At 70.1% G+C, this 57,671-nt stretch carries 53 protein-coding genes and 1 pseudogene; 31 read left to right on the forward strand and 23 right to left on the reverse strand.

Features of this window, described 5'->3' with window-relative positions; translation table 11 throughout:
- A partial coding sequence (locus tag IQ251_RS17030; RefSeq protein ID WP_193929607.1) for an SAM-dependent methyltransferase occupies window positions 1-733 on the forward strand: 733 nt, incomplete at its 5' end.
- A 4-nt stretch (window positions 734-737) separates the two neighbouring features.
- Here the strand turns inward: IQ251_RS17030 and IQ251_RS17035 are convergent.
- Both IQ251_RS17035 and IQ251_RS17040 read right to left on the reverse strand, forming a co-directional pair.
- Window positions 738-1,607, reverse strand: a complete 870-nt coding sequence (locus IQ251_RS17035) for an SDR family NAD(P)-dependent oxidoreductase (protein ID WP_193929608.1) — start codon at window positions 1,605-1,607, stop codon at window positions 738-740.
- Between the two features lie 11 nt (window positions 1,608-1,618).
- Complete coding sequence (locus IQ251_RS17040) at window positions 1,619-2,578, reverse strand: alpha/beta hydrolase (RefSeq protein ID WP_193929609.1); 960 nt, start codon at window positions 2,576-2,578, stop codon at window positions 1,619-1,621.
- Window positions 2,579-2,948: 370 nt separating this feature from the next.
- Here IQ251_RS17040 and IQ251_RS17045 point away from each other — a divergent pair, with 370 nt between their 5' ends.
- Together IQ251_RS17045 and IQ251_RS17050 are read left to right on the forward strand one after the other, a co-directional pair.
- Window positions 2,949-3,794, forward strand: coding sequence for a class I SAM-dependent methyltransferase (locus IQ251_RS17045; protein WP_193929610.1), 846 nt, complete (start codon window positions 2,949-2,951; stop codon window positions 3,792-3,794).
- A gap of 49 nt (window positions 3,795-3,843) precedes the next feature.
- Window positions 3,844-4,110, forward strand: coding sequence for a YdeI/OmpD-associated family protein (locus IQ251_RS17050; RefSeq protein ID WP_193929611.1), 267 nt, complete (start codon window positions 3,844-3,846; stop codon window positions 4,108-4,110).
- Between the two features lie 29 nt (window positions 4,111-4,139).
- On the opposite strand, the gene IQ251_RS17055 is transcribed toward IQ251_RS17050, so the two are convergent.
- Both IQ251_RS17055 and IQ251_RS17060 read right to left on the reverse strand, forming a co-directional pair.
- Entirely contained in the window at window positions 4,140-5,225 is a 1,086-nt protein-coding gene (locus tag IQ251_RS17055; RefSeq protein ID WP_193929612.1) for a glycoside hydrolase family 172 protein, read from the reverse strand.
- Window positions 5,226-5,244: 19 nt separating this feature from the next.
- Window positions 5,245-6,618, reverse strand: a complete 1,374-nt coding sequence (locus tag IQ251_RS17060; protein ID WP_193929613.1) for a sugar porter family MFS transporter — start codon at window positions 6,616-6,618, stop codon at window positions 5,245-5,247.
- Between the two features lie 889 nt (window positions 6,619-7,507).
- Here IQ251_RS17060 and IQ251_RS17065 point away from each other — a divergent pair.
- Window positions 7,508-10,594 carry a Tn3 family transposase gene (locus tag IQ251_RS17065; protein WP_193929614.1) on the forward strand — a complete coding sequence of 1,029 codons (3,087 nt, stop codon included), beginning with the start codon at window positions 7,508-7,510 and terminating at the stop codon, window positions 10,592-10,594.
- A 23-nt stretch (window positions 10,595-10,617) separates the two neighbouring features.
- Here IQ251_RS17065 and IQ251_RS17070 read toward each other — a convergent pair whose 3' ends face one another.
- Window positions 10,618-10,911 carry a class I SAM-dependent methyltransferase gene (locus tag IQ251_RS17070; protein ID WP_228047309.1) on the reverse strand — a complete coding sequence of 98 codons (294 nt, stop codon included), beginning with the start codon at window positions 10,909-10,911 and terminating at the stop codon, window positions 10,618-10,620.
- 44 nt (window positions 10,912-10,955) lie between these two features.
- On the opposite strand from IQ251_RS17070, the gene IQ251_RS17075 reads away from it, so the two are divergent.
- The 13 genes from IQ251_RS17075 (at window position 10,956) to IQ251_RS17130 (ending at window position 24,885) form a co-directional block, all read left to right on the forward strand.
- On the forward strand, window positions 10,956-11,354 hold the full coding sequence (locus IQ251_RS17075; RefSeq protein ID WP_193929615.1) for an ArsR/SmtB family transcription factor: 399 nt from the start codon (window positions 10,956-10,958) through the stop codon (window positions 11,352-11,354).
- Complete coding sequence (locus tag IQ251_RS17080; protein ID WP_193929616.1) at window positions 11,351-13,324, forward strand: heavy metal translocating P-type ATPase; 1,974 nt, start codon at window positions 11,351-11,353, stop codon at window positions 13,322-13,324. Before IQ251_RS17075 ends, IQ251_RS17080 begins: the two co-directional genes overlap by 4 nt.
- Window positions 13,325-13,515: 191 nt before the next feature.
- On the forward strand, window positions 13,516-15,216 hold the full coding sequence (locus tag IQ251_RS20385; protein ID WP_441007490.1) for a DUF4158 domain-containing protein: 1,701 nt from the start codon (window positions 13,516-13,518) through the stop codon (window positions 15,214-15,216).
- Window positions 15,107-16,348: a Tn3 family transposase gene (locus IQ251_RS20390; protein WP_441007492.1), complete on the forward strand. Its 1,242-nt coding sequence runs from the start codon at window positions 15,107-15,109 to the stop codon at window positions 16,346-16,348. Before IQ251_RS20385 ends, IQ251_RS20390 begins: the two co-directional genes overlap by 110 nt.
- Window positions 16,349-16,791: 443 nt before the next feature.
- Window positions 16,792-17,061 (forward strand): metal-sensitive transcriptional regulator, encoded by a 270-nt coding sequence (locus IQ251_RS17090; RefSeq protein WP_075850119.1) that lies wholly within the window; start codon window positions 16,792-16,794, stop codon window positions 17,059-17,061.
- A 183-nt stretch (window positions 17,062-17,244) separates the two neighbouring features.
- Window positions 17,245-18,666 carry an MBL fold metallo-hydrolase gene (locus IQ251_RS17095; protein ID WP_154075312.1) on the forward strand — a complete coding sequence of 474 codons (1,422 nt, stop codon included), beginning with the start codon at window positions 17,245-17,247 and terminating at the stop codon, window positions 18,664-18,666.
- Window positions 18,667-18,724: 58 nt separating this feature from the next.
- Window positions 18,725-19,327 (forward strand): rhodanese-like domain-containing protein, encoded by a 603-nt coding sequence (locus IQ251_RS17100; RefSeq protein WP_075850070.1) that lies wholly within the window; start codon window positions 18,725-18,727, stop codon window positions 19,325-19,327.
- Between the two features lie 95 nt (window positions 19,328-19,422).
- Window positions 19,423-20,205 carry a sulfite exporter TauE/SafE family protein gene (locus IQ251_RS17105; protein WP_075850069.1) on the forward strand — a complete coding sequence of 261 codons (783 nt, stop codon included), beginning with the start codon at window positions 19,423-19,425 and terminating at the stop codon, window positions 20,203-20,205.
- 289 nt (window positions 20,206-20,494) lie between these two features.
- Window positions 20,495-20,815 (forward strand): rhodanese-like domain-containing protein, encoded by a 321-nt coding sequence (locus tag IQ251_RS17110; protein ID WP_075850118.1) that lies wholly within the window; start codon window positions 20,495-20,497, stop codon window positions 20,813-20,815.
- 4 nt (window positions 20,816-20,819) lie between these two features.
- The gene (locus IQ251_RS17115; RefSeq protein ID WP_075850068.1) at window positions 20,820-22,217 is read left to right on the forward strand and encodes an MBL fold metallo-hydrolase; all 1,398 of its coding nucleotides are present in this window, start codon (window positions 20,820-20,822) and stop codon (window positions 22,215-22,217) included.
- A 176-nt stretch (window positions 22,218-22,393) separates the two neighbouring features.
- A complete protein-coding gene (locus tag IQ251_RS17120) occupies window positions 22,394-22,609 on the forward strand; it encodes an SHOCT domain-containing protein (protein ID WP_075850067.1) in 216 nt (71 codons plus the stop codon).
- A 209-nt stretch (window positions 22,610-22,818) separates the two neighbouring features.
- Window positions 22,819-24,057: a multicopper oxidase family protein gene (locus tag IQ251_RS17125; protein ID WP_370591468.1), complete on the forward strand. Its 1,239-nt coding sequence runs from the start codon at window positions 22,819-22,821 to the stop codon at window positions 24,055-24,057.
- Between the two features lie 246 nt (window positions 24,058-24,303).
- Window positions 24,304-24,885, forward strand: coding sequence for a recombinase family protein (locus IQ251_RS17130; RefSeq protein WP_075850066.1), 582 nt, complete (start codon window positions 24,304-24,306; stop codon window positions 24,883-24,885).
- Window positions 24,886-24,925: 40 nt separating this feature from the next.
- Here IQ251_RS17130 and IQ251_RS17135 read toward each other — a convergent pair whose 3' ends face one another.
- Window positions 24,926-25,900: a tyrosine-type recombinase/integrase gene (locus IQ251_RS17135; protein WP_193929617.1), complete on the reverse strand. Its 975-nt coding sequence runs from the start codon at window positions 25,898-25,900 to the stop codon at window positions 24,926-24,928.
- Window positions 25,901-26,644: 744 nt separating this feature from the next.
- Here IQ251_RS17135 and IQ251_RS17140 point away from each other — a divergent pair.
- Window positions 26,645-27,691, forward strand: coding sequence for a tyrosine-type recombinase/integrase (locus IQ251_RS17140; protein WP_193929618.1), 1,047 nt, complete (start codon window positions 26,645-26,647; stop codon window positions 27,689-27,691).
- Between the two features lie 146 nt (window positions 27,692-27,837).
- A complete protein-coding gene (locus IQ251_RS17145) occupies window positions 27,838-28,743 on the forward strand; it encodes an alpha/beta fold hydrolase (RefSeq protein ID WP_193929619.1) in 906 nt (301 codons plus the stop codon).
- Here IQ251_RS17145 and IQ251_RS20395 read toward each other — a convergent pair.
- Together IQ251_RS20395 and IQ251_RS17150 are read right to left on the reverse strand one after the other, a co-directional pair.
- The gene (locus IQ251_RS20395) at window positions 28,672-28,968 is read right to left on the reverse strand and encodes a DUF6973 domain-containing protein (RefSeq protein WP_441007491.1); all 297 of its coding nucleotides are present in this window, start codon (window positions 28,966-28,968) and stop codon (window positions 28,672-28,674) included. The two genes, IQ251_RS17145 and IQ251_RS20395, sit on opposite strands and share 72 nt — an antisense overlap.
- A 108-nt stretch (window positions 28,969-29,076) precedes the next feature.
- Window positions 29,077-30,261: an erythromycin esterase family protein gene (locus IQ251_RS17150; protein WP_193929620.1), complete on the reverse strand. Its 1,185-nt coding sequence runs from the start codon at window positions 30,259-30,261 to the stop codon at window positions 29,077-29,079.
- A gap of 160 nt (window positions 30,262-30,421) precedes the next feature.
- Between IQ251_RS17150 and IQ251_RS17155 the strand changes: the two genes are divergently transcribed.
- Window positions 30,422-31,207, forward strand: a complete 786-nt coding sequence (locus tag IQ251_RS17155) for a class I SAM-dependent methyltransferase (RefSeq protein ID WP_193929621.1) — start codon at window positions 30,422-30,424, stop codon at window positions 31,205-31,207.
- Window positions 31,208-31,219: 12 nt separating this feature from the next.
- On the opposite strand, the gene IQ251_RS17160 is transcribed toward IQ251_RS17155, so the two are convergent.
- Window positions 31,220-32,425, reverse strand: coding sequence for a glycosyltransferase (locus IQ251_RS17160; RefSeq protein ID WP_193929622.1), 1,206 nt, complete (start codon window positions 32,423-32,425; stop codon window positions 31,220-31,222).
- Window positions 32,426-32,537: 112 nt separating this feature from the next.
- On the opposite strand from IQ251_RS17160, the gene IQ251_RS17165 reads away from it, so the two are divergent.
- Both IQ251_RS17165 and IQ251_RS17170 read left to right on the forward strand, forming a co-directional pair.
- A complete protein-coding gene (locus tag IQ251_RS17165) occupies window positions 32,538-33,113 on the forward strand; it encodes a DinB family protein (RefSeq protein ID WP_370591473.1) in 576 nt (191 codons plus the stop codon).
- Between the two features lie 147 nt (window positions 33,114-33,260).
- Window positions 33,261-33,698 carry a small multi-drug export protein gene (locus IQ251_RS17170; protein WP_193929624.1) on the forward strand — a complete coding sequence of 146 codons (438 nt, stop codon included), beginning with the start codon at window positions 33,261-33,263 and terminating at the stop codon, window positions 33,696-33,698.
- A gap of 15 nt (window positions 33,699-33,713) precedes the next feature.
- Here the strand turns inward: IQ251_RS17170 and IQ251_RS17175 are convergent, their stop codons facing one another.
- On the reverse strand, window positions 33,714-34,658 hold the full coding sequence (locus IQ251_RS17175; RefSeq protein ID WP_193929625.1) for a MerR family transcriptional regulator: 945 nt from the start codon (window positions 34,656-34,658) through the stop codon (window positions 33,714-33,716).
- A gap of 126 nt (window positions 34,659-34,784) precedes the next feature.
- Between IQ251_RS17175 and IQ251_RS17180 the strand changes: the two genes are divergently transcribed.
- On the forward strand, window positions 34,785-35,591 hold the full coding sequence (locus tag IQ251_RS17180) for an SAM-dependent methyltransferase (RefSeq protein ID WP_370591469.1): 807 nt from the start codon (window positions 34,785-34,787) through the stop codon (window positions 35,589-35,591).
- A gap of 7 nt (window positions 35,592-35,598) precedes the next feature.
- Here the strand turns inward: IQ251_RS17180 and IQ251_RS17185 are convergent, their stop codons facing one another.
- Entirely contained in the window at window positions 35,599-36,147 is a 549-nt protein-coding gene (locus tag IQ251_RS17185; protein ID WP_193929627.1) for an AAA family ATPase, read from the reverse strand.
- A gap of 125 nt (window positions 36,148-36,272) precedes the next feature.
- Here IQ251_RS17185 and IQ251_RS17190 point away from each other — a divergent pair, with 125 nt between their 5' ends.
- Window positions 36,273-36,854, forward strand: a complete 582-nt coding sequence (locus IQ251_RS17190; protein ID WP_193929628.1) for a TetR/AcrR family transcriptional regulator — start codon at window positions 36,273-36,275, stop codon at window positions 36,852-36,854.
- A gap of 28 nt (window positions 36,855-36,882) precedes the next feature.
- Window positions 36,883-37,197: an antibiotic biosynthesis monooxygenase family protein gene (locus tag IQ251_RS17195; RefSeq protein WP_193929629.1), complete on the forward strand. Its 315-nt coding sequence runs from the start codon at window positions 36,883-36,885 to the stop codon at window positions 37,195-37,197.
- Between the two features lie 268 nt (window positions 37,198-37,465).
- On the opposite strand, the gene IQ251_RS17200 is transcribed toward IQ251_RS17195, so the two are convergent.
- Window positions 37,466-38,044, reverse strand: a complete 579-nt coding sequence (locus IQ251_RS17200; protein ID WP_193929630.1) for a TetR/AcrR family transcriptional regulator — start codon at window positions 38,042-38,044, stop codon at window positions 37,466-37,468.
- Between the two features lie 86 nt (window positions 38,045-38,130).
- Between IQ251_RS17200 and IQ251_RS17205 the strand changes: the two genes are divergently transcribed.
- Together IQ251_RS17205 and IQ251_RS17210 are read left to right on the forward strand one after the other, a co-directional pair.
- Window positions 38,131-39,303, forward strand: a complete 1,173-nt coding sequence (locus tag IQ251_RS17205; RefSeq protein WP_193929631.1) for an FAD-dependent monooxygenase — start codon at window positions 38,131-38,133, stop codon at window positions 39,301-39,303.
- Between the two features lie 81 nt (window positions 39,304-39,384).
- Window positions 39,385-40,563, forward strand: a complete 1,179-nt coding sequence (locus IQ251_RS17210; protein ID WP_193929633.1) for a coiled-coil domain-containing protein — start codon at window positions 39,385-39,387, stop codon at window positions 40,561-40,563.
- Window positions 40,564-40,575: 12 nt separating this feature from the next.
- On the opposite strand, the gene IQ251_RS17215 is transcribed toward IQ251_RS17210, so the two are convergent.
- A complete protein-coding gene (locus tag IQ251_RS17215) occupies window positions 40,576-41,196 on the reverse strand; it encodes an STAS domain-containing protein (protein ID WP_193929635.1) in 621 nt (206 codons plus the stop codon).
- Between the two features lie 345 nt (window positions 41,197-41,541).
- Here IQ251_RS17215 and IQ251_RS17220 point away from each other — a divergent pair, with 345 nt between their 5' ends.
- Window positions 41,542-41,904: a VOC family protein gene (locus tag IQ251_RS17220; RefSeq protein WP_193929637.1), complete on the forward strand. Its 363-nt coding sequence runs from the start codon at window positions 41,542-41,544 to the stop codon at window positions 41,902-41,904.
- Here the strand turns inward: IQ251_RS17220 and IQ251_RS17225 are convergent.
- The 6 genes and pseudogenes from IQ251_RS17225 to IQ251_RS17250 form a co-directional block, all read right to left on the reverse strand.
- Window positions 41,887-42,438: a GNAT family N-acetyltransferase gene (locus tag IQ251_RS17225; protein ID WP_193929638.1), complete on the reverse strand. Its 552-nt coding sequence runs from the start codon at window positions 42,436-42,438 to the stop codon at window positions 41,887-41,889. The genes IQ251_RS17220 and IQ251_RS17225 overlap by 18 nt on opposite strands.
- 97 nt (window positions 42,439-42,535) lie before the next feature.
- On the reverse strand, window positions 42,536-43,522 hold the full coding sequence (locus IQ251_RS17230) for a malate dehydrogenase (RefSeq protein ID WP_193929640.1): 987 nt from the start codon (window positions 43,520-43,522) through the stop codon (window positions 42,536-42,538).
- Between the two features lie 298 nt (window positions 43,523-43,820).
- Window positions 43,821-44,729 carry an alpha/beta fold hydrolase gene (locus IQ251_RS17235; protein WP_228047313.1) on the reverse strand — a complete coding sequence of 303 codons (909 nt, stop codon included), beginning with the start codon at window positions 44,727-44,729 and terminating at the stop codon, window positions 43,821-43,823.
- Window positions 44,726-46,339: an ABC-F family ATP-binding cassette domain-containing protein gene (locus IQ251_RS17240; protein ID WP_193929642.1), complete on the reverse strand. Its 1,614-nt coding sequence runs from the start codon at window positions 46,337-46,339 to the stop codon at window positions 44,726-44,728. Before IQ251_RS17240 ends, IQ251_RS17235 begins: the two co-directional genes overlap by 4 nt.
- Before the next feature lie 614 nt (window positions 46,340-46,953).
- A pseudogene (locus IQ251_RS20315) lies at window positions 46,954-47,376 on the reverse strand (GNAT family N-acetyltransferase); the annotation flags it as partial.
- A gap of 52 nt (window positions 47,377-47,428) precedes the next feature.
- Window positions 47,429-48,085, reverse strand: coding sequence for an enoyl-CoA hydratase-related protein (locus tag IQ251_RS17250; RefSeq protein WP_228047347.1), 657 nt, complete (start codon window positions 48,083-48,085; stop codon window positions 47,429-47,431).
- Window positions 48,086-48,164: 79 nt separating this feature from the next.
- Here IQ251_RS17250 and IQ251_RS17255 point away from each other — a divergent pair, with 79 nt between their 5' ends.
- Together IQ251_RS17255 and IQ251_RS17260 are read left to right on the forward strand one after the other, a co-directional pair.
- Window positions 48,165-51,167, forward strand: coding sequence for a Tn3 family transposase (locus IQ251_RS17255; RefSeq protein ID WP_370591470.1), 3,003 nt, complete (start codon window positions 48,165-48,167; stop codon window positions 51,165-51,167).
- A gap of 115 nt (window positions 51,168-51,282) precedes the next feature.
- Window positions 51,283-51,831 carry a GNAT family N-acetyltransferase gene (locus IQ251_RS17260; protein WP_193929646.1) on the forward strand — a complete coding sequence of 183 codons (549 nt, stop codon included), beginning with the start codon at window positions 51,283-51,285 and terminating at the stop codon, window positions 51,829-51,831.
- Between the two features lie 80 nt (window positions 51,832-51,911).
- On the opposite strand, the gene thrS is transcribed toward IQ251_RS17260, so the two are convergent.
- From thrS to IQ251_RS17275, 3 genes are all read right to left on the reverse strand, one after another.
- A complete protein-coding gene (gene thrS / locus IQ251_RS17265) occupies window positions 51,912-53,273 on the reverse strand; it encodes a threonine--tRNA ligase (protein WP_193929648.1) in 1,362 nt (453 codons plus the stop codon).
- Window positions 53,274-53,406: 133 nt separating this feature from the next.
- Complete coding sequence (locus IQ251_RS17270; RefSeq protein ID WP_370591471.1) at window positions 53,407-54,327, reverse strand: TIGR03621 family F420-dependent LLM class oxidoreductase; 921 nt, start codon at window positions 54,325-54,327, stop codon at window positions 53,407-53,409.
- Window positions 54,328-54,480: 153 nt separating this feature from the next.
- Window positions 54,481-55,134, reverse strand: a complete 654-nt coding sequence (locus IQ251_RS17275) for a TIGR03086 family metal-binding protein (protein WP_370591472.1) — start codon at window positions 55,132-55,134, stop codon at window positions 54,481-54,483.
- Window positions 55,135-55,686: 552 nt separating this feature from the next.
- Between IQ251_RS17275 and IQ251_RS17280 the strand changes: the two genes are divergently transcribed.
- A complete protein-coding gene (locus IQ251_RS17280; protein ID WP_193929652.1) occupies window positions 55,687-56,277 on the forward strand; it encodes a class I SAM-dependent methyltransferase in 591 nt (196 codons plus the stop codon).
- Between the two features lie 65 nt (window positions 56,278-56,342).
- Here IQ251_RS17280 and IQ251_RS17285 read toward each other — a convergent pair whose 3' ends face one another.
- Window positions 56,343-57,530: a macrolide family glycosyltransferase gene (locus tag IQ251_RS17285; protein ID WP_193929653.1), complete on the reverse strand. Its 1,188-nt coding sequence runs from the start codon at window positions 57,528-57,530 to the stop codon at window positions 56,343-56,345.
- Between the last annotated feature and the right edge of the window lie 141 nt (window positions 57,531-57,671).

Consider the following 57,671-nt stretch of genomic DNA (forward strand, 5'->3'; position numbering starts at 1 on the left):
GTCGCAGAACTTCGCCGTCGACCGGGCGGCGGCCGAGCAGCAGCTGGCGGTGCTGCCGGACGTGGCCGCCACTGCTCGCGCCAACCGCGCGTTCCTGGCCCGGGTGGTGCGCTGCAGCCTGCAGCTGGGCATCAGCCAGTTCCTCGATCTCGGTTCGGGCATTCCCACGATCGGCAATGTGCACGAGGTGGCCCACGCGATCGAGCCGGCGGCGCGGGTGGCCTACGTCGACCACGAGCCGGTCGCGGTCGCGCACGCGCGGCGGCTGCTCAGCAACGACTCCCGGGTCAGCGTCACGCAGGCCGATCTGGGCGATCCGGCGGCCGTGCTGGCGGCCCCGGGAGTGGCCGGGTTGCTCGACTTCGCGCGGCCGTTGGCGGTGCTGATGGTTTCGGTGCTGCATTTCCTGCCCGAGGACCGCGACCCACCGGCGGTGGTGGCGGCGTATCGCGACGCGTGCGCGGCCGGCAGCCTGCTCGCGGTCTCGCACGCCACCGATGAGCACCTCAGCACCGACCGGACCGCGGAGGGCATGGCGATCTACCGCCGCACCGCGACCCCGCTGACGTTGCGCCGCAGCAGCGCGGCGCACGCGCTCATGCCCGGGTACGCGGTGCTGGAACCCGGTGTGGTCAGTCCCGCCGACTGGCGCCCCGACCGGCAGCCCACGTCGGCCGACCGCGAGGCCGCCCGCGCCAGCTGGGCCGCTGCGGGGATCCTGCCGCGGCGGTGAGGCGTCAGTCCACGACGGCGGTGCTGAACGTCGGCGGGTCGCCCAACGTCGCGCGGTGCGAGACCGGCGTGCTGCCGTCGACGTCGACGACACCGAGCTCGGCACCGATCTCCGCGCCGATGAGCACGTGACCGGTGCGGCTCATCAACGCCGGGTCGCGGGCCAGTGCGTCGATGACGCGACCGCTGAATTGCGGATCTTCGGCCACGGCCGCGATCGCCCGGTAGCGCTCGGGCACCGTGCCGGAGTCCAGCGCGGCGCGGATGCGTTCGGTTTTGAGGATGCCCATCCACAGCGCGATCACGGCCACGCCGTGCGGTTGGAAGTCGACGGCCATGTCGTGGGCCATCTTGTCGACCGCGGCTTTGCCCGCCCCGTAGGCCGGCCCGTGCATGTAGCAGCGGCCGCCGAACGAGGAGGTGTTGACCACCAGCCCGCCGCCTGCGGCGACCAGCAGCGGAGCGGCGTAGTAGCTGGCGACGTAGGTCGAGCGCAGGCCGACCTCGAACATGCTGTGTAACCCGAGGGGCTTGTGCCAGAACGGGCCCGGGTCGGTCAGCCCGCCGGGGATCGTGAACGCGTTGTTGACCAGGATGTCCACACTGCCGCGTTCGCCTTCGACCTGTTCGAAGGCGGCGCGGACCTGCTCGTCGTCGGCGTGGTCGCACACCAGCGGGATGCCGGTGCCGCCGCGGGCGTCGATCTCGCGGGCGGTGGCCTGCACCGATCCGGGGGCGTCGGTGGTGTCGGTGTCGCGGGTGCGGCCGGTGACGTAGACCGTCGCGCCGGTGGCGCCCAGGGCCACGGCGATGCCCTTGCCGGCGCCGCGGGTGGCGCCGGTGACCACGACGGTGCGGGATTCGGGTGCGGGCACGTGCGTCCTCCTCACAGGGCGGCCAGGAAATCGAGCATCGCTGCGGTGGTCTGCGCGGGCTTTTCCAGCTGCATCATGTGTCCGGCGTGGTCGAGCATGCGCACCTCGCGCAGGTCGGCGTGGTGGTGGCGCAGCTGGTTGAGCGGATCCTGGCCGTGCCAGGCCTGCAGGTCGACGTCCTCGGTGCTGCCGAGGAAGAAGAACGGGACGGGGTTCTTGCGGTCGGCGTAGGACCTGCGGTACTGCCAGCACAGGTCCATGGCCCGGTACCAGTTCAGCCCGCCGGTGAAGCCGCTGCGGCTGTAGGCGGCGACGTAGAATTCCAGCTCCAGCTCGGTCAGCCACGACCACGGCAGCGCCGGGGTCTCCGGCAGCGCGTCGAGGTAGCCGGTGCCCGGTGGTTTCTTCCACACGTCCAGGTAGTGGTAGTCGCTGGACAGGGCGTAGAAGACCTTGCGCAGGAACTCGCGCGGCGCCGCGTCCAGGTCCGCGTCGGCACCGGGTTGCTGGAAGTAGTGGATGTGGTTGAACCGCTTGCGGGCGTGCCGGGCGGCGCGGGTCAGCGGCGGGGTGTCGTCCGGGGTGAAGAACGGGTTCTCCAGCCCGATGATCGCGCGCATCCGGTCCGGGTGGTGCTGGGCGAGGTCGTAGGCGGCGAACAGGCCGAAGTCCAGCCCGCTGAACACTGCCCGCTGCTCACCGAGGTGGTCGAGCAGCCCGATCAGGTCGGCCACGATGCGGTCCACGTCGTACTCGCGGACCTCGGTCGGCCCGCTGGTGCCGCCCATGCCGCGCAGGTCCGGTGCCACGACGCGGTATCCGGCTTCGGCGATCGGGCCGATCTGGTGGCGCCAGCTGAACCACAGGTGCGGGAACCCGTGCAGCAGCACCACCAGCGGGCCGGTGCCCTGTTCGACGTAGTGCACGTCGAGTCCGTTGATCCGGGCGTAGCGGTGGGTCCAGTCGGTCACGCCGGCTCCTGTCGGTGCGAAACGATCGAGGCCACAGAACGGGTTTGTAACGAGAACACGATATTGTCCACAGGGGTCAGTCCGGCGGTGCGGTGCCGCTGGCTCTCTCCGCGCGGCGAGGGGTAACCCCTGGTCAACTCGTGATATCTGCTCGTGTGCCGCGCCGGTGGTGATCGTTGAGGGGCAACGCCGAGTACACCACAACACTGGAACACGTTTCAATATGCCGAGTTCTTCGACGCCGACCCGACCGTGCTACCCGGCGACGAAGAAGCCAGCGCCCGCGGGGACGCGCTGGCACCCGGGTCGCGCACCGCGCATGCTCGGTACCAGCTCGCAGCGTTGCCGGATCGGAAACAGGGGAGGCGCCATGGTCCGCGCACCACGCGGAGATCGCGACGATCCCGCCTACCTCGTCGGGCACAGCGACGCCGAGACCCAGCGCCTGATCCGCCAAGCCGCGTTCCGGGATCCGCTCACCCGCCGGTTGTTCACCGACGCCGGCCTCAGCGAGGGCATGTCCGTGCTGGACCTGGGCTCCGGCGCCGGCGACGTGGCGCTGCTGGCCGCCGAATTCGTCGGCCCCACCGGCACGGTCCTCGGCGTGGACACCGACCCGGGAGTCCTGCGCACCGCCCGCGCCCGCGCCGCCGCGGCCGGACTGGACAACGTCACCTTCCTCGACGGCGACCTCCGCACGATCGAACCCGACCAGACCTTCGACGCCGTCGTGGAGCGCTTGGCGCTGATGTATCTCGCCGACCCGGCCGCGGCGCTGCGCGCGGTGCGCACCCACCTGCGGCCAGGGGCGATCGTGGCCGTGCAGGAACCGAACTGGTTGCCGGAGTCGTTCACGGTCCACCCGCCCACACCGCTGTGGCAGCAGGTGTGGTCCTGGATGCGGGCGGCGGTGCAGCACGCGGGCATCGACCCGCACATCGGCTTCAACCTGCACCGCATCGTCACCGAAGCCGGGCTCGGCGAACCGCAGATGCGGCTGGAGGCCGCCGCCGTCAGCGCCACCAACAGCGATGTCCACGACTACGCCGAGAGCACGCTGCGCAGCATGCTGCCGGTGCTGGTCGAATCCGGCATCGCCGGCGAGGACGAGATCGGCATCGACACCCTCGCCCAGCGGCTGCGGGCCGAGGCGCTGGCTGCCGGCAGCGTGCTCAAGGTGTCGGACATGGTCGGCGCCCACGCGGTCGTGCGCTGACCCCCTCGACGCCAGCGACCCGCGATCCGGCTGCGCTAGGCTGGGTGGCGTGAGCAGCCAGGACATTTCCGGCGGGGTCGTGCACGAGCTGCCCGCCGACCTCGAACAGGCGCTGCTGGCCAACCCCGCGGCCCTGGACGCCTGGAACGACATCACGCCGCTGGCGCGCAACGAGTTCCTCTGCTGGGTCGGCGACGCCAAGCAGGACGCCACCCGCCGGCGCCGCATCCGCCGGACCCAGGAGGAACTGGAAGCCGGCCAGCGGCGGCCGTGCTGCTGGCCCGGATGTGCCCACCGGGAACGCACCGGCCGGTAGCAGCAGCGCACGCGCCCCCGGGCGGGCGCTCAGCCCGGGTGCGGAACCCGCTCGTGCACGGCCGGCAAAGTGAACGGCCGGTGCGGCTCCTGCTGGTACCAGTACGCCACCGAGGAGAAGTCGTCGGAGCGCTTGTTGGCGTGACCGTGCTCGATGCTCACCCGGATCGAGCGGGAGAACGTGACCGGATCCTCGATGTGGAAGCGGTACAGGCTGATCCGACCGCTCCAATTCTCCCCGCCCGGCATGGTGATCCCGTGGTACGGCGCGGAATACGTCTGGGTCGGGCACCAGGCCGTGTTGAAGTAGTCCTCCGTCCCGGTCCCGTGCAGCGACGGCGGCCAGGACTCGCCGTCGAGGAAGATCATGTCATCGCCCTCGCCGTACCAATTCCACTCGCTGGTCTCGCGCGCATTGCGCACGTTGAGCACGCAGCCGACGTAATGCCCGCGGCCCTGCGCGTCGAGAACGGTGTAGTTGTCCGTCCCGTCGAGGTTCGTGCCGGTCAGCAGGAACTCGGCATTGGTCTGCGAGGCCTGCTCGACGCCCGCGCACGGCAGCGCCTGGCGGTACTGCGCGTGGAAGCGCCCGATGCCGTCTTCGAGCTCGTCGAACTCCTCGTAGTCGATGTAGTAGTAGACGACAACGTTCTCGTGCTCCAGTTCGCTGGTGACCTCCAGCCGAGCCCCCGCGGCGAAGGGCATGTGGAAAAAGCAGTTGAACGACTTGCCGTCTTCCGGGCTCATCTGCAGCGGAGCGGACACGAAGTTGCGGGTCGTGCCGTGGCCGACACCGAAGAAGTCGCCCAGCGGAACCTCCACACTGGCATCGGCCTCACCGTCCCAGTAGGCGCGCAGCACGAGCCTGCGCAGGTAATCCGGTTCCCGCATCCACGGGTTGACCGCCATCTGCTCGTTGGCGACCGTGACCCAGATATGGGTGATGCTGCCCGCTCCCGCGATCTCGGCCAGGGTCGCGGTCGCCCCGGGCGCGATGGTGCGGCGATCATCGTTGCCGCCGCTGCGGTCCCAACTCGACACCCGGCGCCTGCGGCTGTCGCGTAACCGAACCAGGTCCCGCAAGCTGCTGCCGTGCTTGTCGTAGCGCACCGTCATCGCCGGACTCCTCCCGCTGTCATGCCGCCGACAGGTCGGTTTCGATCTGCTCCAGGCTGCGGCCCTTCGTCTCCTGCACCCAGCGGTGCACGAACCCGAAGATCAGCACGCCGAACACCGCGTACATGCTGAATACCGCACCCGAACCCCACGCGCTGATCAGGATCGGCAGCGTGAGCGACACAGCGAAGTTGACCACCCAGTTCGCGATCGTCGCCAACCCCATCGCCGTGCCGCGCACGCTCAGCGGGAAGATCTCGGACAGCATCACCCACAGCACCGGGCCCCAGGTCAGCGAGAACGACACGGTGAACACCACGAGCCCGACCACACCACCGGTGTTCACCACGGCCTCGGCGGCACCGAACAGGTGCGGCGCACCAAGCGCCAACATCCCGGCGGCCGTGCCGAGGCTGCCGTACAGCAGCAGGGGTTTGCGGCCCACCCGGTCGACCAGGCGCGCGGCGAACGCGACGGCGATCAGGTTCGGAACCGTGTTGATCACGCCGAACAACAGCGCGAAACTCTGCGTTGCGCCGAGCGATTCCAGGATCCGCGGTGTGTAGTAGACGATCGCGTTGATCCCGGTGAGCTGCTGGCCGACCGCGAGACCGATGCCGACGATCAGCGTGGTGCGGATCCATCGCCGGCCGAACAGCGCGGTGAACCCGGCCCTGCCGTCCCTTCTGGTGTCGACCTGCTGCATCTCGGCGAGCTCGGCGTCGAGGACCTCGGGTCGGCGGGTCAGCGCCAGGACCGCCCGGGCCTGCCCCACCCGGCCCTTGCGCACCAGCCAGCGCGGTGTCTCGGGCATGAACGCGATCCCGGCGAGCAGGACGAGGGCCGGGAGCGCCCCGAGACCGAACGACAGCCGCCAGGCACCTTCGGTGCGGGCCAAGAACGTCACCAGCGCCGCCAGCCCCACCCCGGTGATGATCAGCGTCTGGTTCAGCGTCGCGATCGCACCGCGGATCCGGGTCGGTGCCATCTCGGCCAGATACAGCGGAACGATCACCGAGGCGCCACCGACGGCCAGTCCGAGTACCGTGCGGGACAGCACCAGGGTGGCCACGTCGAGCGCGAGGGCCGAGGCCAGCGCGCCGCCGACGAAGATCACCGAACACCCCAGGATGACGCCGCGCCGCCCGATCCGATCGGCCAGCGGTCCGCCACCGAGGGCACCGAGCATCGCCCCGACCAGGATGCAGCTGGTGAGCACGCCTTCCTGGACAGGGCTCAGGCGCCATTGGTCGCTGAGGAACAGCATCGCGCCACCGATCACACCGGTGTCGTAGCCGTAGAGCACCGCGCCGAGCGCGCCGAACACGTAGAAGGCGCGGCCTCCGCGCAGTCCGGGCGTCGTCCGCGCTGGCGCTTCCGGAGTTTCGACCACGATCCCGTCACTCTCCCGTGCGGTGGACGCGAACCGAACGGCCCGCTTGCGACGTTGTGCCGACCCAGGTGAGCAAACGATTTCTCGTCTTCGTTGCCGGAACCTACCGTTGACCCGATCTCCGTGTCCAGGCTCGGGACGCGGGTTCGTGGGGGCGTGTGCTGGTGGTGCCCGTGCCCGGCGCGTTCGCCGAGTCGTGCGGTACATCGGGTAAAGAACCAGGTGCCGCGGCACCGACGAACGGGGCCCGGTTCGTGCCGCTCGCACGAGGACGGTGCTACGTGTGTTCGCGCGTCGTCGATCGGCGCCGCTGCAGCTCGGGGAACTTACCTTCGCGGCACCACTCTTGGATCATCGTGACGATGGTTCTCCGCGACCGTGGCCCGACTCGAAGGCCGGGCCCTCGATCGCGACAGGGTCGCCGAGTCGCTCACCACGATGCTGTTGGAGGGCCTGCGCTCCCGGGAGCACTGAACGCGGCCCCGACCTTTCGTAGCCGGATCAGGCTTCGTCACGGGCTCGGTGTGGTGACCGCGCCCAGGCCGGCACGAGTACCACCGCGATGAGCAGTGCCACGGCGAGTGGCACGTGCCAGTCGAGAGTCGAGCCGTTACCGAGATCGGCTTGCAGGAAGCTCAGGCCGAACATGGCAGTCGGCAGTACGGCCGCCAACAGGCTGCCGTGCTGATCAGCCAGAACAGGCCGGCGGCGAGAGTCTGAACTCCGGCGGCGACGTGCACGGCGATCGGGGCGGTGAGGAACATCGGAACGGAGAACAGCGCTAAGGCTTGACCAGCGGGTTTGCCGAGTTGACCTTGGTTGTCGGTTGCTGCTGATGTACGCCGCGGTTCCGCCACGGTGGGCGGTGTGAGCAGCAGGAGGCACTGGGGTGCCCGTTGAGTTCTTGTCCGATGAGCAGGCCGCGGCTTACGGGCGGTTGCCGGAGTCGTTGTCCCGGGCGGAGTTGGAGCGGTTCTTCTTCCTCGACGACGTCGACCGCGGCCTGGTCGAGTCCAAGCGGCGTGACTACAACCGGCTCGGATTCGCGTTGCAACTGGTGACGGTGCGCAATGCTGGGGCGTTCCTCGAGGAGCCGCTGGGGGTGCCGGCGGAGTTGGTTGACTATCTCGCCGAGCAGCTCGGCATCGCGGATGCCTCGTGTGTGAAGTCCTACGGCGAACGGTCGATGACGCGGCTGGAACACCAGTGGGAGATCCGCAGCGCTGAGGTGTGGCGGGAGTTCTCCGAGGTCGAGGGCGAGTTGGGCGAGTGGATCGAGGCCCGCGCCTGGACCACCGGGGACGGGCCGAAGGCGCTGTTCGACGCCGCTGTGGGGTGGTTGCGGGAACGGAAGGTGCTGCTGCCCGGGGTGACGACGTTGGTGCGGCTCGTGGCGTCGCGGCGGGAGGCGGCGAATCAGCGGTTGTGGGACACGCTGCACGATCTGCTCGACGATGAGCAGCGCACAGCGCTGGATGGGCTGCTGGAAGTGCCTGATGGGCACCGGAACTCGCACCTGGATCGGCTGTGCCGGCCGCCGGTGCGGGTGTCGGGTCCGGCGATGGTCGACGCGCTCCAGCGCGCGTCGGAGATCCTCGGGCTCGGGTTCGCCGAGGTCGACGCCGAGGTGGTGCCGCCGCGCCGGTTGGCGGAGTTGTCGCGGTACGGGGTGCAGGGCAAGGCCAGTCTGCTGCGCCGCCACGGGGATTCCCGGCGTGCGGCGACGCTGCTGGCCACGGTGACCTACTTGCAGACCCGGGCGGTCGATGACGCCCTGGACCTCCTCGACGTGCTGATCGCCTCGAAGCTGCTGGCCCGCGCGGAGCGGGAATCGGCGAAGGAGAAGCTGCGCACCCTGCCCAAGCTGGGCAAGGCGTCGGCGAAGCTCGCGGCCGCGCTCGGAGTGCTGCTGGAGGTCACCGGCGCGCACGACGACCTCGCCGAGCAAGCCGCCGACGACGGCGACGCGGTGGAGCCGGTGAGCTTGGCGCAGGTGTGGGCCGAGATCGAGGCCGTGGTACCCCGTTCCGAGCTCGCCGACGCGCTGACGGCGGTGGTCGAGCTGGCCGGTCCGCCGGATTCCGACGCCGATGAGGCGTGGCGCGCGGAGCTGGTGAAACGGTTCGCCACGGTGCGGCCGTTCCTGCCGTTGTTGTGCGAGGTGATCCGCTTCGGAGCCGCCCCGGACGGCGAGCGGGTGCTGGCGGCGTTGCGGGATCTGCCGAGGTTGTGGGGTGGCGGCCGGAACAAGGTCGCCCGCTCGGAGATCGACGAGCAGCTGCTGATCGGCTCCTGGCGTCGCCTGGTGCTGCACGCCCCGGAGCTGGAACCGGGCGCGATCGATTGGCGGGCCTACACCTTCTGCGTGCTGGAGCAGTTCCACCGCTGCCTGCGACGCCGGGACATCTTCGCGGTCAAGTCCAGCAAGTGGGGCGACCCGCGCGCCAAGCTCCTCGCCGGCACCGCGTGGACCACGGCGAAGCCGGTGGTGCTGTCCAGCCTCGGCCTATCGGCCGACCCCGACGAGCACCTCGACGAACGCGCCGCAGCGCTGGATGCCACCTTCCGCGAGGTCACCGCCGGGCTGCCGGACAACACCGCGGTGCGCTTCGACGAACACGGCCGCCTGCACCTGTCGGCGCTGCCGGCCGAAGCGGAGCCGCCGAGCTTGGAGAACCTGCGGGTGCTGACCAACCGGATGCTGCCCCGCGTCGATCTCCCGGAGGTGCTGCTGGAGGTGTTGTCCTGGACCGGCGCCGATGCGGCGTTCACCTCGATCACCGGCGGCGAGGCCCGCCTCGCGGACCTGCACATCTCGATCGCCGCGCTGCTGGTGAGCGAGTCCTGCAACATCGGCTGGACTCCGGTCATCAAGCACGGCGTGCCCGCGTTGACCAGCGACCGGCTCGCGCACGTCGACGCCACCTACCTGCGGATGGACACGCTCAAGGCCGCCAACGCCGCCCTCATCGAGCACCAGGCCGGCATTGGGCTCGCCCAGACCTGGGGTGGTGGGCACCTGGCCAGCGTCGACGGCATGCGGTTCGTTGTGCCGGTGCAGACCATCAACGCCCGCCACAACCCGCACTACTGGGGCCAGAAACGCGGCGCGACCTGGCTGAACATGCTCAACGACCAGGCCGCCGGGCTCGCCGGGAAGGTCGTGGCCGGCACCCCGCGCGACTCCCTGCACGTCCTGGACGTGCTCTATGACCGCGACGGCGGGCAGAAGCCGCAGATGATCGTCACCGACACCGCCAGCTACTCCGATATCGTCTTTGGGCTGCTCACCCTGGCCGGGTTCACCTACGCCCCGCAGCTGGCTGACCTGCCGGATCAAAAGCTGTGGCGTATCAACACCAAGGCCGACTACGGGGCCTTCGCCACCGCCGCCCGCGGCCGCATCGATTTGGAGCGGATCCGGCGGAACTGGGACGACATCCTGCGGGTCACCGCCTCCATCCACACCGGCGCCGTGCGGGCGCACGATGTGATCCGGATGCTCTCCCGCGACGGCCACCCCACCCCGCTGGGCGAGGCCATCGCGCACTACGGGCGGATCGCCAAGACCCTGCACGTGCTGCGCATGGTCGACGACACCGGCTACCGCCGCGACATCAAAGCCCAGGCCAACCTCCAGGAAGGCCGCCACGCCCTCGCGCGGCGGATCTTCCACGGCCAGCGCGGCGAACTGCGCCAGCGCTACTACGAGGGCATGGAAGACCAGCTCGGAGCGCTTGGCCTGGTGCTCAACGCGATCGTGCTGTTCAACACCCGCTACCTCGACGCCGCGATCGCCGAACTGCGCGACGGCGGCTACGAGGTCCGAGACGAAGACGCGGCCCGGCTGTCACCGTTCGTGCGTCACCACATCAACATGCTGGGCCGGTATTCGTTCCTGCTGCCGGCCGATCTGGCCCAGGGTCTGCGGCCGCTGCGCGACCCGCAGGAGCCCTCCGAGGACGACGAACGGTGACACCGTGCTCGGGGTGGTTTTGGCTAGGGCCGGTAGGTGGCCACCCCGAGCACGTACCGGCCGTGGCGGCGGGTCAGGCGCCGCCGGGCTCGGGTGATCACCGCGGCATCCAGGTCGACGGCGTCGACGTGGCCGGCGCCGAAGCGGTCCAGGAGCAGCTGGGTGCCGCAGCCCGGTCCGCAGCCCAGCTCCAGCACCCGCGCCCCGGGCGGCAGCGGCCCGCCGAGGCGGCGCATCCAGGGCACCTCGTAGTAGCGCTGCAGCCACCGCCGTGGTGGGGAGTTGATCAGAGCGGTCTCGACCTGGTTCATCAACATCGCAACACCTCGATTGCATCCGGATGGCTTGCTATAATCGCCTCATGACGATGAATAGCATGGAGGATTGCCTGGCGTCGAGCCCGCCGGGTGCGGGCCTGGATCCGGCAGTGGCGTTGTTCCACAGCCTCTCGGACTCCGCTCGGTTGGCGATCGTGCAGCGCCTGGCCGGCGGGGAAGCCCGGGTCGCCGACCTGATCTCCGAGCTTGGGCTCGCCCAGTCGACGGTGTCAGCGCATGTGGCGTGTCTGCGTGACTGCGGGCTGGTCGTGGGGCGCCCGCAAGGCCGGCAGGTGTTCTACAGCCTGGCCCGCCCGGAGTTGATGGACCTGCTGGCTTCGGCCGAGACGCTGCTGGCCGCGACCGGCAATGCCGTGGCGCTGTGCCCGAACTACGGCGCCGACGCCGTAGGCAAGGACGCGAACGAGGAGGTCGGGCGATGAGCGACGCCTGCGGCTGCGGCAGCGACGAACCCCGCACCGGCGAGGACGCCGAGGAGCGCGAACCGGAACGACTCTGGGAGGTCACCGAATTGCGCTTCGCCGCAATCGCCGGGGTCCTGCTGATCGCCGGATACGCCGCGGAGTGGTCGGGTGCGGCGCCGATGCTGGCGCTCGCGCTCAAGGCGCTGGCGTTGCTCGCCGGTGCCTACACGTTCGTGCCCTCCACACTCAAGCGGCTGGTCCAGGGCAAGATCGGTGTCGGCACGCTGATGACGATCGCCGCGGTCGGCGCGGTGATCCTGGGTGAGGTCGGCGAGGCAGCGATGCTGGCCTTCCTCTACTCCATCAGCGAGGGCTTGGAGGAGTACTCCCTGGCCCGCACCCGCCGCGGGCTACGTGCGCTGCTGTCGCTGGTGCCCGACGAGGCCACCGTGCTGCGCGAGGGCACCGAGGTCGTGGTGCCCCCTTCCGCGCTGCGGGTCGGGGACCGCATGGTGGTCAAGCCCGGCGAGCGCATCGCCACCGACGGCGTCATCCGCACCGGCCGTACCGCGCTGGACACTTCGGCGATCACCGGCGAATCCGTGCCGGTCGAAGCCGGCCCCGGCAACGAGGTGTTCGCCGGGTCGATCAACGGCACCGGTGTGCTGGAAGTCGAGGTCACCACGACGGCCGAGGACAACTCCCTGGCCCGGATCGTGCGGATCGTGGAGGCCGAGCAGTCCCGCAAGGGCGCCACCCAGCGCCTCGCTGACCGCATCGCCAAGCCCCTGGTGCCCGGCGTCATGATCGCCGCCGCGCTCATCGCCGGACTCGGCAGCCTGTTCGGCGACCCGGCCACCTGGATCGAACGCGCTCTGGTCGTGCTCGTGGCCGCCTCGCCCTGCGCGCTGGCGATCTCCATCCCCGTCACCGTCGTCGCGGCCATCGGTGCGGCGAGCAAACTCGGTGTGCTCGTCAAGGGCGGTGCCGCGCTGGAAGCACTCGGGCGCGTGCGCGGGGTGGCGCTGGACAAGACCGGCACGCTGACCCGCAACCAGCCCACCGTGGTCGACGTCGCCACCACCGACGGAGCCTCGCGCGAGCGCGTGCTCGGAGTGGCCGCGGCGCTGGAGGCCCGCAGCGAACACCCCCTCGCCCGCGCCATCCTCGCCGCTGTCGACGGCGAGTCGATCGCGGCGGCGACCGACGTCGAGGCGGTCACCGGTGCGGGGTTGACCGGCCAGGTCGACGGACGCACCGCGCGACTGGGCCGACCCGGCTGGCTGGAGCCCGGCCCGCTGGCCGCCGACGTGCAACGGATGCAGCACGCCGGATCCACCGCGGTGCTCGTCGAGGAGGACGGCCGCGTGATCGGCGCGATCGCCGTGCGCGACGAACTGCGCCCCGAAGCGGCTGAGGTCATCACCCGGCTGCACTCCGGCGGCTACCACGTGGCGATGCTCACCGGCGACAACCACGCCACCGCTACCGCCCTGGCCGCCGAAGCGGGCATCGACTCCGTGCACGCCAAACTGCGCCCGGAGGACAAGGCCCGCATCATCAGCGAGCTCAGCGGCCAGCGGTCCATGGCGATGGTCGGCGACGGCGTCAACGACGCCCCCGCACTGGCCACCGCCGACCTGGGCATCGCCATGGGCGCCATGGGCACCGACGTGGCCATCGAAACCGCCGACGTCGCGCTCATGGGCGAAGACCTGCGACACCTGCCCCACACCCTCGACCACGCCCGCCGCGCCCGGCGGATCATGCTGCAAAACGTCGGACTCTCCCTAGCCATCATCACCGTGCTGATGCCGCTTGCCCTGTTCGGCGTACTCGGACTAGCGGCCGTGGTGCTGGTGCACGAGGTCGCCGAGGTCGTCGTCATCGCCAACGGCGTCCGCGCCGGCCGCGCAAAACCGCTACCCACGCTGCCCAGCGGCACACCCACGGCCGCGCGACCCGCGACAGTGGGGGCCTCGTCGTGACCCGCACCGACGGCCACGCCTACGAACGCTATGCCGCCGATAGGGGCCGGTTCGTCCCCGGCATCGGCCGCCTGCTCACCAAGCCCCGCTGATCCCTCCTACCGGGGGTCTGAGTAGCAGCAGTACAGGATCCTCCGTTAGTGCTGTGCCCCGGATCTTGTGGTTGTGGTTGATCGGGCAGGATGCCGGTTGTGCCGGTGGAGTTCTTGACCGATGAGCAGGTGGCCCGGTTCGGCCGGTTCAGCGAGGCACCGTCGCAGGCGGAGCTGGAACGCTTCTTCTTCCTTGATGACGCCGACCGGGTGCTGGTGGGGCGGCATCGCGGGGAGCACAACCGCCTGGGGTTTGCCCTGCAGCTGGCCACGGTGCGGTATTTGGGGACGTTCCTGGCGGATCCGCTGGAGGTACCTGTTGCGGTGGTGGACTTCCTCGCGGCGCAGTTGGAGATCGCTGATTCGTCGCGGGTGAAGGCGTATGCCCAACGGCAGGCCACGCAGTGGGAGCACGCCGCCGAGATCCGCCGCGAGTGCGGCTATCGCGACTTCGCAGATGCCTCGGCCGAGGTGGATGAGTTCGTGGCGGCGCGGGCATGGACACGGGTGGAGACCGCGAAAGCGCTGTTCGACGCCACCGTGGCGTGGCTGCGCTCCCACCGGGTGCTGCTGCCCGGCGCCAGCGTGTTGGCCAGGTTGGTGGCTGGGCACCGGGATCGGGCCACGGAGCGGATGCATGCCAGCCTGCACCAGGCGGCCATCGCCGCGGATCCCGAGCTGCCGGGGCGACTGGCGAGGTTGCTGGCGGTGCCGGAAGATTCGCGGATTTCGGAGTTGGAGCGGCTGCGACGCGGGCCCACACGGGTGTCCGGTCGGAGCATGACCGAGGCGCTGCACCGGTCCTCGGAGTTGTCCGGACTCGGCGCCGGTGCGGTGGATGTGGCGGCGGTGCCGGCGAACCGGCTGGAGGCCCTGGCCCGGGACGGGTTGTCGGCCAAGGCCCAGGCCATCGAGCGCCGTGAGCCGCAGCGGCGCACGGCCACGCTGGTCGCGGCGGTGCGCAGCCTGTCGAGTACGGCGGTGGATGACGCGTTGGATGTGTTCGCCGCGTTGATGGCGGACAAGCTCATCAGGGCCGCTGAGCGCACCAGTCGGGAGGCGAAGCTGGCCAATCTGCCGCGCTTGAACAGGGCCTCGACCACGCTGGCTTCGGTGGGCAGGGTGCTGCAGAACCTCAGCGAATCAGCCGAGTCCGACACCCTGGCGTTCAGTCAGGTTTGGGCGGCGATCGAGGAAGTCGTGGATCGCCGGCGGCTGGCGGCCGCGGTGGATACGGTCGACGAGCTCGCTCCGGTGCAAGACGATGATGATGCCGCTTGGCGAGCCGAGCTGGTCTCGCGGTGGGCGGTGGTACGACCATTTCTGCCGCTGCTGGCCGAGGTCATCCCGTTTGGTGCAGCGCCAGCCGGGCAAGGCGTGCTCGACGCCGTTACCGAGCTGCCCGAGCTGATCGGTCGCAAGAAAGTCCGAGCTTCGGAGATCCGCGACGAACTGATCGTCGGGTCGTGGCGCAAGCTCGTGGCCGGCGGTCCGGAGCTGGATCCGGGATGTGTGGACAAGCACGCCTACGCGCTGTGCGTGCTGGAAGCGCTGCACAAGGCGCGGCCGCGACGGGCGCGCCCAGGTGCGGGTGGACGCGCTGGAGAAACTGGACGAACCAGAGTCGCTGCTGGCGCTGCGGGAGCGGGTCGAGCAGATGATGCCGCAGGTCGATCTGCCCGAGCTGCTGCTGGAGGTCCACGCCCGCACCGGCTTCCTCTCCGAGTTCACCCACGCTTCCGGCGGCGAGTCCCGCATGGACGATGCCGAGTTGTCGCTGGCGGCCGTGCTGGTGGCTGAGGCCACCAACGTCGGCTACAAACCCGTCGCCCGGCCTCGGCACTGGGCGCTGAACCGAGCGCGCCTGTCGCACGTGGAGCAGAACTACCTGCGCGCCGAGACGCTGCGTGCGGCCAACGCCCGGCTCATCGACGTGCAGGCTGACATTCCACTCGCTCAGTTGTGGGGCGGCGGAATGGTTGCCTCGGTCGACGGGATGCGCTTCGTCGTGCCCACCCAGACCGTCTACGCCGGGCACAACCCGCGCTACTTCGGCCGCAAACGCGGCGCGACCTGGCTCAACGCCATCAACGACCAGGTCGCCGGCATCGGCGCCACGGTCGTACCGGGTACCCAGCGGGACTCGCTGTACCAGCTCGACGTGCTGCTCAACCCCTACCACGGCCGCCGCCCGGAGCTGGTCACCTCCGACACCGCCGGATATTCGGACATGGTCTTCGGCCTGTACCGGATCTGCGGCATGGCCTACGCGCCCCGGCTGGCCAACCTGGCCGACACTCGGTTCTGGCGCATCGACCCCGCCGCGGACTACGGCCCCGCCAACGACCTGGCCCGGCACCGGATCCGGCTGGGCAGGATCAGCCCGTACTGGCCGGAAATGCTGCGCATCGCCGGATCACTGGTCACCGGCACCGTGCGCGCCTACGATCTCATCCGTGCGTTGGGTCGCGACGGCAACCCGACGCCGCTGGGGCAGGCATTCGCCGAATACGGCCGCATCGCCAAGACCCAGCACCTGCTGGCCGTGGCGGATCCGGACGACGACACCTATCAGCACTCGCTGAACGCCCAGCTCAACACCACCGAATCCCGCCACCGCCTGGCCCGCAAGCTCTGCTTCGGCCACCGCGGCGAGCTCCGCCAGAGCTACCAGGAAGGCATGGAAGACCAGCTCGGCGCGCTCGGCCTGGTGCTCAATGCCGTGGTGCTGTGGAACACCACCTACCTGGGCGCCGCCGTCGAGCAGCTCCGCGCCCAGGGCTACCCCGTTGCGGACGCCGATGCCGCCCGCTTGTCGCCACTGATCGACACGCACCTGAACGTGCACGGGGCCTACACGTTCTTCCTGCCACAGTTGGCCGGCCTGCGACCACTGCGCGAGCCGGACCGCGCCGAGCGCGACGAAAAATAGGTGCCGGGGGGAGGCCACCGCCGTTTCAGCGGTGCGCACTCTGCCGAGCCTTGGAGGAACGGGGCAGCCAGGCAGGAATGCCGGCCGAGGACGGGAATGCTTGGCCCGCACCTCCGGGAACGACCGCTGCAGCAGCCCCTCGGCCTGACCCAGGTCGTACTGATCTTCGCCCTCGGCTCGATCATCGGCGCCAGCACCGGGCACCGCTGCGGCGGCACCTCGGCACACCCACTGTTCCTGACCACCGGAGTCTTCATCCAAGACCACACCTGCCGAACTCGCGTCGACACCACGAGTACTCCGACGACATCACCCCATCCGCCCGGTCTCCCGTTGGGTCTTATTACAGGCGGGGCGAGGTGGTTGCGGCTGCTCGTTGCTCCCTTTTTTTGACATGAATACCCCGGTGGGTATATTGGTTGCGGGCAGTGGAGGTGATTGCCGTGGAGATGAAGCCGGAGCTGGTCGGAGACGCGTTGACGCGTCTGCGCCGCGCACAGGGACAGTTGGCCGGTGTGATCGAGTCGATCGAGGAGGGCGGTGACTGCGCTCAGGCGCTGACCCAGCTGGCCGCCGTGTCCCGGGCGCTGGACCGGGCGGGATTCAAGATCGTGGCCAGTGGGATGCGGCACTGCCAGCAGGCCCGCGATGACGGCGATGAGCCGGAGATGACCGAGCAGGAGCTGGAGCGGTTGTTCCTGGCGCTGGCTTGATTCAAGCCCCGCTTAGCCGCTGATGGGTGTGCTCTCGTGCATGCCCACTCGTATAACTTATATATACCCCACTGGGTATATTATTCTCGGAGCGATGACGAGGCAGGAGTACGAGCGGTGTCGATGGCAGGCGAAACCGCGACGTGGATCGACTCCGTGTGACATCGAAGGAGGAACGCAACGATGACGGCAGTACGAGAACTCGACCATCAGCTTGCCGGCGATCTGGGTGTGGAGGTGATCGCCACCTCGTCGTTGGGCGATCGCAGTTACCTGGCGACCGATGGTGCGCTGGCGGTGGTGGTGGATCCGCAACGTGATGTGGATCGGTTCCTCGCCGCGGCCGGGCGCCTGGATGTGCGCATCGCGCTGGTGCTGGAGACGCACGTGCACAACGACTACGTCTCCGGCGGGCTAGAACTGGCCCGACTGACGGGCGCCGACTACGGCGTGGCCGCTGCGGACGAGGCGCCGTTCGCGCACACACCGCTGGCCGACGGTGACGTGGTCGAGGTGTCGGAACGGATGCGGGTGCGGGCGGTGGCCACACCGGGGCACACGTATCACCACCTGTCCTACGTCTTGGAGGGCGAGCAGGGCCCGGTGGGGGTGTTCACCGGGGGGTCGTTGCTGTTCGGCACCACCGGGCGCACCGATCTGCTGGGGGAGCAGCACAGCCACGAGTTGGCCCGGCACCAGCATGCCTCGACGCGCAAGCTGGTGGAGACCCTGCCGGACGGGGCGCAGATCTGGCCGACCCACGGGTTCGGCAGCTTCTGCTCGGCCAGCCAGGCTTCCGGCGACTCGGCCACCATCGGCGAGCAGAAGCAGGTCAACCCGGCGCTGACGTTGGCCGAGGGCGAGTTCGTCGAGCAGATGCTGTCCGGTCTGGATGCCTATCCCGCCTACTACGCCCACATGGGCGTGCACAACACCACCGGTCCCGAGCCGCTGGACCTGCGCATGCCTGCCCGGGCCACGCCGGACGAACTGCGGCGGCGCCTGCAGGCCGGTGAGTGGGTGGTGGACCTGCGCTCGCGGACTGCCTACGTGGCCTCGCACCTGGCGGGCACGGTCAGCCTGGGCCTGGACGGGCCGATGGCGACCTGGCTGGGCTGGATGATCGACTGGGGCGCACCGATCACTCTGCTCGGCGAGACACCCGAGCAGGTCGCCGACGCTCAGCGGGAACTGGCCCGCATCGGCATCGACACGTTCTCCGCGGCCGCATCAGGACGCCCGCGGGAGCTGGCCGCCGAGGTCGATCAGCTGCGCAGCACCACCACCGCCACCTTCCCCGACCTCGCCGCCGTCCGCGACGGCGGCGTCGACGGGTTCCCCGCAGCGGACGTGGTGCTGGACGTGCGCACCAACAACGAGTGGCGCTCCGCGCACATCGAGGGCTCCGTGCACATTCCGCTGTACGAGCTCAAGGACCGCGTCGACGAGGTCCCCACCGGGACGGTGTGGGTGCACTGCGGCAGCGGCTACCGCGCCACCGCAGCGGCCTCCCTGCTGGAGCACGCCGCTCGTGACGTCGTGCTCGTCGACGACTTCTTCGCCAACGCCGAGGACGCCGGCCTCGACCTGACCCCAGCCCGCTGAGACACGGCACCGAGAACCCGACTGACCACGCCACAGGACCAACAAGGAAGGGAGACCGATGTCTCGCACGACACCGGTGAGCATGGATACCCCGCAGGTGCGCAGCCTGCTGGAGAACAACCCGCGCACCCGGCTGATCGACGTGCGCACCCCCGGCGAGTTCGCCGCGACCCACATTCCCGGCTCCTACAACGTGCCGCTGGACCTGCTGCGCGAGCACCGCACCGAGCTCACCGCCGACCACGAGGATCCGATCGTGCTGGTGTGCGCCTCCGGCGTCCGTGCGGATCAAGCACGCAGCGTGCTGGAGTCTGCAGGACTGGACCAGCTCAGCGTCCTGTCCGGCGGGATCACCGGGTGGCAGCAGCACGACGCGCCCGTCAACCGCGGCTCGGGCACCTGGGGCATGGAACGCCAGGTGCGGCTCGCCGCCGGGCTGCTCGTGCTCACCGGCGTACTCGCCAGCACCGCCTACGAACCCTTGAAGTGGCTTGCCGGCTTCGTCGGCGGCGGTTTGACCGTCGCCGCGATCACCAACACCTGCGCCATGTCGCGCGTGTTGGGCCTGCTGCCGCACAACCGCACCCCGAACTTCGACGGGGCGAGCATGATTCAAGCCCTGACCAGCGGGCAGGCCCCAGCGGGTTCCCCGTCCCGCTGACCTGACCGCCCCGGGCGTGCCCGCCCTTCTCTTTCCCTCCCCCGGTGTGAGTTCCGAGGCGCGTCCGCGCGTTCTCGAGGAAGCAGGAGACGATGATGGTTCTGGCGGGTCTGTTCGGCGCGGTCATCGGGCTGGCCCTGGGGCTGCTGGGTGCCGGAGGGTCGATCCTGGCGGTGCCGGCGCTGGTCTACGGCGTCGGACAACCCCTGCAGATGGCGATTCCCACCTCGTTGGCCGTGGTCGCGGTCTCCTCGGTGGGTGGCATCGCCCCCCGCACACGGCGCGCCCACGTGCGGTGGCCGGTGGCCCTGGTCTTCGGTGCCGCCGGCATCCCGGCCGCCTTCGCCGGCACCGCTCTGGGACGGCTGGTTCCGCAGCGCTGGCTGCTGCTGGCCTTCGCCGCGCTCATGGTCGTGGTGGCCGTGCGCATGCTGCGCGGCGGGGAGAACCACGCCGGCGCCTGCCGCACCGGCGAAGGCGGCATCGACTGGCGCAGCTGCCTGCCCAAATCCCTGGGCGCCGGCGCCGGCGTCGGGGTGCTCACCGGCCTGTTCGGCGTCGGCGGCGGCTTCGTCATCGTCCCCGCGCTTGCCGCCCTGCTCGGGCTCGAGGCCCACGCGGCCGTGGCCACCTCACTGGTGATCGTGCTCATCAACTCCCTGGCCGGGCTGGCCGCCCACGCCACCACGGCAGCCTCGCTCGACTACACCCTCCTCGCCGTCTTCGCCGGCACCGCCCTGGTCATCTCCACACTCGCGGGCCGGCTGGCACCCCGCCTGCCGGCAGCCACCCTGCGCCGCTGGTTCGCCTACATCGTCCTCATCGTCGCCGCCGGTGTGGCCACGGCGGCCATCCTCAATCCCACCGCACTCGGATAAGTGCCGCGCAGTTCGTGCTCGTCACCAAGCCACCGCGGTAGCGCGCGCAGAAAACAACTCGAGTATTGACCCGTCCCCTGCGACTGCCGGGCGGCCCACCGTCTCCGGGGCCATGCCTGTGACCAGCGGCCCCCTTCTCCGGGGCTTGGGAACATCGGAAGGACAGGGTGTGTGCCTGCATGGGGGGAGCGGCTACCGGGTAACGGACGAGGAAGGGACCGGAATCGGTTCGTCCTTCCGGCATGTCGGTGTCGCCGACTTGCGGGATCGCTTCGGAAAGGGAGTGGCCATGGATCCCAAGGACCTGTACGGGCAACAAGATCGGATACAGCTGGTCGATGTTCGGGAGCCGCAGGAGTGGCAGGCCGGGCGGATTCCTGGCTCGCGGTGGATCCCGATGAACGAACTGCCCGGGCGGCTCGAGGAGGTGGATCAGCAGCAACCGGTTGTCACGGTGTGCCGCAGCGGCAGCCGGAGCGGCAAGATGGCCGAGTTCCTGACTGGGCACGGCTATCGCGCCGACAATCTCGACGGAGGCATTCAGGCCTGGTCCGAGCAGGATCTACCGGTGCGCACTCCCGACGATGAGCAGCCGGGAGAGGTGGCGTGAGACCATGCTGTTCCAGCAGTTCTACCTGCAGTCCCTGGGACACGCCTCCTACCTCATCGGGGATGAGAAGACCGGGCAGGCGCTGGTGTTCGACCCGCGCCGGGACGTGAACGTCTACACGGAAGCAGCACGCACTCATGGCATGCGCATCGCCTACACGGCCGATTCGCACGGCCACAACGACTACCTGTCCGGGCTGACCGAGCTCACCGAACGCACCGGTGCCCAGGTGTGGGGATCAGCAGCCGGCGAGTTCGGCTATTCCCACCAGCCGATCAGCGACGGGCAGGTCATCGAGATCGGCGACGTCGGGCTCGAAGTGCTGCACACCCCGGGGCACACACCGGAGCACATCAGCCTGCTGGTCTACGACCGTGCCATGAGCGCCGATCATCCGGCGCTGTTGCTCTCCGGTGGGGCCCTGCTGGTCGGAGACCTGGCTCGCCCGGACCTGCTCGGCGGTCAGGAGAAAGCACAGGAAGCCGCGCGGACGTTCTGCGCAACGATTCAGGACAAGCTGCTGGCCCTGCCCGACCACGTGCAGGTGTTTCCCACCCACGTGGCGGGCTCGCTGTGCGGAGGCAGCATCGGCAGCCGCCTCTCGACCACCCTGGGCTACGAGCGGCACTCGAACGCGATCCTATCCGAAGTGGACAACACTGAGGGCTTCGTCCGCGAATGCCTCCGACTAGACAACCTGCCTGCGGTACCGCCGTACTGGCTGCGCATGCGCAGCCGCAACATGACCGGTGTCCAGCCACTCGGAGTGCTGGCCGAGCCACCGGCCTTGACCGTCGCTGAGTTCGAACAACACCGCGAAACCGGCACGATCGTGTTGGACGCCCGTTCACCGGAAGCCTTCGGCGGAGGACACATCCCCGGTGCCCTCAACGTCGGTCTCGGCACGGCGTTTCCCACCTGGGCGGGCACGGTGCTACCCGCGGACGCGCAGGTGCTGCTGATCCTCGACCAACCAGGGGAGCTATGGGAGGCCACGTGGCAGTTGCTGCGGATCGGCTACCCACCTCCGCTGGGGTGGTTGCGCGGCGGCATGAGCGCCTGGCGTACGGCCGCCAAACCCCTTGAGGAAACTCCTCAGATCACCGTGCACGAGCTCAACGACGAACTCGCCCGCGGCGAGACCGAGCTGCTGGACGTGCGCCAACCCAGTGAGTGGGCTGGCGGACACGTGCCCGGCGCTGCCTACATCACCGGCGCCGAACTGCCCGAACGCCTCGACGAGGTCCCCGACGGCAAGCCGGTGGCGGTGACCTGCGGCAGCGGCTACCGCTCCTCGGTGGCCACCAGCCTGCTGCAACGCCACGGGCACACCGACGTGCGCAACGTCCTCGGCGGCATGACCGCCTGGAAACAGGCAGACCTGCCCACGCAGGCAGGCTGACGCGGTAACTCCGAGGGGCACTGTGGTGCGGGACCTGACGCCGGATCAGCTGGCCGTGGTCGGCTCCGACGGCACGGTCACCACCAGCATGAGTGGTTAAGCTCGGCATCGTCGAACGCCTGGCCGCCGCAAGCCCCGCTGGGTGACCCGGCACTCAGAGCAGTGAGGTGAGCACGATGATGGATGGCATGATGGGCTGGATGCTGGTCTGGCCACTGCTGGTGCTGGTCGGGCTCATCCTGCTCGGGTACGTGGCTTTCCGGCTTGTCCGGGGTGGGGCAACCGCTCCGCCGCGTTCGGTGCCGTCGGCGCGCCAGATCCTGGACGAGCGGTTCGCTCGTGGGGAGATCGACGAGCAGCAGTACCGCCAGATGCGAGACGAGCTGCAGTGAGTGGCCGACCAATCAGCCGGCGGCGCGCGATGGGTGTGGCCGCGGCGGGTGCCGCGAGTGTGGCAGGCGGCACCGCGGGATGGCTGTGGAGCGCAAACTCGGCCGGCGGCGGGTTCCGTCCGGCCGCCACCGCAGCGCCGCTGCGCGAACCACGCGTGCTCAGCAGCCGCGGCGGCAGGTTGCAGGTGGAGCTCGCTGCCGCCGCGGGCGTGGCGCTGGCCGGGCGCGACACCGAGGCGCTGGGCTACAACGGGAGCTCACCAGGACCGACACTGCGGGTCCGGCCGGGAGACGACCTCGCAGTCCGGCTGATCAACGGGCTCGCCGAGCCCACCAACCTGCACACCCACGGGCTTCGCGTTTCGCCGCAGGGCAACGGCGACAATCCATTCCTGCGGATCGAACCGGGAACCTCGTTCGACTACCTATTCCGTATCCCACGCGACCACCCGACCGGGACCTTCTGGTACCACCCGCACCGCCACGGGCTGGTCGCCGATCAGGTCTTCGGCGGGCTCGGCGGGGCGCTGCTGGTCGATGACGGCCCGGACCTGCCCGTCGAACAGGACCGCGTTCTGCTGGTCACGGACACGACGATGACCGTGGACGGCGTCGTTGCCCGCCCCGACCGGATGGAGCGGATGCAAGGCCGGGAGGGTGAACTGGTCCTGGTCAACGGGCAGCATCAACCCACCCTCGGCGCCGCGCCGGGGACCGCGCAGCGCTGGCGCGTGATCAACGGTTGCGCCTCCCGGGTACTGGCGCTGCGGCTGGCCGGACACGAACTCGACCTCGTCGCTCGGGACGGGGCGTTCCTGCCCGCCCCGGAAAGCCAGCAACGCGTCGTGCTCCCGCCCGGTAGCCGCGCCGACGTCCTGGTGCGTCCGACGACACCCGGGCGTTTCCCCCTTCTGTCCGAGCCAGTAGACCGCGGCGGCATGGGCATGGGCGGTATGGGCGGCGGTGTCCGCAGCGAACGGGTGCTGCTGGCCACTCTGATGGCCGGGGGCCCCGAGGCGAAGCCGGCCCCGCTGCCGCCAGCGCTGCCCGCCGAGCAACCGCGCGCCACGACGGACGGGAAACGGCGCGAGGTCGCGTTCACCATGGGAATGGGCACGGCAGGCATGAGCCTCGGAATCGACGGCCGCGCCTTCGACCCCGACCGCACCGACCAACTCGTTCGTTTCGGCACAGTCGAAGAGTGGACCGTGGTCAACACCACCCCGATGACCCACCCGTTCCACCTGCACGTATGGCCGTTCGTCGTGCTGGCCACCAGCGACAACGCCCCGCTATCCGGAACACCGCAAGACGTCGTGCTCGTGCCACCACAAGGCTGGGTACGCTTGCGAATTCCGTTCACCGCCTATCCCGGCCGCAGCGTCTTCCACTGCCACATCCTCGACCACGAAGACGCCGGCATGATGGCCACCATCCAGGTCCGCTGACGGGGGCCGGGTGACGATCACGCACGGCGCCAGCGCCTGACCCGACTTCCCGTCGACCGCATCCGCAAAAGCTCGACACTCTCACCAACCAGACGGCGCCCTTACCTTCTCGGAAGAGCACCGTCGCACAAACGAACGTTCACGAGACATTGCAAGCCGTCGAGTGTTTTCGCAGGTCGGGTCTGTAACGCAACCCGTGTCCGCGCCACCGTCACGCTGTCGGGCCTTCGCAATACGGTCCGGGCCATGCGGATCGGCTACGGACGAGTCTCCACCCGCGACCAGCACCCCGAAGCCCAGCACGACGTGCTGACTGCGGCAGGCTGCGACGAGGTCTTCGTCGACAAGGCCTCCGGCACGCTCGCGCGCCGACCGGAACTGGAGAAAGCGCTACTGGCGGCCAACCGCACCGGCGACCAGCTCGTGGTCACCAAGCTCGACCGACTCGGCCGGTCGCTGGAGCACCTCATCGAGCTGTCCAACCAGCTGCAAGCCAAGCACGTCGATCTGGTCGTGCTCAACCAGGGCATCGACACCTCCACCGCCATCGGCCGCATATTCTTCCAGATCCTCGGGTCCATCGCCGAGTTCGAGCACGCCCTGATGTCCGAACGCACCATCGACGGACTCTCGGCAGCACGGGCGCGGGGCCGCACCGGCGGACAGAAACCCAAGCTCGGCCCTCGGCAGGTCAAGCTGACCCGCCAGATGTACGACGAAACCGACGACGACGGCAAACGCCGCTACACCGTCGCCCAGATCGCCGCCGAGTTCGGCGTCACCCGCCCCACCATCTACCGCCACCTCGGCAGCAACGCAGACAGCTGATCCGCTAACGGAGGATCCTGTACCACTGCTACTCAGACCCCTACCGTCGGCTGTCGCCAGGCGCCAGCAGGCCGGTGACCTCGGCCAGGGCCTGATCGGAGGGCTTGAAGTAGCGGCGGAGGTTCTCCGGCTTCTTGTGCCGGGACTTCGCCATCAGCAGCAAAAGCGACGCACCGGCCTCACCGAGGTGAGTCAGCGCTGAGTGACGCAATTCGTGCAGGTCCCACCCGGTTCCCGGGCCCTGGGGCGCGGTGTGGGCATCGAGCAGGGCGCGGGCCTGGCCGTAGGACAGCCGCGCCAACTCGGTGTCCGGGCACATGTCGCGGGAGCCGAGAACCTTGCCGGGTCCAGGGCGGCGGTGGGTGAGGAACACCGGCCCGCGGGTGCGGCCCTTGAGTAGCCGTGGGAGCAGGCGGGCGGTGCCGGCGTCCCAATAGACGGTCTCCAGCACGACGTCCTCACGGGCCTGGCCCGGACGGCGGGACTTGGCCCGCGCCCCTTTGGCCTTCACCAGGGCGCGACGCCCCACGAGGTCGAGGTCCTCGATGTTGAGCCCGAGGATCTCCTCGGCACGAGCGGCGGTCTCATACAGCATCCGGTAGAGCGTCTTCTCCCGGATCGCGACCTCGCGGCGGGCCACCAGCCGGTCGATCGCCAACCGGGACCGCACCAGGGTCTCGGAGTCCGGAGCCGTCAGGCGCGTGCACCATCCCGGCACGGCCGGAGCCTCGTGGCGGTCCCGGCACCAGGACAGCCATGAACCCACCGCGGCCCGACGGGCGTTCCAGGTGCCCACGGCCGCACGGCCCCACAACGATTCCAAGGCCTCGCCGACGTCGTCGTCAGTCACCGTCGCAAGCGGCCGGTGCTCACCGAGCTTCTCGGCGGTCTTACCGACCGCGGTGGCGTAGCCGCGGATCGTGTTGGGGTTCGCCAGCGAATCGAGGAACAGCTCGGCCGCCCGGCCGACGGTCAACGCCGAGGGGTTCGTCGGCAGCGCGACGACGGTGGGCACCCGGGTTCTCCCTTGCCACAGATAACAGGGTCGCTTCGCGCGCCGTCGCGAGTGCGTTCCCGCAGGACGTGATCAGCGATGCCGCAGATAATAGAGCGTTATCTGTGGGATGACTTCGAGCGCCACCGGCGGCCGAAAGCTCGTCAGCCGACCACCAGGACCGACGACGGCTTAGCGCTGTTCGCCGTTCCGATGTTCCTCAAGCCCCGATCGCGCCGGGATCGTGCACGTTCATGGCCGCTTCGTTGTCGGTCAAGGACTGACCGCCGGTCGCGGCCTGCACCGGCAACAACGCTGCGACTGCGAGCAGCGCCACCCGGAACGGCGCCCGGCCTCGCTTCCGTGCTCGTAGCCGAGGTCCCTGTCGTTGCGCTGCGCGGTAGCGAGCGCGCGCCCAAGGGGAGTGGTCGCGGCGGAGGCGGGTGCGTGCGCGGGTGAGCTCTTTCCCGGAGGTGCGCTGCTTTCCCACGCTGTGCATCAACTGGAGGGGCCGGGCCGGCGTTGTGCGCGGCCGAGCACCGGTCGTGCTCGGCGATCAGGGGGCGTGCGGCTTCTCCTCACCAGTCAGGGTCTCCGCTCATGGCGCTGCGTGCCGAGCGTCGGGTTGTCCGGACCCAGCGGTCGCACACCAATGTGTTGATCCAAAACATAACGTTTTCAACCAAACGAAACGGAACGTCGCCGCGGGAAAATCGCCGCCCGATTGGCGCGCATAATCGCGCTTATGTGCGGTAAGCTGGCTGAGTGGACATCGACGCGCCAGCCGAGCAGGGGACCGCCGCCCGCCTCGCGCCAACGGAATTGCTGCTGGCGGAGCAGACCCGCACGGGCCACACCGTGCGGGCACTGATCGCCTCCTGGCTGGGTTCGTTCACCGACTCCCGCGATACGCGCACCGCCTACGCCCGCGATCTGCACGAGTACGTGGCCTGGTGCGCCGCGCGCGATCTGGACCCGCTGGCGGTGCGCCTGCCCGAGGTGCAGATGTATGCGGCGGAACTGGCTCGGGCGCGCAATCCGCGCACCGGTCGCGCGTTCGCCGCCACCACCCGGGCGCGCAAGCTGGCTGCGGTCTCCAGCTTCTACACCTACCTGGTGCGCGCCGGCACCATCGATGCGAACCCGGCACGGGACGCGGCTCGCCCGCGCTACGACCGCGGGCACTCACCGACCACGAGCGTCTCGGCCGGACAGGCCTCGGCCATGCTCGGGTCCAGTCGTGACTACCGGCATCGCACGCTCGGCCCGGAAGCGGTCGCGCTCGTCATGGTCCTGCTCGTCGATCTCGGGGTGCGGGTGTCCGAATTGTGCGCGGCCGATCTGGCCGATCTGGCCCAGCGCGACGGACTGCACGTGCTCACGGTGCGGATGAAGGGCGGCAAGGTCCGCACCCGCCCGGTTCCCGAGCCGGTGCGCCCGGTGCTGGAGGCCTACCTGGCGGCGCGGCCCGCGGCTGCCGACGAGCGGGCGCTGCTGGTGACCCGGCAGGGTGTGCGTATCAACCGGCACCAGGTTCACCGCCTCGTGCAGAACGTCGCCGCACGGGCCGGAGTCGCGATGCCGCAGCGCATCACGCCGCACTCGATGCGCCACGCGTTCAACACGATCGCGCGGGAGCACGGCGCCGCTCTGGAGGACCGCCGGGACGCGCTGGGCCACTCGTCGGCGGCGATCACCCAGCTCTACGACCACGTGGCCCTGTCGCTGACCCGGGATCCCGCCCATCTGGTGGCCGGTGCCACGAGCGCCGAGCAGACCGAAGAGCACGACGATCGATCACACGACGCATAAATGTCACGGTGACGATATCGAGGGTGTGGGGATCGAGGCGGTGCGCCGGGTGTTCCTCCCCGGGCGAACCGCGACGCCCGGTCTGCGCGGGTGATCCCGGCGTATCGTCGAGCCCGGGAGCAGCAGGGGCGAACCGGGGCGGGTGCATGACACAAGAATGGGCCGACGGGATCGAACCGGCGATGCTGGCGCTGGGTGAGGTCGCGCTCGTCGACCGCGGCAGTGGGCCCGCGCTGTTGCTGCTGCACGGCAACGGCCGCACGTGGCAGGACTGGCTCCCGCAGTTGCAGACCCTGCCCGACCGGTTCCGCTGCATCGCCTACGACCAGCGCGGTTTCGGAGAGTCCACGCTCAACGAGGATCTGCTTTCGCTGGTGCAACTGGCCGACGACGCCGCCGGGGTCCTGCACCGGCTCGGCATCGAACACGCCTATGTGGCCGGGATTTCGATGGGAGCCCAGGTGGCGCAGATCCTGGCGCAGCGCTACCCGCACCGCGTCGACGGCATCGTGCTCGGCGGGTCGCCGTACCTGCCCGCCGACGCTGAGCTGCCGCAGGGCCAGGAGGTGATCGCCGACCTCGGGTCCATGGACGACGAGCAGCTGCGCGCCTACGCCGAGGCCTCCATCGGGCGGCTCAAGCAGGGCGGCACAACATCGCAGGAGAGCACGCAGACCGAGCGGGACGCGGTGTTCGAGCAGTTCCGCGAGATGCGCGACGATCCGGCCGTGGCGCGGCTGTCCCGACGCCGGATGTGCCCGGAAGACCTCCGGCGCCTGCAGGATTACGAACACCTCGACGTGCCCACCCTGCTCGTGCATGGGGAGGCCGACATGCTGCCCGTGGACGGGGCGGTGCAGATGAGTCGCCGCATCCCGGGTGCCCAGCTGGCCGTGCTTCCCGGCGGCGGACACATCGCCAACGGGGAACCGACAGCGGCGTTGTTCGACCAGGCGGTGGTGGAGTTCATCGCGACCCGGTCATCGGCCGGGTTCTCGCGAAGCTCCTGTGAGCCGCGCAGTAGCGGGGACGCGCAGGCACAGCACCCGTAGTTCGTGCCGGACCGGGTCGGCCGGAGGTCTGAGCCAGTTGCGAGCGGCCATCGTTGGCCGCAGCCAACGCCATCGATGGTGCCGCGGCTTCATTGGAGGCACCGCGCCGCGGCCGACCGCGGTGTTGTGCAGATCCATGGCCCGCTCGCCAGGCCGGTTGGGGTCGTTGTTCTCGGGTAGGTCACCGACTTCTGTGGCCTGGTCCGCGCCGATGTGCACGGCCATGGATTGTGTGCAACTCGCTGATCACGATCAGCATCGGTGCGGTCTTCGTGGTCACCGGGATCTGCGCCGCCACCGCGACGTGCTGTCCCTGCGGTGAAACCGCTCTGGCTAGTCGGCGGCGCCGTGTGCCGGGGTGATGGTGCCGACGTGGGCGACGGCGTCGTAGGCCTGCTGCGGCTCGATGTGCACGAGCAGGCTCTGCTGCGGGGTTTGGGCGCGGGTGGCGGTGATCCCGGCGAGCGCGTGCGGTGGAGTGCGGCGTAGATCGACCAGCTGCAGCGGGTGTCCGGTGGTGTCCAGGGCCGCTTCGAGGGTGTGCGGTTGCGGGGGCGGCGCTGCGGTGCCGGTGCGGGGGAACCGCTCGGCGGCAGTGGCGTCGAGGTCGAGATCGGGGATCGCGCCGCGGGTGTGCGTACCGCCGATCACCACGAGGTCCTCGCCGAGCTCGTCGGCCAGCAGCATGCCGATGGTGGCGGTGCCGTCGAAGGACGGGCTGCGCTGCAGGTGCATGGTGTGTGCGCTGACCACGATCCGCTGGTGGTGGTCGAGCAGCATGCGCAGGTTCTCGGCCATGACCTCGTTGCGCAGGTTGCGCCCCGGGCCGGGATAGAGCCCGCCGTCGAGGAATTCGACCAGGCGCAGTGCGCTGCGGGCGCACTGCCGGGCGAGGTCGTCGCCGCACGCCTCGGCCCGGTCGACCAGCTGCCCGATGCGGGCGGCCAACCCGGGCGGTGCAGCCGGTGTGCCGGCCGCGTCGACGGCGGGAGCACCGGGCGCTGCGCCGAGCTCGGCGGCCGCGAGCAGCTGCTGATCACCGGGGCGCGGGTCCAGCCGAGCCAGGCAGGCGGCCACGCCCGGGCCGGGGTTGGCGCACCAGCCCGGCACGTCCATCCCGGCAAAGCTCACCGGCTGCGCGGCCGTCGCGTTGTGCTCGCGCAGCCAGCGCAGCTGGGTGTGCATCTCGGTGCAGCGCCCCATGGCGTAGGTGATGCCGTGCCGGGCGACGGTGGGCAGCCGGCCGGGCCCGCCGTGCACCCACCGGTCGACGAGCATCCCTTCGGGCAGACCGGATTCCAGCACGAACGCGGAGAACCCCTGTTCGCGTACCAGGAACCGCGTCAGCCGGTCCTGCAGCCTGCCGAACTGTGTAGTGAAGTGCGCGCTTTCGCCCACCAGCACCACCCGCGCATCGCCGACGATCTCGCGCAGCACGTCGAGATCGGAGTCGTCGTCGGCGTCGGGATCCAGGCTGTGCAGGGGAGTCGCGTGCTCGGCGAGCGCCGTGGTGTCCATGAACCGCCTTCCTCCCGATCCCCCGGGTGCCGATGCCCGGGCCCGCCCGAGTGTGCCAGCGCGCTGCGGAAATCCGACGTTCGAGTGGTGCCCGGCGGGCTGGGCCCGGCACCGGGGGTGTGCTGGCTACGCTCGCCGCCGAACGGCGGCATTTGCGGGGGTGCCTGTGGCGGGATACGTCTTCGGCGAGGCGGAATTGATCACCGAGCAGCAGGCGTGCATGCAGGCGTGCCTGGATCCGATCACCATCGAGCACCTGGCAGCGCTCGACGTCGGGCCGGGCTGGTCGTGCCTGGAGGTCGGGGCCGGGGGTGGCTCGATCGCCCGGTGGTTGGGCCGGCAGGTCGGGCCGGGCGGGCACGTGCTGGCCACCGACCTCGACACCGGGCGCACCGATCCCGGCCCGGACGGTCCGGTGCAGGTGCGCTGGCACGACATCACCACCGACGTGCTGCCCGAGGCGGCGTTCGACCTGGTGCACGCCCGGTTGGTGCTGCTGCACCTGCCGCAGCGGCTGCGGGCGTTGGCGGCGATGGTGCGCGCGGTCAAACCCGGCGGGTGGCTGCTGCTCGACGAGTTCGACTGCACGTGGATGCCGGTGTTGGCCGGGCACGGCCAGGCGGTGTTCGCGCGGTTCCACGCGGCGCTGTGCGCGGTGCTGACCGAGGCGGGTGCCGATATCGCGTGGGGAAGCCACGCCTACGCGGCCCTGGCCGAGCAGGGGATGGACCGGATGGGGGCGGCCGCGCGGGCGCAGGCGTGGCCGGGTGGATCCACCGGCAGCAGGTGGTTGCAGGTCAACATTGCCCAGCTGGGGGGTCGTCTCGTCGCCACCGGGCTGGTGTCCGCCGGTGATCTGGCCGAGTTGCGGGAGCTGCTCGACGATCCGGGGTTCGTGGTGAGTTCCTACCTGGTGGTGTCCACCTGGGGCCGGCGCCCGGGGTGATCCCGGCCGCGGTCACGGGACGAGGGCGTCCAGGTCGGCCACGGCGGCGGAGAACTCGGGCAGGGCCAGCATGTCGCGCTGCACCTGGCGGGCCTGGCGGCGGTAGGTGGGGTCGGTGAGCACCGCGGAGACGGCCTGGTGCAGCGACCGGTGGGTGACGTCCTCGACGTCGAGGCGCCGGCCTGCACCGAGTTCGGCGATGCGGGTGGCGTTGGCGGGTTGTTCGGCGAACATCGGCAGCGCCACCATCGGCACCCCGTTGCCCAATGCCTCGCGGACGCCGCTGAATCCGGCGTGGGTGAGGAACACCTCGCACAGCCCCAGCAGCTGCTGCTGCGGCGCGAACGAGGTCAGGTGCACGTTGTCGGGCCGGGCGCCGCGCCAGGCCCGGGTGTCGGTGTCGCGACCCAGCGCCACGATAGCGGTCACGGGGAGTTCGCCGAGCACCTCGACGATGGTGTCCAGCAGGCTGCGCTGCTGCTCGTGCAGCCGCCCCGCGTTGGAGCCGAGCGTGGCCAGCACCCACGGGCGGTCGGTGGGCAGTGCGGCCAGGGCCGGATCCAGCTGCCCTGGCGGTGGTGGCGCCGGCGGCCGGTAGTAGCGGGTGGAGACGGTGCGCGCGTGCGGCGGGTAGAAGCATTCCGGGACGATGCCGATGCGGCGGTGCCGGAACGGGTGCAACGCGTCGGTGACCGGGTCGAGGTCGAGAGCGGCGCGCTGGGTGTTGATCTGGTCGAGCGTGGCGGGGTGCTCGTCGAACGGGCCCAGGGGGGCGATGTCGAGCACGGCGTTGGGCACGCCGAGGTGTTCGGCGGCGTAGTAGCTGCCGTAGTCGGTGCTTTCGCCGACGACGAGGTCGGGTTTCCAGTCGCGCAGCGCCTCGATCGCCTCTCCGGCGAAGACTCCGGCCAGCGGGCCGACGAACATGCCGGTGAAGTGTGCGGGGGAGGTGTGGATGGTGCGGGTGCCGAAGTCGTTCATCGCCGGCAGCTCCAGGCCGAGCCGCTGGGCGGTCTGCGGCTGCTGCGCGAGCTCGGCGGGCCCGAGCGCGCCGGGCAGCACGAGCGGGCGCAGGCCGGCGCGGCGCACCTCGTCGGCCAGGGCCGGCGAGGTCAGCACCACCACCTCGTGCCCGGTCGCGGCGGCTTCGGCCGCGGCGGGCACGACCACCGGCACCAGGTGCGAATAGATGGGTTGGCTGCTGAAGGCGATGCGCACCGTGTCTCCTGGACTGCCGGGGAGCGGGTCGCCGCGGGATGCGGGCGCGGCGCGGCCGTTGATGCTACGTCGGCCCGGATGTCGGGCGCGGGTTGGCATGCTGGGGGTCGTGATCGAGCTCAAGAGTGATCTGCACCGGTGTCTGCAGCAGGCGCGGGAGGTGGTCGTGGGCAAGCTTTGCGGGCTCGGCGAGTACGACGTGCGCCGTCCGCTGACGACCACCGGCACGAACCTGCTGGGGTTGGTCAAGCACCTCACCGGGTGCGAGGCCGGGTATTTCGGGGAGGTCTTCGGACGGCCGTTCGACGAGAAGCTGCCGTGGCTGCAGCAGGAGGACGATCCCGTCGTGGATATGTGGGCCACGTCCGCGGAGTCGCGGTCGGAGATCGTCGAGCGCTACCACCGGGTCTGCGCCCACGCGGATGCCACGATCGCGGCGCTGGATCTCACCGCGGTGGGCGCGGCTGCGTGGCCGTCCGGCCCGGTGACGTTGCACCGGGTGCTGGTGCACATGACCGCCGAGACGCACCGGCACGCCGGGCATGCCGACATCGTGCGCGAGCTCGTGGACGGGGCGGCCGGGATGCGGGCCGGGGTACCGAACCTGCCCGAGCGGGATGCCGGGTGGTGGCACCAGCATCGCCACCGCGTGGAGCAGGCCGCCCGCCGCGCGGCCGAGGGCGGGTAGTGCGGACGTGCCCGAACTGGTCTCGGGGCCGCACCCGCCCCGGTAGCATCGGGCATTCCGGTCGAATCCAGCACGGTGGGTGTAGCCGTGCCCGGCGGACCGGGACATGTCAGCGGCTGCCTGCGGCGGCCCGTTCGGGAGGCGTGCGTGACCGACTTGGTGGCCCATCTCGCAGTGTTCGTGGGCGCGGCCGTGCCGTGGTTCGAGCTGTTCGCCATCGCCCCGGGCATCGGGTTCGGGTTGGCGCCGGTGACCGTCGGGCTGGTCGCGTTCACCGCCAACAGCCTGGTGACCCTGGCCACGATCGTCGGCTGGCAGCGGCTGGTGTCCTGGTGGCAACGCCGCCGCGGCAGCATCCCCGGCGCCGCCGGTACCGGCAGGGCCAGGCGCGCGTTCGACCGCTACGGCGTACCGGGTCTGGCGCTGCAGGGCCCGGTCCTGTCCGGCATGTATTTCGCCGCGATCCTGGCGCTGAGCCTGGGTGCTCCGCGGCGCACCGTGGTGGTGTGGAGCCTGGTCAGCAATGCACTGTGGACGGTGGCGCTGGTTGCGGCCACCGTGGCGGGTCTGGGTGTGCTGACCTGACCCGCCACGGTGGCACTACCGCAGGCCGGCGCGCGGGGCCGCGGTGAGCCATTCGGCGCAGGCGGACAACTCGGTGTCCGGTCGCGGCCCGTCGTTGATCACCGCCAGCAGGTCCCAGTAGCGCTCGTAGCGGCGGTCGGTGGAGGCGTCCATGAGGTCGGCCAGCCACTGCCGGAAGGCGGGTGTGTCGGTGGATCCGGTGTGTTCGGCGTAGGCGGCGGCCAGCTCGTCGACGACCGGCGCGGCCTGCGGCGAGTCCGGCGCCACCCCGGTCTGCCGGGCCTCGGACACGCGCCGGTGCAGCAGGCCGGCCATGTCCTGGTGGCCCTGCGCGCTGGGTTCGCCGACTTCGGCCACCGCCCGGGCCTGGGCTTGCGCTGCGCTGCGCAGCGCGCTGCGGAAGTCCGGGTCGCTGACGAGTTCGGCCAGTTCGATCCAGGCGTCGAGCTGGCGTTGGCTGGGCTGTTCGGGCAGTTCGGGCATGGCGGCGCGCATCAGGGGCAGGAACTGCTCGCCGAGGTCGAGGTCGGCGAAGGTGTCGTCGATGAAGTCGTGGATGAGGCGCTTGCGTTCGGTGTCGGACAGCGCGGCGAGCTTGTGCATGAGTGCGATCTCCTCGGTGGTGGTCCCGGCCCGGTGTGCGACGGCCCGCAGCACGCTGCGCTGCAGCTGCAGCGCGCGGATGCGGATGTCGAGGGCGCGGGCGTGGGTGCGGGCGACGTCGTCGAGCGCGAGGTCGCGGTCGGCGAGCCGCCGGATGGTGGCCAGGTCCAGGTCCAGGTCCCGCAGGGTGCGCACGAATCCGAGCCGCACCAGGGCGGCCTGGTCGTAGAGCCGGTATCCGGCTGCGGTGCGCCCGGCCGGCGGCACGAGTCCTTGGTCGGACCAGTAGCGGATCGTCTTGACGGGCAGTCCCGTCGTGCGGGCCAGCTGGCCGATGGTGAACAGGTCGCCGGTCATAGCCGCCACTGTGCCGCTTCCCGCCGCTGGAGGGTCAACGCCGCCCGCGCCACGTCCGGTTGAGGCCGGTCTGACCGAGCGGGCATGATCATCGCGTCGGTGACCGGCAAGCGGGGAGGAGCTGCCGTGAGCGAGGAGTACGCACAGCTGTCCGGGGTGGATGTGGACAAACCCAACATCGCGCGGATGTACGACTATTTCCTGGGCGGTTCGGCGCATTTCGCGGTGGACCGCCAGGCCGCCGAGGACCTGCTGCAGGCGTTCCCGGGCAACACGGCCTGGGCGCACATCAACCGGGCGTTCCTGGGCCGTGCGGTGCGGGAACTGACCGCGCGCGGAGTGGACCAGTTCCTGGACCTAGGCTCGGGCATCCCGACCAAGGGCAACGTGCACGAGATCGCCCAGTCGGTCAATCCGGCCGCGCGGGTGGCCTATGTCGATGTGGAGCCGGTGGCGGCCCACCACGCGCGCCAGCTGCTGCGGGGCGATTCGGCCTCGACGGTGACCCAGGCCGATGTGCGGGATCCGCAGCAGGTGTTGGCCGCGCCGGGGGTGGGCGAGCTGCTGGATTTCGACCGTCCGGTGGCGGTGCTGGCGGTGGCGATCCTGGACATCATCGAGGTGGCGGATCCGGCCGCGCTGGTGGCGTCCTATCGGGACGCGTGCGCGCCCGGGAGTGCCTTCGTGCTCTCGCATTCGGCGCAGCTGCAGGCCAGCGACACCGAGTGGTCGGGGGCGCGGGAGGTGTTCGCCGCGACCACGACCCCGCATGTGCAGACCCGCAGCCGCGTGGAGATCGCTGGGCTGTTGGCGGGCTACGAGGTGCTGGAGCCGGGTGTGGTGCCCAGCGCGTTGTGGCGGCCCGACCGGGAGGTCTCCGAGCAGGAAGCCGCGCGCAGCAACGGATACGCGGCGGTGGGCGTGCTGGGCTGACCGCGGTTCAGGTGTGGAGCCCGGCGGTGGTCCGGGCCAGGTGCGCGCGGGTGGGCACGTCGGCGCGGGGCAGTTCGACGAGCTCGTAGCCGAGGTCGGTGTAGGCGGCGGCGAGGTGCGCGCGGGTGCGGGCGGATTCCTCGGCGGTCTGGAGGCGCTGGTGGTCCTGCCGGTAGATCTCGGGCCAGTCCGGGGTGATGAGCACGCGACGGTGGTAGGTGAATCGGCGGGCGGCTTCGGTGAGGTGCGCGGGTACGGGCAGTCCGCTCAGCCGCAGGTAGCCGATGATGTCGGGAATGCCGCGGTCGAAGAACGTGGTGGTGGCGCTGCGGCGGGCGTCGTGGTGCGAGCGCAGGTCGTGGGCGAGCATGAGCTCGGCGTAGCGCTCGCGGTCGCGCCAGGGGAGTGCGGGCCCGTCCAGCAGGTGCTGGTCGTCGATGATGGCCCGGCCGGCTTCGGGCTGTACCGGGTAGTGGGCGGCCAGGGCGTGCAGCAGGGTGGTCTTGCCGGTTCCCGGTCCTCCGGTGATCACGACGAGGCGGGGTTCGGTGTGCATCGGGTTCTCCCGTGTGCGGGTCTCGGGTGCGGGGCGGGCCGGCACATGTCCGGCGGGTTGGCGACGCAGTGTCGCCATCATGTATGTTGGCGACACTGCGTCGCCAAACGATCGGAGGGAGCGCCATGCCCAAGATCGAGGCCGACACCGTGGCCGAACACCGGGCCCACCGCGAACAGGCCCTCCTCGACGCAGCCCGCGGGCTGCTGCTGACCGAGGGACCCGCCGCGGTGACCCCGTCGAAGGTGGCCGCCGCGGTCGGTCTGGCGCGCAGCAGCGTCTACAAGTACTTCGCCTCCGGGCCGCAGCTGCTGGCCCGGCTCGTCGACGACGACTTCACCGCCTGGAGCGAGGAGGTCGACGCCGCAGTGCGCGCGGCCGGGGACGATCCCGACGCGCGACTGCACGCCTACGCGCGCAGCACCCTGCAGCTGGCCGCGGCCGGCTCGCACCGGGTGGCCACCGCCCTGGCCGGGGTGACCCTCGACGATCAGCTGCGCGCGCGGATCGGGCAGCTGCACACCCGGCTGACCGATCCGCTGCACACCGCACTCGTCGACCGGGGCGAACACGATCCGGACACGGTCGCGGCCCTGGTGCAGGCGGCGGTGGATGCGGCGGTGCGGCTCGTCGACGCCGGGCAGCCGGTGGATCCGGTGGTGGAGCGGACGCTGCGTTTCCTGGACGGAGCGCTCAGCCAAGGGTGAGCGCGCACGAGCGCGGAAGGATCCGACCGTGATCATCATCAACAACGAACTGTGGGTGGCCGAGCAGTACCGCGAGCAGTTCGAGCAGACCTTCGCCGAGAGCATGCACCAGACGCTGCGCGGCGTGCCGGGTCTGCGCCGGGCCACGCTGCTGGCCCCGCGCGAAGAGGGCCGCGGCTACCTGGCGACCTTGGAGTTCGACGACCAGCCCTCCTACGAGGCCTACCTGCAGTCCGACGCGTTCCGCGCGGCCCACCCGTGGCCGGGCCGGGTGCCGCTGGAGGGCAACGCGCTGGCGACCTACGAGGTGCACACCGAGATGGTCGACCCCGACCAGCACTGAAACCCCGCCGCTCGGCGGGATTCCCGCGGTGGTGCCCCCGGCAGCAGGGGGCACCACCCGGGGGCTGCGCGGTCGCTGATCACGTCCTGCGGGAATGCCCGACGCGCGGGCCAGCAGCTTCGCGGTGATCAGCACATCGAGGAGGTCCAGGCCGTCATCGACCTCCCGGGTGTGCAGGGAGCTCACCACGGCCAGCCGGCGTCGCCGCCGGCCTCGTGCATGGCATTCTCACTGCAGGACCGCACCGTGCGTCCACTGTGCCCGGTGCTCACCGCTGCGCGGCGGCCGGGGGCAGGGTGGTGGCGCCGGCGATGAGCACCCGGGCGGCATCCTCGGCGCGGTCCTCGTCGCCGGTGACCAGGCGGTCCAGGCACAATCCGCGCAGCCCGGAGATGAGCAGCCCCGCGCGGGCGCGCGCCTCGTCCTGCGGCACGCCCAGGCGCTCGAAGACCTCCACGAGCGGCTCGACCATGCCGGTAACGGCTTCGGCCGCGACCTCGGCGTAGCGCTCGGGCTGGGTGGGGGCCAGGCTCAGCACCTGGAACAGGATGCGGATCGGGCGCTGCTGGCGGCCGCGCGTGATGGCCTGCCACAGCGCGAGGGCCGCCTCCTGCAGGCCGGCGGCATCGTCCACGCCGCGGAACAGGTCGGCGATATCGGGCCGACTGGCCCGGATCGCCTCGGACAGCAGCGCGTCGCGACTGCCGAAGTAGTACAGCAGCATGCGTTTGCTGGTGCCGAGTTCGGCGGCCAGCGGGCTCAGCGACATGTCCGCGATGCCGTGCGTCTGCAAGTAGGTCACGACGCGGTCGAGCAGGTCGGCGCGCCGGTCGCTGGGCTCGGTCACCTGTTGACCGTACCGGTCGGTACGTCTACGGTCCACTCGATGTACCGATCGGTACAACGTGGTTTCGGTCGTGAGAGGACAACGACATGGCACACGCACCACCCCAGGTGGCCATCATCGGCGGCGGCATCGGCGGACTGACCCTCGCCCTGGCCCTACAGCAGCACGGCATCGACGCCCACATCCACGAACGCACCCCGCACCTGCGCGAAGTCGGCGCCGCCGTGGCCCTGTCGGCCAACGGAACCCGCGTGCTGCACCGGCTCGGGCTCGCCGACCAGCTGGCCGCGCACTCGGCGACCCCAACCGAACTCATCTACCGGCACGGCCACTCCGGCCACCGCGTGCACGCCCTGACCGCCGGCGAGGACTACCGGCACCGCTTCGGCGCTCCCTACTACGGCATCCACCGCGCCGACCTGCAGCGGCTGCTGGCCGAGGCCTGCGCCGAGCACACCGTGCACCTGGACCGCCGCCTGGTCGACATCGCCCCCGACGGGCACGGCCACCGGCTCGCCTTCGCCGACGGCACCGAGACCCGCGCGGACATCGTCGTCGGCGCCGACGGCGTGCGCTCGACCGTGCGCGACTTCATCACCGGCACCGACCCGGCCGTGTACTCCGGCACCAGCGGCTTCCGCGGCCTCGTCGCCCGCGACGAGGCCCCCGGATTACCGGACCCGGACGCCATCCAGTTCTGGATGGGACCCGGCGCGCACGTCCTGCACTACCCGATCGGCGACGGTTCGGTGATCAACTTCCTGGCCGTGGTCGACGAACCCGCCCGCTGGGACGACGACACCTGGGTGCGCCGGGCCGATCCCGCCGACCTGGCGGCCCCGTTCACCGACTGGCACCCCGGGCTGCGCGACCTCATAGCGGCCAGCGACCTGCACCAGCGGTGGGCGCTGTTCGGCCAACAGCCGCTGAACCGCTGGCACCGCGACGGTCTCGTGCTGCTCGGCGACGCCGCGCACGCGATGCTGCCGCACCACGGCCAGGGCGCCAACCAGACCATCGAGGACGCCGCGACCCTGGCCGCCTGCCTGACCGGCGACCACGACCGCGACCAGGCCCTGACCCGCTACACCCGACTGCGCCGCGCCCGCACCCGCGCCGTGCAGCGCAGCTCCTGGGTGGCCTCGGGCCTGCTGCACCTGCCCGACGGGCCCGCGGCCCGCGACCGCGACCGAGACCTGACCGGCATCGCCACCACCCTCGACTGGATCCACGGCCACGACACGGCCACCGCGCTCTGACACCACCTGCGGCACAACCCTTCCCGATCGGGGCCGGTCGACTCGCCTGGGGCAGCGCGGCTGCTTGGTACGGTTCCGCGCATGACCGAGCAGGCACCCGCCGAGCAGGACGACCCGGCCGCTGCCGACGAGGCCGACGGCAGCTGCAAATTCCCTGGCTGCCGCCGGCCCGTCCCGCGCTCGACCGGACCGGGACGACCGGCCGAGTACTGCGACCTGCCCGAGCACACCCGCTGGCGCGCCTGGAAGCAGCGCCAGACCCAGCAGCAGCCACCGCAGCAGCCCACCGGGTCCGGCGAATACGAGGCCGCCCGCACCCGCGCGGCCGACCTGCTCGGCCAGTACCGCTCGCTGTCCGACCAGCTCTCGCGCACCCTGACCCAGGCCATCGGCGAACTGGGCACCCTGGCCGACCCGGCCACCGCCCAAGCCCAGGTGCAAGCCGCCCAGGCCGAATCCGCGCACCGCGTCGCCCAGGCCGAGCAGGCCCTGGCCGATGCCCACCACGCCCGCAGCGACGCCGAAACCGCCCGCACCGCGGCCGAGAACGCCGCCCAGGACGCCGCCGAAGCCGCCGAGACCGCCGAACGCGACGCCGAACAGGCCCGCCGGCAGCGCGACGATGCGCACCAGCGCGCCGAGCACGACCGCGAACAGGCCCGCCAGGACGTCGAAGCGGCCCGCAACGAGGCCGACGTCGCCACCGCAGCCGCCGACCGCCGCGCCCGCGAGGCCGAAGACGCCGCACAGCAACAGATCCAGCAGGCCCGCGACGAGGCGGCCGAGCACGTCCGCCACGCCCGCGAACAAGCGCAGGAACAGGTTCGCCAGGCCGAATCCGAAGCGGCCGAGCAGGCCGCCGAAGCCGCCCGCCGACACAGTGAAGTCCTGGAACGCGCGGTGCGTGCCGAACAGGCCGCCGAAGCCGCCACCGCCCGGCACGAGGAGAGCAGAACCGACAACGCGCGCCTGCACCAGCAACTGGAGCAGGCGCGCGAGCAGGCACAACGGGCCCGCGACGAGCACGCGGGTGAGCTGCAACGCCTGCGCGGCGACTACGACGAGCAGCTGCGCGCCCGCCAGCAGGACCACGATCGGCAGCTGGCCGCCGTGCAGGACGCGCGCGATCAGGCCACGGCGCGCGCCGAACGGGCGGAACGCCAGCTCGACGCGCTGGCCGCAGCACCCCAGGCCACCGGCTCTGCGACCACGGGGGCGGCCGCGGACTCCGCGCCGGCGGGCGAGAACACGCCCGGATGAGTGCCGCGGGCCTCAGACGTGTTCGTCGATGGTGACGACACCGCCGCCGGCGGCATCGACCTGCCGCTGTGCGCGGTCGAGCGCGGCGCGGCGCGACCCGGTCACGTGCGCGGTGACCTGGCCTTCACCGTTGCTGATCTGCCAGTCGGCGATGATGCCGGGAACGACGTGGCGCCGCGCGACGGGCTGTTTGCGGCCACCGCGGGCCTGCACCCGGCTCGCGCGCGGGCAGGCGGCCGCACCCGGCGGCAGCCCGGCGTCGGTGAGCACCCGGGTCAGGTCCGGGTTGGCCGACACGACCAGGCGCAGCGCAATACCGCGGTGCTGGGCGTAGGAATGGGCGGCCGACAGCAGATGCAGCCCCGCGGAGTCCACTGTGGTCACCGCGCTGAGGTCCAGTGCGGTGGCGGGGGAGCGGGCCAACAGCCGCGGCCACAACCGGCGGGACAGGTGCTGGGCGGCCTCGCCGTCCAGCACGCCGCGCACGTGCAGCGTCGCCGGTGCCGCGGTATCGGCGGGATCGGTCGCTTCGGGCGGGTTTTCGGGGGTGGCCGGCTCGTTGCCGGGCCTCTCGGCGGTAGATGAGGGGATGGGCGTCCTCCTGTTCGTCGACGTCGAGCCGACACGACCCACCCGAGCGGGCAGGCCGGAGTGTGCCGGACTCCTGGCACGCGGTCACCGCAACGGGGCCGCGGGAAACAGCGGGAGCCACCAACGCCGCAGCCGGACATCCGGCCGGGAAAACCGGCGCGTGCTCAACCAGATCCGCTCACCCGGTTCGCCAACCGGAACCCGCCGGCACACACGTAGTGGCCGGAACACGGCCGTCGGGACGATCAAATCCGGGGAGCGTCTGCTCAACCGTTCACGAACAAGTGTACACCACGGGCCGTTCGCGTCGCGCACACCACCGATCCGCAGCGGCACCACCAGCACCGAAAACGGCAGGTAGGCGCGCGGGCTCGTACAGTGACCCGCATGCACATCACGCGCTTGCAGTTCGTGTCCGTGCCGGTCGCCGACCAGGACGCCGCCCGCGACTTCTACATCGGTGTGCTCGGCTTCGCCCTCATCGAAGACACCCGCGGCCCGCACGGGCAATCCGCGCTCGTCGTCGCCCCCGCACCCGGCACCTGCGGCGTGGCGCTGGTGGTCGACACCCGCCACGACGGACTCGGCGCCCCCGTGCACCTGCAGTTCCACACCAGCGACCTGGACGCCGACGTGGCCGCACTGCGCGCCGCCGGAGTCGCCGCCGGCGACCCGCAGCACACCCCGGCCGGACGAGTCGCCTCGTTCACCGACGTCGACGGCAACCCGATCTCACTGCTGCAGCCCTGACCCCGGCCGGTCGAGCTGCCAGACCCACTCCACACCGGACAGACCCGCACCCGGCTCGCAGGCCGCGTCCCCCTCCACGCAGGTGAACCCCAACCGACGCGGCACCGCAGCCGAGGCCGCGTTGTTCGCGTCGTGCCGGATCTGCACCCGCTGCACCGGGCCGCGCCAAGCCTGCTCCACCAGCAGCACCACACCGCAGCTGACCAGCCCCAGCCCGCGGTGATCCGGATGCAGCCAATAGCCGATCTCGCACACCCGCATCCCGTGGCGCTGCTCCAGGCCGATCCCGCCCACCACCGCACCGCCGGTGGTGATCGCGAAGCAGAACGAACTGCCCCGCTGCCAGCCCTCCTCGGCGCCCCGCAGGAACTCGGCCGCATCCTCGCCGGTGTACTCGCCCGACGCCCACGGCAACCACGGCCGCAGCTGCGGCAGGCAGTCACGCACCACCCGCGTCAACGCGTCGCGATCCGCGGCCCGCCACCGGCGCAGCCGCACCGGACCGCGCACGCAGACCTCATCGATACCGGGCACGAACCCACAACCTGATCACACCCCGGGTCGCGCGGCAACAACCGAGGGCGGCCGGGGTGGGGAACCGGTCCACGAGGACGCCCCCCACCCCGCAACCTCACAGCAGACCCAGCTCGCGCACCGTGTCGCGCTCCTCGACCAACTCGCCGACCGAAGCATCGATGCGCTGGCGGGAGAACTCGTCGTGCTGCAAGCCCTGCACGATCTCGAACCGGCCGCCGCTGGCGGTGACCGGGAACGACGAGATCAACCCCTCCGGCACACCGTAGGACCCGTCCGAGACGACACCGGCCGACGTCCAGTCACCCTCCGCGGTGCCGTTGAACCAGGTGTGCACGTGATCGATCGCCGCATTGGCCGCCGACGCCGCCGACGACGCACCCCGCGCCTCGATGATGGCCGCACCCCGCTTGGCCACCGTCGGAATGAACTCATCGGCCAGCCACGCCTGCTCGACCTGCTCGGCGGCGATCTTGCCGCCCACCTCGGTGTGGAACAGGTCCGGGTACTGGGTGGCCGAGTGGTTGCCCCAGATCGTCATCTTGCTGATCTCGGTGACCGACACGCCCAGCTTCTGCGCCAACTGCGTCAACGCCCGGTTGTGGTCCAGCCGGGTCATGGCCGTGAACCGCTCGGCGGGCACGTCCGGCGCGTGCGCCTGGGCGATGAGCGCGTTCGTGTTCGCCGGGTTGCCGACCACCAGCACCCGCACGTCCTCGGCAGCACCGGCGTTGATCGCCGCACCCTGCGGCCCGAAGATCCCGCCGTTGGCCTGCAGCAGATCACCGCGCTCCATGCCCTGGCTGCGCGGCCGCGCACCCACCAGCAGCCCCACGTTGGTGCCGCGGAAAGCCGTGTTCACATCATCGGTGATGTCGATGCTCTGCAGCAGCGGGAACGCGCAGTCATCCAGCTCCATCGCAGTACCCTCGGCGGCCTTGACCGCCTGCGGGATCTCCAGCAGCCGCAGCTTGATCGGAGTGTCCGGCCCGATCAGCTGCCCGGAAGCGATCCGGAACAGCAGCGCGTAGCCGATCTGGCCGGCCGCACCGGTGACGGTCACGGTGACGGGAGCGTTGGTCATGAGGTTTCGTTCTCCTGCTCGCCGGGAGGGGTGATTGCCTGACCGGGATGCTATCCCCGCCGCCGACACAGCGTTGCGGGCCCGCCGCGGATCACAAGGGACCCGCGCCCGGACCGATTCAGCCCAGCACCACGACCGAGACCCACACCACAACCAGGCCGGTCAGCCCCCGATCCCGGCCCACACCGCTCCCGTGGACGCGCAGCTCCCGGCGCGGTTCGCCTCCCGCAGCGCTGAGGCCTGCGTCACGCCCCGTGGCCAACGTGAGCACGCGATGCCAGCACCGGTCCTCCCCGGATCACCACCCGGACCGTCCGATGTGGTCGACGATCAACGACACCAACCGCTCGTGCAGCACACCCGGCAACGCATGCCCCAACTCCGGGACCTGCACGCACCGCGCCGCCGGGATCAACTCCGCGAGATGCCTGCCGTGCGGCGGAGGATTCACGGGATCCTGACCGCCCTCGACCACCAGCACCGGCGTGCTCACCCCCGCCAACTCCCGGCCCCGCTGCACCGCGACCGGCCGCGCCCGCGCATGCGCGCCCGGCTGCACCAGCGACCCCGCGTGCTCGATCGCCGCCAGCTCCCACCGCCGGAACTCCTGCTCGTCGAACACCACCGCGTCACCCACCAGCAACCGCCACTCGGCAACGCGCCGCCGCAATGCCTCCTCGACATCGGCCACCGGCTCGTCGCGCCGCGCGAACGCCGCCACCACCTGCGGGCTCGGCCCCGGCAACCCGCCGCCATCGCCGTCCTCCACCGCCGCGCGCATCGACTCCGCGAAATCCACGTCCAACGCCGCGGTCTGCATCAGCACCAGACTCCGCAACCGCTCCCGATGGTCCAACGCCAACACCTGACCGAGCGCACCACCCATCGACATGCCCACCACGTGCGCGGTGGCGATCCCATGCGCGTCCAACACCGCCACCGCATCCCGCGCCAAGTCCTCGACGGAGTAATCCACCACAGCCGCCCGCGTCGACCGGCCCGTATCCCGGTGGTCGTAGCGCACCACCCGCAAGCCCTGCGCCACCAACGCCTGCACGAACTCCGCCGGCCAACCCGCCGACGACGCGTTCGCCCCCATCACCAGCAACACCGGCGCAGCATCCACGGCCCCGCACGACCGCGACCACAACCGCAGCCCGCCACCGGCCTCCACGACCAGCTCACGACCCGAGCTCTCCGCCATCATGCCCGCACCACGCCTTCCGACATCGACACGACCGACCCGGCGAACCGCCGCCGCAACCACCGGTCATGACTGGCCACCACCACCGCACCCGGCGCCGACACCAACGCCTGCTCCACCTCATCCACCAGCGACAACGACAGGTGGTTCGTCGGCTCGTCCAACAACAGCACCTCCGGCGGATCAGCCACCAGCAGCGCCAACGCCAACCGGCGCCGCTGACCCACCGACAGCACTCCCACCGGCCGATCCACGTCCGCCGGCGCCACCAACCCCAGATCCACCAGCCGCGGCACCCCCGGGCGCCGCGCCGTCGCCGCCGCGTACACCGCCCGCGCCGACACCGACTCGTCGGCGAACACCGCGTCCTGCTCCAACAACCCGACCCGCACACCCTGGCGCCGCTGCACCGACCCCCCATCCGGACGCACATCCCCGGCGATCACCCGCAGCAACGTCGACTTACCCGCCCCGTTCGGCCCCGTCACCAACAACCGCCCGTCACCGGCCACATCCAACGACCCCACCTGCAACCGGCCCGCCACCACGGTCTCGCGCAGCTGCACCACCACCTCCGAACTCGCCGCGTCCCCGGTCAACGCGCGGACGAACCGCAACGGTTCCGGCGGTTTGCGCACCTGTTGCGCGCTCAGTTCCGCAAGCCGCGACCGCGCATCCCGCACCCGCCGCGACACCTGCTTCTGCACCCGACTGCCGGTGTAGTCGTAGGCCAACTTGCTGGTGTTGCCCCGCGGGGCACCATGCCCCACCTGCCGCGCGGTGACCTCCACCGACCGCCGCAACTGCGCCAACTCGTCCTGCTCGGCCGCGTACTGCTGCTCCCACCGCGCACGCCGCGCCCGCTTGGCCACCAGGTACTCCGAAAACGCGCCCCCGTAGCGCACCGGCCCACCCAACGCCGGATCCAGATCCAGCACATCGGTGCACACCGCATCCAGGAACTCCCGGTCATGACTGGCCAGCACCACCGCACCCGGCAATGCCGCCAGATGTCGCGCCACGAACTCCACCGTCGCGTCATCGAGGTGATTGGTCGGCTCATCCAGCAGCAGCGCCCGCGGCCGCCGCAGCAGCAACACCGCCAGCCCCAGCCGAGTGCGCTGACCACCGGACAACGCACCCACCTGCCGGCTCCGATCCACCCCGGCCAGCCCCAACCGCTCCAGCACCAGGTCAGCCCGGTGCTCGACCTCCCACACATCGTGCTGCCGGGCCCACTCCAGCACCTCGCCGTAGGCGGACAACGCCACAGGATCCTCCGGGCACCGCTCAAGCTGCGCAGCAAGCTCCGCCAACCGCGCCTGGGCGGCCCGCATCTCGACCAGCGCCTGCTCCAGCACGTCGTGCACCGCCGCCGAGGACGCGAACGGCGGCTCCTGATCGAGCACTCCCAGATCGTCGGGGCGCACCACCTCACCGGAATCCGGATCCTCCCGGCCGGCCGCAACCCGCAACAACGTCGACTTGCCGACCCCGTTCTCGCCGACCAACCCGATCCGCCGACCCGGCCCCGCCGACAACGACACCCCGTCGAGCACACGCCGATCGCCGTAGGACTTCACGAGATCGCGCACGCGCAACACAGCAGACAACACGCACCACCACACGCAACGAGACAACGATGCCCGCCGGGCGCGTCGCGACACATCAGGTGGTCGCGGAAGCCTCGGTACACGGGCCTGCAGTGCGGTCAGCGCTTCATAGTGCCCACGAGTCTAGCTGCCGCGACCCGCGCCCCCAACCGAATTCTGCGCGCCAACGCGGCCCGGCCCTACGGTCATCCCGCTCGCGAACTGCGGCTGGACGGGCTACCGCGCCGCCCCAACGCACGGCGTACCTTGCGCCGGGCTTCGTCGAGCATGATGCGGACCGGGGGGAACGCCACCACGAGCACGATCGCGTCACGTGGGCCGAGCAGCGTCGCGAACCAGTCGTCGATGTCCGCGCGATCGGATGTAGGCCGCTGCGTCCACAACCCGGCTTCGGTGTCGTCGTACGCGTCGGTGATGACCAAGGTCCGCGGGTCGAGCCGATCGGCCTGGCCGAGGTCGGCGGCCGCGTCCACCGCTATACGACGAACGTGCTGCGGAACCGCGCTGCCTGGGGCCGGCCACGTGGCACCGGTTCGTCCGGTGGCGGCCGACCACGCGCCATAGACGAGAGGATTGCCGGTGCGCATCACCGCGTACAAGCTGCGTGGTGCGGATGTGACGATCGCCGCGCGCAGCAAGACTCGCCAAATCGTGCTGGAAATCCCGGTCCCCTGGTGTTCAGGGTGCACGCCGGCGGAGTTGGCGTAGAAGCACCGGCGTCCGCCGAATCTGCGGTTATTGCTGGCCACCCAGGCCACCGGGAGACCGGTCGAGTCGAGGACGATCACGAGACCGGACAACCGGTCCAGGTTCTCGTCGGACAGCCAGTTCTCCCAGTACTGCCGGCTGGTGGCGGTGAAAGCCCGTACCGCCACGGCTGGGAACGTGCGGCGCAGATACTGCCGAGCGGGGTCGGAAAGCTGCGTTGCCACCCCGGTCCACAACAACCCGGTCAGCCCGGAGCCGACGTCGACCTTCTTGGCTCCGGCCAGCAGCTCGGGTGGGCAGTGCGGGGCAGTCGAGTCAGCGGTGGTCATCTCCGTCTTTCAGGTCAGTGGTGGTCACGTTGCTGCCGCGTCATGCGGACGCTCAGGGCTGCCCGGTGGGCTCGGGCGTTCGGAGAGCGGTGACCGCGGAGGCGAACATGGTCGACTTGATCGCCCCGAGCGTGTCGTGGTTCTTGCCCGCGATCGGACGCACGAGCTCCACTGCGGCGCGCACCACAGCGCCTTCGTCGGCGACCTCGTCGACCAGACCGCGGTCACGGGCCTGCACCCCGCCGAAACGTCGTCCCGTCGTCATCGCCTCGACAGCAGCGGTGGGCGTGAGCTTGCCCTGGATCAAACCGGCCATCCCCGGCGTGAAGGGGATGTTGATGTCGACTTCGGGGAAGCAGAAGAATCCTCGATCGGCGCGCATGACCCGATAGTCGTGCGCCAGAGCGAACATCGCGCCGGCACCGAATGCGTGACCGTTCACGGCCGCGACCGCGGGCACGGGAAGCGTGAGCACGCGGGCCAGCAGTTCCTGCACGTCGGCGCGGTACGAGGCCAGCTGATCCGCGTGTTCCATGATCCACTCCAGGTCGAGACCGTTGGAGTAGAACTTGCCCTGGCCCGTGGTCACGAGCGAACCGGAATCCTCGGCGAGGACCTTGTCCAACGCAGCGTGTACCGATTCGAGCCAATCCGGGGTCTGGGGAAGAACCGTGCGAAATTGAACGCTAAGCCCTTGATCGCAGGTCAGCGTGCGGTGTCGGATACGGGGTGTGTCGCTGGAGTTTCTGAGCGGTGAGCAGGTCGAGGCATTCGGCCGGTTCACGGGTGTGCCATCGCGGTCGGAGTTGGACCGGTTTTGCGTGCTCAGCGACACCGACGTGCAGCGGGCGCGGCAGCGGCGCCGTCCACAGAACCGACTCGGCTTCGCCGTGCAGCTGGTGACGGTGCGCATGCTCGGCCGATTCTTGCCGGATCCGCTGGAGGTGCCCTGGGAGATCGTCGAACAACTGGCTGGCCAGGTCGATGTCGACGATCCGTCGTGTCTGAAGCAGTACGCCCAGCGTGTGCCCACCCAGCATGAGCACACCCGTGAGATCACGGCGGTGTATGGCTACCGCGCGTTCGAGGATGCGCAGGCGCAGCAGGAGTTTCGCGAGTTCGTTGCCGCGCGGGCGTGGACGAGCACCGAGGGGCCGCGCAAGCTGTTCGAGCGGGCCACGGCCTGGTTGCTGCGTCACAAGGTGTTGTTGCCGGGAATTACCACGTTGAGCCGGCGCGTGGGCGAGATCCGTGACGAGCAGGCCCAACGGCTGTACACGGCGGTGGGTGCGCTGGTGTCGCCGGAGCAGGCCGGCGAGTTGGAACAACTGGTGCGGGTTGGTGACGGGGCGCGGCTGTCGGAGTTGGAGAGGCTGCGCCGTTCTCCGACGGAGAACACGCCCACGGAGCTGGCACGGCAGGTGGAGCGGCTCGGCGAGCTGCGCGGGTTAGAGCTGTCCGAACTGGACGTCTCGCGGATCCCGCAGAACCGGCTGTGGCACCTGGCCCGCTACGGGCTGGGGACCAAGGCCGCGACCATTCGCGGGCTGAGCTCGGCGCGGAAGACGGCCACGTTGGTGGCCATGGGGCGGGTGCTGACTCAGCAGGCCACGGACGACACCCTGGATGTCTTCGACGTGCTGGTGCGGGAGAACCTGATTCGCCGCGCTGAACGCGAGTCAGCCAAGACTCGGCTGCACTCCTTGCCGAGGCTCTCTCGCGCCTCGGTCACTGTGGCCACGGGGTTGAAAACGGTGCTGGGCCAGTTACGTCAGGATTCCGATCAAACGGTGGATGCTGACGCGGTGTGGACCGCACTGGAGACCGCGGTGGGCCAGACCCAGCTGGCCGAAGCACTGGACGCGGTGGAGGAGCTGACCGCCGACCAGGGCGATCCGGATGCCACGGCCCGGGCCGAACTGCTCGATCGGTTTCCCACCCTCCGCAAGGCCGTGGCGTCGCTGGTCGAGGTCTCGTTCGGGGCGGCTGAGGGCGGCACTGCGACGCTGGCGGAGTTTCTGCGGTTGCCGCAGCTGTTTCCCGGCCGGTGCCGCAAGCTGTCGACCGCGCAGATTCAGTCCGAGTTGGTGGGTCCGTCCTGGCGGCGCCTGGTGTTGGGCAACCCGGATCTGGCCGCCGATCAGGTCGATCAGCGCGCCTACATCTCCGCGGTCACCGAAGCGTTCCATAGCCGGCTGCGTCGCGGGGATGTGTTCGCCCACGGTGGGCTGCGCTGGGCTGATCCGCGCGAGAAGCTGCTGGACGAAACCCAGTGGCAGATGGCCAAGCTCGAGGTGCTGACCAGCCTGGAACTGCCGGAGGATCCGCAGCCGCACCTCGCCGAGCTGACGGGCAAGCTCGATACCGCTTACCGGGTCGTGGCCGAGCGCGGACAGGGCAGCGAACAACAGGCTGCGACCGTCGGCGCGGACGGTCGCCTGCACCTGGACAAACTGGAGCCGCAGGAATCGTCCGAGGAGGCCACTGAGCTGTCCCGGCTGTGTGCGGCGATGCTGCCGGAAGTCGACTTGCCGGACCTGCTCATGGAGGTGCACGGCTGGACGGGGTGCCTGGGCGAGTACACGCACCTGTCTGAGGCCGAGGCCCGCATGAGTGAGCTGCCGACCTCGGTGGCGGCGTGCCTGGTCGCTGAGGCTTGCAACGTGGGTTTCACCCCGGTGATCCACTCCGGGCATCCCGCGTTGCGCCGAGGCCGGCTCTCGCATGTGCAGCAGAACTACCTGCGGCCGGACACGCACCGGGCGGCCAACGCGCGGCTGCTGGAGCGGCACAACACCCTCGATCTGGTGGGCCAGTGGGGCACCGGTGCGGTGGCCTCGGTCGACGGGTTGCGGTTCGTCGTGCCGTCGGCCAGCGTCCGCACGGGAGCGAACCCGCGGTATTTCGGCCAGCGTGGCAAGGGCGTGACCTGGCTGAACTACGTCAACGACCAGGTCGCCGGGCTCGGCGGGTTCGTGGTCACCGGCACCGTCCGGGACAGCCTGCACGTGCTCGACGGACTCTTGGACCTCGACGGCGGTCCGCGCCCAGAGATGGTCGCTACGGACACGGCCAGCTATTCCGACCAAGTCTTCGGGTTGTTCGCGCTGCTGGGGTATCAGTTCTCGCCGCGGTTGGCCGACATGCCCGATCAGAAGTTCTGGCGCATGGATCCGGCCGCCGATTACGGGCCGTTGAACGCGCTGGCCCCGGACCGCAGGCACGTGCTGGATCTGGAGCTGATCCAGCGCAACTGGCCCGACCTGCTGCGCGTAGCCGGTTCGCTGTCCACCGGGGCGATGAAGGCCTCCGAGCTGATGCGGCTGACCCAGGGCGGCGGGAGCCCGACCACCCTGGGCAAAGCCCTGGCCGAATACGGGCGCATCGCCAAAACCCTGCACATGCTGGCCTTCGTCGATGCTGATGAGACCTACCGGCGACGCATCCACACCCAGCTCAACACCCAAGAAAGCCGGCATGCGCTGGCACGGCGGATCTTTCACGGCAAGCGTGGTCAGCTGTACCAGCCCTACCGCCAGGGTCAGGAAGACCAGCTCGGCGCGCTCGGGCTGGTGCTGAACATGGTCGTGCTCTGGAACACCGTCTATCTCGACGCCATCGTCAAACACCTGCGCAGCCAGGGATATCCCGTCCGCGACGAGGACGTGTCCCGCCTCTCTCCGCTCGGATGGCGCCACATCAACGTGCAAGGCCGCTACGCCTTCACCAACAGCCCACCGAGCGAACTCCGCCCGCTGCGCGATCCCACCAGCCCCGACGACGAGCTCTGAACCCCCTGTACGGATGGGGTCACCAAGGGAGACCGGGCATGAGCAGCGCCAAGGCAGCGAGGTCGCAATGATGACACCACGCCTCGGGAACCCCTATCCGGCGCAGGAGTGGTCGGTGCGAACCGGGCAGATCGCCGATGCCGAACGACTCGCTCGGATCAATGTGGCCGCCTGGCGCCAGGCTTACGTCGGGCTGGTTCCGGACCGGGCCCTGGCCGATCTGGACCCCACCGTGATCGCCGAGACCTACCGTGACCGACTCGCCCAGGCCCAGTCGGGTGCTGCGATCGTCGTGGCCCATCACGGGGACACCGCTGGTGCGTTCGCCAGCGTCGGTCCGGTCCGCGAACCGTCCCACGACTCTTCCCCGTTCGAGTCGACCGGGGAACTGACAGCGCTCTACGCCGATCCCACCGTGGCCGGCACCGGTGCCGGCCACGCCGCACACGAGGCCGGTCTCGGACACCTCGCCGACCAGGGATATACCCACGTGATCCTGTGGGCCCTGCGCGACAACCTCCCCGCGTTGCGGTTCTACCGAACCCACGGCTGGTCCCCCGACTCGGTCGCCCGCGATGCGGACATCGCCGGCCGCGCCGTCCCCCTGGTTCGATGGTCACACCCCTGCCCGGAACGCCCGACCACTCTCTGCACGTCTCAGTGACCGATCGGTCACTGACACATGATCAGCGTCGTGCTGTGGCCCTGGAACCTCAGCGCTGCCGATTCCGAAGATCGCTTACCCTACGCAAGCTGAGGTTCTGGCCAGTGCACGGTTGTGGTGCGGGTGCGGTAGCTCTGGGCGAGTGCTTCGAGGAACTGGTCTCGGGTGATTGGTCCGTCGAAGCCGGAGTCGATGTCGGTGACCTGGACCTGGTGGCGGTCCACCTCGGCCGCGCCGAGCACAGCCATCACGCTGTCGCGGCGGTGCCTGCTGGCGCGGATGCGCGCCCCCAGCGATCCGTCCACTTCCAGACGCGGCCGCAGGCCGGCAGCGATGAGCTCGTCGACGAGTTCTCGCGCGGCACGGTCCTGGGCGGGCCCGACCGGCATGACACATACCTGCACCGGCGCCAGCCACAGCGGCAACCGGCCCCGGTAGCGCTCCAGCAGCGCGGCCACTACGCGTTCCATGGAGCCGACGGTGCCGCGGTGGATCATCAGGACTGGTCGTCGGGACCCGTCTGCGGCGTCGTAGGTCAGTCCGAAGCGTTCGGGCTGGTTGAAATCGAGCTGCACGGTGGCGATGGTGTCGTCGTGTCTCTGCTCGTCGCGGACCTGCAGGTCCAGTTTCGGCCCGTAGAAGGCCGCTTCGCCGTCAACCTCCACCAGCTCGAGCCCGTGGTTGGCGAGTTCGACCGCGTGGGCGGCCTCGCGCAGCGCCTGTTCGGCGTGCTGCCATTGCTCGGTGTCGCCGAGAAAGGCCGGGCTGGCGTCGCGTCGTGACAGGCGCACGTAGTCGACCCGCAGACCCAAGATCTCCTGGGCGTGTAGCGCCGATCGCAAAGCGCGGGCGACCTCGTCTGCGACTTGGTCGAAGCGGCAGAACACGTGGGTGTCGTCGAGGTTGATCTGACGCACTCGGCCGAGTCCGGCAAGGACACCGGAACGCTCCGCGCGGAACATCGCGGCCAGCTCGTTGAACCGGATCGGCAACTCGCGGTAGGAGTGGCGTGCGGCGGCGTAGATGAGCGCGTGGTGCGGGCAGTTCGCCGGTCGCAGCACGAGGTCGTCGCCGCCGACGCGCATCGGCGGGAACATGTCTTCGGAGAACTTGCCCCAGTGCCCAGATCGTTCGAACAGGGACCGCTTGGCCAGCACCGGCGAGTGCACGCCCTGGCACCCGTCCGCCTGGGCGATGTCTTGAGCGAGCCGTTCGAGTTCGTCGCGGATCATCGCCCCGTTCGGCAGCCACAGCGGCAAGCCCGAGCCGACCATCGGGTCGGTGGCGAAAATCTGCAGATCATGGTTGAGATCGCGGTGATCCGGCCCAGACGCGGCGTCCTGGTCGTCGTGGTTCACCAATGGCTCCTTGGTCGTCTGCCCGGAGCCGTGAACCGAGGTATGCAAAAGCCCCGGAGCGTGGCTCCGGGGCTCGATGGTCATTGCAACTCGTCAGCGCCGGAGTGGATCCGGCGTCGTCGTCTGCTGAACAAGTCGCATGTCAAGAAGTCTAACAGCCCGATCGCGTAGAGCTCATTCAGAAAAGATCCCTGTGTGAAGCGTCCGGCTGGCGGCTTCAGAGGGCGGCGAGGATCTGCGGGAGGTCGTTGAGCGCGCTGTCTCGGATGACCCATCGGCGAATGCCCCACCTGTCGCGTGCGGTGTGGAGGTGTTCGGCGATCTCAGCCGGTGTCCCGATCCACAGGTAGGGCACGGCCAGCAGGTCGGCGACAGGGGTGTCCAGGCGCTTGGCCAGCGAGTGGGCCATAGCCTCGCGATCGTCGGTGAGGCTGACCTGCTGCACCAGCGCTTCGATCGGCGGGGCACGGACGTGGGCGCGTCGAGCACCGTCTCGGATCAACTCCACGTGGGACTCGACTCGGCTCGGCGACCAGGACACGGTGTGGGAATGCCCGTCGGGCAGGGTACGTCCCAGCCCGGACAGGCCCACGGCATCGGCGTGGGCTCCGCCCCAGTGCAGCAACTCGGGGTTCGACCCACCGATCAGCAGCGGGATCCGCGGTTGCACCGGCCGCGGTTCCTGCAGTGCCACGTCAGTCAGCGCCTGTAGCTCGGCGGCGGGCACCGTGTGTCCGTCGAGCAGTGCCCGCACCGCGGCCGCTGTCGTGGTCGCCTGGTGCACGCGCTTGGCCGGTGCGGGGCGGTGTTGCCCGGTCATCTCCCACTCAGCGGGCGTGTGTCCCGCACCGAGACCGACCTCGGCCCGTCCACCCGAGACTCGGTCGAGCGTGGCCACGTCCGACGCGATCAACAGGGGATGCCGTACCCCGGCGTTGAGCACGTAGCTACCCACACGCAGCTGCGACGTGGCCGCGGCCGCAGCGGCCAACGCGACGAACGGCGACGCTGCGGTGCCGAGATGGTCTCCGATCAACAAGGCACGACAGCCCACCTGCTCGCAGCGACGCGCCAGCGCACCCCAATCCGAACCCTCTGCCAGCGAGGCCTGCACCGAGACCTCGATCCGCTCACTCACCACACCACTCTGACCGCACGCGCATGCCCCGGCAAGATCCCAAGCGCAGGCCGACAGCGAACACGAAACCCCAGCACACCCGCCGATAGCGGCCTTTCATTTGGGGAACCCCTACCGTACGTACGGAAGGGATCGTGTTGCGGACGGCTGCTTTCAACGATGCGTGTCGACTGAACGTCCGAGGAAGGCGACCAGCCGTTCGATAGCGGGTGCATCGCTGGTGACGAACTGCGCAGGGGCGAATCGTGCGTTGCGGTCCTGCTCGGAGAGCTGTGTTTGAGCGAAGGCGAGTGCCTGCTCAGCCAGATCATCGGGCGGCTCCCCAGGTTGGCCCGTGGCCTGGGCGAGATCCCAGCCGTGCGCGAGGAGGTCGTAGAGGCGGATCTGGAGCCGCTCGGCGCCGGTGGCCGCGCCGAGCGGGCCGTGGTAGGTGCGTTCAAGGACTCCGGGCTGATCGAACACGGCCTGCAGCGCCTCCGCGGAGTCGCGATAGGCGTCTTTCGGGCTGTCACCGAGGTGATCAGCGGCCGACCGGGGTGGCGTCCGATCGCTGAGCAGGGCGGCGAAGACGTGGATTATACCGACCAGGTGGTTGACCAGCTGGCGCACCGTCCAGTCCGTGCACGGGATCGGGGCTGACCACTGTCCGGGGGCGAATCCCGGTGACAAGGTCACCGACTGCGGCGAGCGCGCGGCCGAGCTGCTCGACCGAGGACGATGAGTATGCCATGGGGCGATCATTCCAGGCAGGAGACGAGGTCGGCATCGGGATCCGACCGGGCGATTGAGACGGTCTCGAATCGGCATGCCGGTACCGTCGTTCTAGGCCAGCGCTAGTACGTTGCGACAGGTGCCAAGCTCGGATGCCACGTCGAGTTGCCCGCGGTGGGCACGGGTCTGCGGGTGGACGGCTATCGCTGCAGCGTTGCCGACGGTCGTGTGGCGGGTTCTGGTCGGGAGCGGGTTCGACCTGGGCACCCCCGCCGAGTGGAGGCAGGAGCAGCAGCTTCCCGGAAGTGGGACGATCTACGTGTTGACCCTGTCCGCGCTCCAACTTGGCGCTGCGCTGCTCACTCTGGTTCTCATCCGTCCCTGCGGGGACCGGTTACCACCGTGGTCTCACGCGGGCAACAGTCACCGGTTGCCGACAGTGCTTGTCCTCGGGTGTAGGCCCAGTTCTCCGGTTGCTACGGCCAGCCGCAAAGTAGCCAGACCTTGTGATCGTCGTCTCTTGCTGCGGCGATAGCCTTCGCGCGTGCGGCAGATGCAGACTGCCACGGCCGAGCAAACGCTGAAGCGCCGACAACTGCTTTCAGTAGCTATCGTTATCCGGTCGCGTAGCAGGAGACAATGGGTGCTGTGACAGAGTTCGCTTGGGATCCGGACACCTACTTGCAGCTCATGGCGCAGGAGGTTCCCGACTACCCCCATCTTCAGGACCAACTCGTCGCCGCGACGCGAGCGAAGCCCGCACACGCCGTACTTGATCTGGGAATCGGCAGCGGGTTGACGGCGGCCCAGGTACTTGAGGCGCATCGGGACGCGACACTGGTCGGTGTCGATGCCAACGCCGACATGCTGGCTGCGGCCACGGCCGCACTCGATGCCCGCCGCAGCACACTGTATCGGTCTCGCCTGCAGGACCCGTTGCCTGAGGGGCCGTTCGACCTGGTGACATCCATGCTTGCCGTGCATCATCTTGACGGAGCAGGCAAGGCTGACCTGTTCTGCCGGGTGGCCGGTGTGTTGACCGTCGGCGGGCGATTCGTCCTCGCCGACCTGGTTGTCCCCGAGAAGCCCGGTGACGTTGTCACACCGATCGACGGCATCGAAGACGTGCCAAGCTCGCTCGCGGAGCAGCTAAGCTGGCTGACTGATGCAGGCTTGAGCACGGAAGTGGCCTGGCAACACCGCGACCTCGCGGTGATCACCAGCACAAAATCCAACTGATCCCTGCACATCGTGTGCGGCGCGTCCAGTAGGGATCCCGCTGCGGACGTGCTGATCTGGATCGATCAGTCGGCGCGGTCGAGGTGTGCTTCGATTTCGTCGGCTCCGCGTGCGGCGCCGCCACTCCGGGCAATGGCCTGGCGCATCCATGCCAGGTTCGCAGCGACCTCTGCGCTGGCCGTCACCGCGTCAACGGAGGCCCGCAGAGCCTCGGCGGTCACCGTGTCGGGGTCGAGGCGCTGGCCAAGTCCGAGCTGCTGAATGCGCTCGGCGTTGACGTCCTGCTCGGGCATCTGCGGCAGTGTGATCAGCGGGACGCCGCAGGACAGCGCTTCCATGGTGGAGTTCATCCCGGCATGGGTCACAAACGCCGACGCGTGGGCCAGCACCACCGGCTGCGGGAACCAGGGCCGCGCATCCACCGTCGCCGGCACCGGACCCAGCGTGGTCGGATCGGTCTGGCCAATGGTCATCGCCACCTGCCAGCGACCGTCGCCGAACGCGTCGATGCAGGCCCGGTAAAACTCAGGGTGATCGGTGAAGATCGACCCCAACGAGACATACAGCAGCCGGCGCTGGGCATCGGGCGGCGACCATGACTGAGTCTGGGCGCGCCGGCCAACCATGGGGCCGAGGAACTGAAACCGGTGGTCGAAGCTGTCTCCGGCGGGTTGGAACTCCCGTGGCACGAACACCAGGTTCAGCGCCTCGGTGACATCGAAGGTGGCCGGCACGTCGAGGACGACGTCATGCTCGGCGGCGAAAGCCTCCACATCCTCGGCGAAGGCCGCCATCTCGGGATGCTCGGGCTCCAGTCCCGCGGTCAGTCGCTCGCTGACCTGGCCGTAGCTGTCGTTTTCGGCCAGGTTCGGGACGGTGCGCGCCGCAGGGATGCCCAGCCGCTCGGCCACCAGTCGCGCGGGCCAGTGGGTGGCGTCGTAGCACACCAGGTCCGGACGCTGGCTGCTGCGACAGTGCTCGAGCAGTACCGGATAGACCACCGCCAGTGCGGCGAAGAAGTGCCGGAACCACAACGCGATTACCTCGGGGCCCACGTCAGCGGGGGGTCGAAACGGGTCGAGCCCGGGCAGCGGAACCCACTTGGCTCCGGCCTCGGTCACCATCTCCGCAAACTCATCGCTGGTGGCATAGTCAACCTGGTGGCCGCGCTGCACGAGTTCCTCGACCAGCGGAATCGTCGGCGTGACATGCCCGTGCCCAGCCAGGGCCACAAACAACAGGCGCTTCGACACCCCACCAACCGTACAAGCCGCGTGAGACCTTGAACGGCCGGAGCTCCTGGCAGGACCGACGAACTCCGCCAGAACCTCCCGGGCATCCGACTGCGACCGCACTGAGAGGCGTCCTGTACGGAAGCGGAACCCCTCGCGTAC

It is taken from the genome of Saccharopolyspora montiporae, from assembly GCF_015209505.1.
GTDB lineage: Bacteria > Actinomycetota > Actinomycetes > Mycobacteriales > Pseudonocardiaceae > Saccharopolyspora > Saccharopolyspora montiporae.

Coding starts and splice junctions, on each gene's coding strand:
- IQ251_RS17045 (WP_193929610.1), top strand. CDS start 2,949: ATGGTCCGCGCACCACGCGGAGATCGCGACGATCCCGCCTACCTCGTC.
- IQ251_RS17055 (WP_193929612.1), bottom strand. CDS start 5,225: ATGACGGTGCGCTACGACAAGCACGGCAGCAGCTTGCGGGACCTGGTT.
- IQ251_RS17070 (WP_228047309.1), bottom strand. CDS start 10,911: ATGTTGATGAACCAGGTCGAGACCGCTCTGATCAACTCCCCACCACGG.
- IQ251_RS17075 (WP_193929615.1), top strand. CDS start 10,956: ATGACGATGAATAGCATGGAGGATTGCCTGGCGTCGAGCCCGCCGGGT.
- IQ251_RS17080 (WP_193929616.1), top strand. CDS start 11,351: ATGAGCGACGCCTGCGGCTGCGGCAGCGACGAACCCCGCACCGGCGAG.
- IQ251_RS17095 (WP_154075312.1), top strand. CDS start 17,245: ATGACGGCAGTACGAGAACTCGACCATCAGCTTGCCGGCGATCTGGGT.
- IQ251_RS17100 (WP_075850070.1), top strand. CDS start 18,725: ATGTCTCGCACGACACCGGTGAGCATGGATACCCCGCAGGTGCGCAGC.
- IQ251_RS17105 (WP_075850069.1), top strand. CDS start 19,423: ATGGTTCTGGCGGGTCTGTTCGGCGCGGTCATCGGGCTGGCCCTGGGG.
- IQ251_RS17110 (WP_075850118.1), top strand. CDS start 20,495: ATGGATCCCAAGGACCTGTACGGGCAACAAGATCGGATACAGCTGGTC.
- IQ251_RS17115 (WP_075850068.1), top strand. CDS start 20,820: ATGCTGTTCCAGCAGTTCTACCTGCAGTCCCTGGGACACGCCTCCTAC.
- IQ251_RS17120 (WP_075850067.1), top strand. CDS start 22,394: ATGATGGATGGCATGATGGGCTGGATGCTGGTCTGGCCACTGCTGGTG.
- IQ251_RS17130 (WP_075850066.1), top strand. CDS start 24,304: ATGCGGATCGGCTACGGACGAGTCTCCACCCGCGACCAGCACCCCGAA.
- IQ251_RS17145 (WP_193929619.1), top strand. CDS start 27,838: ATGACACAAGAATGGGCCGACGGGATCGAACCGGCGATGCTGGCGCTG.
- IQ251_RS20395 (WP_441007491.1), bottom strand. CDS start 28,968: ATGGCCGTGCACATCGGCGCGGACCAGGCCACAGAAGTCGGTGACCTA.
- IQ251_RS17150 (WP_193929620.1), bottom strand. CDS start 30,261: ATGGACACCACGGCGCTCGCCGAGCACGCGACTCCCCTGCACAGCCTG.
- IQ251_RS17175 (WP_193929625.1), bottom strand. CDS start 34,658: ATGACCGGCGACCTGTTCACCATCGGCCAGCTGGCCCGCACGACGGGA.
- IQ251_RS17185 (WP_193929627.1), bottom strand. CDS start 36,147: ATGCACACCGAACCCCGCCTCGTCGTGATCACCGGAGGACCGGGAACC.
- IQ251_RS17190 (WP_193929628.1), top strand. CDS start 36,273: ATGCCCAAGATCGAGGCCGACACCGTGGCCGAACACCGGGCCCACCGC.
- IQ251_RS17205 (WP_193929631.1), top strand. CDS start 38,131: ATGGCACACGCACCACCCCAGGTGGCCATCATCGGCGGCGGCATCGGC.
- IQ251_RS17210 (WP_193929633.1), top strand. CDS start 39,385: ATGACCGAGCAGGCACCCGCCGAGCAGGACGACCCGGCCGCTGCCGAC.
- IQ251_RS17220 (WP_193929637.1), top strand. CDS start 41,542: ATGCACATCACGCGCTTGCAGTTCGTGTCCGTGCCGGTCGCCGACCAG.
- IQ251_RS17230 (WP_193929640.1), bottom strand. CDS start 43,522: ATGACCAACGCTCCCGTCACCGTGACCGTCACCGGTGCGGCCGGCCAG.
- IQ251_RS17235 (WP_228047313.1), bottom strand. CDS start 44,729: ATGATGGCGGAGAGCTCGGGTCGTGAGCTGGTCGTGGAGGCCGGTGGC.
- thrS (WP_193929648.1), bottom strand. CDS start 53,273: ATGACCATCGAGCCCCGGAGCCACGCTCCGGGGCTTTTGCATACCTCG.
- IQ251_RS17275 (WP_370591472.1), bottom strand. CDS start 55,134: ATGCCGATTCGAGACCGTCTCAATCGCCCGGTCGGATCCCGATGCCGA.